Here is a 52,761-nt window from a genome sequence, read left to right as displayed (position 1 = left end):
AGTAGGTGCGGAAGATCTGATCGCCCTCGCGGATGAAGGCATTCGTGCCGTGCCATTCGGCGACGTCGAAATCGGTGTCGAAGGCGACACCTGATTCTTCGACGATGGTGTACCAGGGGATGGTCCAGCCCATCCTGTCCTTGATCCGGGTGATGTCCTGCTGCGAGCCGCGAGAGGCATAGACCAGCGTGGTGTCGCGGGCATTCAGATGGCTGAGGTCGCCGACGTGATCGGCCATCAATGAACAGCCGCTGCAACCGTGTTCCGGCCAGCCCTCGACGCCGGGGTCCATGAACGCGCGGTAGACGATCAGCTGTCGCCGCCCGTCGAACAGATCGAGCAGATTCACCCTGCCGTCCGGTCCGTCGAAGGCATAGCGGTTCTGGACCCGGGTCCATGGCATCCGTCGGCGCTGTGCCGCCAACGCGTCCCGGGCCCGGGTCAGTTCCTTCTCCTTGACCAGCATCTCGGCATGGGCGGCCGCCCATGCCTGCGCGCTCACTATCGGTGGCTTCTGCATCGTGGCTCCTTGTCGTTGCGCCCGCTCACAATCATTCAAGCTCTTTGTTGAATATGCATCGAGCAGAACACACGTCACCCGATATAGTCAACAGAATGGTTGAAGATCAGCTGCTGGACCGGGCGTACGCCGCGCTCGCGGATCCGACACGTCGCCGACTGCTGGAGGCCCTGCGGGAAGGTGACGCCCGCATCACCGATCTGGCCGCGCCGATGCCGATGACGTTCGCGGGAGTCTCCCGTCATATCGGGGTGCTGGAAACCGCGGGTCTGGTGACCCGTGAAGTGCGTGGCCGTGAACACTGGCTCTCCCTGCGCGACGACGGGTTGACCCCGGCCGCGCAGTGGATGGGCGAGCAGACCGATTTCTGGTCGACCCGCGCCGACGCGCTCGCCGAGCGGCTGCGCCGTAAGAAGGCCGGGCAGTGACCGAGACGCGCACTGTGCACGTGCAGCGGGTCATGCCGGCCCGCCCCGAGGAGGTGTTCGACGAGTGGCTGGACCCGGAGTCGTTGCGGGAGTGGATGTGTCCGCGCCCCACCCGGTGTGTCACCGTCACCGTCGAGCCCCGGGTCGGCGGGCTGTTCCGCTTCGACGTCGATGACCGGGGCACCAGCGTGCTCATCACGGGGCAATTCGTCAGCATCGACCGGCCACGCCTGCTCAGCTTCACCTGGACCAACTCCTACTGGGTGGATCCGACGATGTCCAGCGTGGTCACGGTGACCTTCGAGCCGTTGCAGGACGACCAGACACTGATGTCCATCGAACACGCCATGCTGCCGCCGGAGGAGTACGACAACTTCCACGACGGTTGGCAGAAGACCGCCGATCAGCTGGCGGATCTGTTGGACGCCTGACGGCTCGAGGGGGTCGAAGCGCTTTTCACCTTCCGGTTGCGCTGCCAGGAGGGCTCAGGCAGCGCACGGCGTTGGCGGGGCGTCGATTCTGCTGCCATCGCCTCCACGAAGGACCGAGGCGGCATGAATCGCGAGTACAGCACGTACGGCCGATCGCTGGTGTACACGAATGTCACCGAGTAGCGGTCACGGTCCGTCGGTCTCATCAGACGGTGGACGAGGCGGCCGGTGTCGGCGTAGACGGCGGTTCCGGCGGTGCCCGTCACGTGATGCCAATCGGATCGGGGCGCCACGCCGGCGATTGCCTCGTCGTCGAGGAAGGTGATGCCCGGTCGGCAACGGAGGCGCCGACGCGTGTCCTCGCTCGTCGGCAGCGACAGGTGCTGGAACGGGCCGCACCCGGAATCCACATCGTTGAGGTAGACGATGATTTTCAGCATGCGTCGATCTTCGGCGTCGAGGTGCCAGTGCCGAGCCTGCTGGCTCGGGTGGGGTTCGCGGGCGCGTTCCACCTTCACCTCGAGCCCGACGTATCGAACCGGTCGCTGGATGTGCCGCTCGGCGATATCGAGGTTCTGTTCATCGAGTCCCCAGCGATAAAGGGACTCAGGTGCATTGGGCAGGTAGCTCACCGACCGGGTGGTGTCATGGGTGCTCAGCCACCGAACGGCTGTGGCGATCTCGTCGTGTGCCGCGCCATCCATGTCCACGCGACGGCTCGCGACACCGGTTTCGTCCAGCCGCCGCACCAGGTCTTCGTCGGCAGCATCGAGCGCAGGTAGCGGCGCCACCTGCTCGTCTCTGCGGGCAAGGCGACCGCTGAGCGCGGGGAGTTCTGATGTCTGGCGAACCCAGTCGACCATGTGCAATTGCACACGAGCCAGATGGTTTTCGCGCACGACCACAATACGGCGTCGATCCCGAGTCAACCGCGGACCCTTCAGTGACGGGCGCAGGGACCAACCCGGTGTCTGCGCAAAAGGCTTGTGAGCAAGATGTATTCGGAGATCATAGGTGCCGCCCACGGGCTGTGCGCGCGGCGTCCCGGCGGTGGCGGCGCGCGGGGATTCTTTCGCAAATAATCTCCCGTTCGCAAGAACTCTGGAGATCGACAGCAAAACAGGAAAAGGCACATGCCCGGGGTCTCATCGATCCGCGAGCTTCGATAGCCCGGGTCCGCCGGAGCAAAAAGCGCGCACAATCGACCGTCGGCGCTTTCGGCGCGAGGAAAATTCACCCGTGTCGAAATTAGGTCGTCGGACGTGCAGTTGGTAGTCTCGTGCAATACGTCGCAGTCGTGAAGCGACGTATCTGTGTTCGGCCGAATCGCGGCCGGGGTCAGTATCACCCCCTTTACGGCCTGTTTGGCATCGCACACCCCCAGAACCTCCACTGATTTGGGCGACCGTCGGTCGCACAACCCAGGCTTGGTCGACATGACGTTCGGCCAGTAAAAAAGAAGAAAGAAGTAAGACCATGGCAGAAGGAACCGTTAAGTGGTTCAACAGCGAAAAGGGCTTCGGCTTCATCGCTCCTGACGGCGGCGCACCGGACGTGTTCGTGCACTACTCCGAGATCCAGGCCGGCGGATTCCGCAACCTGGAGGAGAACCAGCGCGTGAAGTTCGAGATCACCCAGGGCGCCAAGGGCCCCCAGGCGGTCGGCGTCACCGGACTGTAAAGACCTACTCGAGCCCCCGGGCCGATCACGCTCAGCGTGGATCGGACCGGGGGTTTCGTGCTTTCTCAAGCATTCGCGATGACTTTCGGTACGTGCCCCGGTCTGAATACTGTTCGTTGACGGTCTGAGGAGGAACGCGTGGTCCAACTGCTGAGAGTCCAGAATTTCGTGGTATCGCAGGACGGTTTCGGCGCCGGCCGCGACCAGAGCTTCGAGCGTCCGTTCGGGCACGCCGATCCGGCGGCCCTGATGTCCTGGGCCGGTGCGACCGCGAGCTGGCCCAACCGCACAGATCCCGGCGGCAGCCGCGGACTCGACGATTACTTCACCAGGGACTTCGCCCGCAACATCGGCGCCGAGATCATGGGCCGCAACAAGTTCAGTCCCCATCGCGGTGCCTGGGCAGACCACGACTGGCAGGGCTGGTGGGGAGACGAGCCGCCGTTCCACACCCCGGTCTTCGTGCTGACCCATCACAAGCGACCGTCGTTCACATTGTCGGACACCACATTCCACTTCATCGACGCCGACCCGGCGACCGCACTGGAGCGGGCCAGAGAAGCCGCCCAGGGCAAGGACGTCCGGCTCGGCGGTGGGGCGCACACCGTTCGGCAGTTCCTGGACGCCGATCTCATCGACACCCTGCACGTGGCGGTGGCCCCGGTGGAGCTCGGTGGGGGAACCCGACTGTGGGGGAGCTCCGATGAGCTGCTCGACCGGTTCCATCGTGATGTGGTGCCCAGCCCCAGCGGGGTGACGCACCACCTCTTTTGGCGGCGTTGACGGCTCTGCCGGTCTAGGCTCCGAGTGGGTGGCCGGGGCTGAGGCGGTGGTGCACGGTGTTCGTGACGCGTCTGATGTGTACCGCCGCGGTGTGCATACTCACCGTGACCGGCTGCGGGGGCGGACAGCCGCCAGGTAGCCCATCGAATCTCAACAAGATCGACGCCGCCGAGTTCCGGCGAGCTGTGGAAGACGCCGCCGCCACGTTGATGGTCCCGGGAGCGATGGTCGCATTGCGCACCCCGCAGGGCAGCTTCGATGTCGCCGTCGGCACCACCGAGTTGGGTGCCGCGCAGAAACCCGATGTCGAGACCCGGTTCCGGATCGCGTCGAACACCAAGACGATGACCGCGGCACTCATCATGCTGCTCGCCCAGGACGGCAGGCTCGCCCTCGACGATCCGGTCGGCAGGTACGTCGACGATGTGCCCAACGGCGCGAACATCACCATCGAGGAGCTGCTCACGATGCGCAGCGGGCTCTACGGCTACACCGACGACCCGGAGTTGTCCGCCGAACTCGACCGTCACCCGGCGCGCAGCTGGACACCGCAGCAGGTGCTGGCCATCGCCTATCGGCATCCGCCGCGTTTCGCACCGGGCGCCGAATACGACTACAGCAACACCAACTATGCGCTGCTCGGTCTGGTGGCCGAGAAAGCCGGTGGCAGAACGCTGTCCGAACAATTCCGGGACCGTCTGCTGGACCCGCTGGGACTGGACCAGACGACTCTGCCCGCCGTCGCTGACACCGTCATCCCGGCCCCCGGATCACACGGCTACATGTACGGGCCCACCCGGTACGCCCTGCTCGACGAGCCCTATCCGGCGTCGATGCAAGCCGAAGCCCGGGCCGGCACGCTGCAACCCATCGATTACACGAACCAGAACTCGTCGTATGCGACCGCCGCCGGCGGCGTCATCTCCACCGCCGACAACCTGCTCACCTGGATCAGGGCATTGGTGACCGGTGAGGTGCTCGCCGCGGGCACCCAGGAACGCTGGCTGGACGGGCTCCAGGCCGAGGATCCCGGCCAGCCCGACGGCAAGCAGTACGGGTACGGCATCACGCACCAGAGCTTCGGGGACGGCGCGGCCATGTACTTCCACGGCGGCGAGTTGCCCGGCTTCAACTCGTTCATCGGTCACGACCCGGAAAACGATGTGACGCTGGTGATCTGGACCAATCTGACGTTGTCGCCGGACGGGCGGACCACGGCCAATGCCATGCTGGCACCGATTCTCGACGAGATCTACGCGGGCCTGGCACTGGCGTCCTGACCGATCAGTATCGTGTCCGGTGATGGTTTTTGATCGATCCGAAGACACGGCCCGTGCACGTCGCAGTCTGCGGGGCGCACTTCGTGGTCGCCGGGATCCCGCGCCGGTGGCCGGACAGCGCAGACGCAGCGCCACGCACGTCGGTGATGTGCACACCCGCAAGGTGCTCGACCTCACCATCCGGCTCGCCGAGGTGATGTTGTCCTCCGGATCGGGTACCGCCGACATCGTCGCGACCGCGCAGGACGTCGCGGCGGCCTATCAGCTCAGCGACTGCGTCGTCGACATCACGTTCTCCACCATCATCGTGTCGGCATTGCCGACCGCCGACAGTCCGCCGCTGACCATCGTCCGGTCGGTGCGGCACCGCGCCACCGACTACACCCGGCTGGCCGAACTGGACAAGCTGGTCCGGCGCATCACCTCCGGCGGCGTCACCGTCGACCAGGCGCATGACGCCATGGACGTGCTCAGCGAGCGCCCGCATCCCTATCCACGGTGGATGGCGACCGCCTGCTGGGCGGGTTTCGCGCTCGGCATCGCCATGCTGCTCGGTGGCACCTGGCAGATCTGTGTACTCGCCACGGTCACCTCGGCGGTCATCGACCGGGTGGGCCGTCTCCTGAACCGGGTCGGTACCCCGTTCTTCTTCCAGCACGCCGCCGGCGCCGCCATCGCCACCTTGGTGGCGGTGGCGGCTTATCGCTTCGCCGACCAGAACCCGACGGCGCTGGTGGCCACCGGCATCGTGATGCTGCTGTCCGGGATGACGCTGGTGGGCTCCGTGCAGGACGCACTGACCGGCTACATGGTCACCGCCGTCGGGCGACTCGGCGATGCGTTGTTCCTGACCGCGGGCATCGTGGTCGGCATCGTGGCGGGCCTGCAGATCGCGACGCTGGCCGGTATCCAGATCGAGCTGCACATCGACGCGACGCAATCCATCATCGTCGCGACCGGCCCGCTCGAGGTCGGTATCGCGGTGTTCGGCGCGGCCCTGGCCGGCGTGTGCCTGACACTGGCGAGCTACGCGCCGCTGCGGTCGGTGGTGACCGCCGGTGTCGCGGCCGGTGCCGCACAGGCGGTGCTGATCGGGCTCGGTCACGCCCAGATCGGTGTGGTCCTGGCGACCGGTATCGCCTCCGTCGGGGTCGGTCTGTTGGCCACCGTGACCTCCATTCGCCGCCAGGCGCCGGCCCTGGTGACCGCGACCGCCGGCATCACGCCGATGCTGCCGGGTCTGGCCGTCTTCCGGTCCGTCTTCTACTTCGCCGTCGACGAACGGTTCCTGGACGGCATCGCTCAGCTGCTGTCTGCGGTGGCCATCGCCCTCGCGATCGGTAGCGGTGTGGTGATGGGTGAGCTGCTCGGTTCCCCGCTGCGGTACCGGGCCGGCCGGGTCGGCGATTTCGTCCGGATCGAGGGGCCGCCCGGGCTGCGCCGCGCCGTCGGTCGGGTGGTGCGCCTGCAGCCGGCCGACACCCCGCCGATCACCGGAGCGCCCGTGCCGCGGGCACAGAGTGTGGCCCTGGAGCCGGAGACGGCGACCGAGGATCTCGACAGCGACGGGCAACCGCGGGATGTGGGCGCACCCGACGACGGCAGCCCCGCGAGCTGACCGTTACAGCGCGTCGAGGGTCTGGGCGGCCAGCCCGAAGGCCAGCGTCATCCCGAGTCCGGTGGTCACCGTCACCGAGCTGACCGTCGGCTCGTGCCGCGCGCGCAGCACATCGGTGCGGCTGCTGGAGGCGTACACGCCCTGCCAGCGCTCCAGCACCTGCAGACGGTCGACACCGAGGATGCGGCTGACACCGGCGAGCAGGTGTGCAGACACCTCCTCGTCGAGGAAGGGCGGTGCCGTGACGCCGTAGTGGTGCGAGTCGCCGATCAGCAGGGTGCCGTCGGGCCGGCTGGTGAACATCATGTTCGCGCCCAGTTCCAGGAGTTCGGGATTGCCGCGTTCCAGCTCTGCCCGCACCGACGCCGCGGCGGCCAAATTCGCCATGCCCTCGTACCGCAGCATCGACGTGCCGGTCAGCACCGCCGAATCCAGCAGGTGACCGGTCGGCGCCTGCACCAGTGCCATCTGTAGGCGGCATCGCACCACCTCGTTGTCTTCGGCGATCACCGGATACAACCGGTCCAGGTCGTGGCCGACGCACACCAGGACGTGCCGTCCGCGCACCACGCCCCGGCTGGTGTGCACCGCGGCATCGGTGCACCGCACGGCATTGGTGCGCCAGTGGAACCGCACCCCGGGCTGCTCGGCGAGCCACGCGGCGATGGCCGCGACCGTGGTGCGCGGATCGACCCGTAGATCCGCCGGGAACCAGGCGGCGCCGAGGATCGCGGGATCGGGGGTCCGTCCGGGCCCGGACAACCGGGCGTGCACCTCATCGGCGGTCAGCAGGTGCACCGCCTCGCTGCCGCGGTCATCGCGGAACTCCTCGATCAGGGCGGCCTCGGCGGGACTGCGCGCCAGCACGATGGCGCCCGCCTCGGGCGCCCAGAACCCGCTTTGAGCCGCGGTGCGCAGCCACCCGCGCCGGGATGCCTGGGCCGTCTCCAGCAGGGCAGGGCCCTGCGCGGTGATGCAGGCGTGGCCGAAATTGCGCACCGAGGCGCCGACGGCCTGCGCGTCGCGTTCCACGATCTCCACGGTGAGTCCGCGGTGTACCGCCTCGGCAGCGTGCGCGAGGCCGATGATCCCCGCTCCGACGATGACCAGATCAGGGATCGCAGATTTCATGCGGCCATCTTCGGGGGCCCGCGAATCCCGCCGAACGCGGGGTGGATTCGTTCACCGGGGGTTTGATTTCCCGTCATCTCCGATGCCGTCCGAGCGGCGGGCCTGGGCTATCGGTGACGCCGGCGACGACAAGGCGCTAGCCTTTTGACCCATGACCGATCGACAGCGTGCCGTGACGCGCTCCACCGTCAAGGCTGCACTGGCGACGACACTGCTTACCGGCTGCGCGTTGTTCACCGCCGGACTGGCCGGTGCCGAGCCGGCACCGTTGGTGCCCCCGGGCGATCCCGCCGCGCCGATCCCGGGTCAGCCGGTGGCCGTGAATCCCGAAGAGTTGGTGGCCGCGCCGCCTGCACCGCCGCCGGTCGGCGCCCCGCCGGTGCCGCAGATGACCAACCCGGCCTACGGGCAGGGGTCCTCCGGTGGCGGGCTGGGTTACATCAAGGATCTGTGGAACGCGGCCAGGTCGAATGACCCGATGGCCGCGTTCTCCGAGGCCGGCACGGCCGGGATGCCCACCGGGGCCCCTCCGGGAGCCGGCCCCGCACCCAAGCTGCCGCCGGGCTACATGTCGCTGACCGATCCGTCGTCGTCGACGCCGTCGTTGCAGGGCACACCGCAGGTCGGTGGCCCGGCGCTGCCGCCCGGATTCGTCTCGCTCTCGGATCCCAACCCGCCGGCCGACGTGCTGCCGATCGGCGCCCCGGGAGCGGCGCCGGCCGCGGCACCCGCACCGGGCGCGCCACTCCCGCCGGGAGCGGTGCCTCCTCCGCCTCCTCCGGCACCGCTGCCGCCGACGATCATTCAGCAGGGCCCGATCCGCTGAGTCAGCCGAGCCCGGCCCGCCATTTGTCGAGGAGCCTGCGGTCGCGTTTGGTCGGGCGTCCGGCGCCGCGGTCGCGTACGGCCACCGGCACCACGGTCGTCGGTGGGATGACCGGCGTGCGGTCCAGGTAGCAGGTCACCGCGTCGGCGGCGCCGACCCGTTTCTGGATGACCCGGACCACCTCGACGATGCGAGTCCGATCACCCACCAGTGCTTTCACCGTGTCACCGGGGGACACCGTGGCCGACGGTTTTGCGACCCGGTCGTTGATCCGCACATGCCCGCCCCGGCAGGCCGCCGCCGCGTCGGGGCGGGTCTTGGTCAGCCGGACCGCCCACAACCAGCGATCCACCCGCGTCGACTCCATGCCTCCATCATCGCGCACCGAGGCCGATGATCTCGGGCGCGTCGGTCACGATGCGGGCCGTCGGGCCACGATGGCGAAGTTCAGTGGAATCCGTGGAGTGCCGGGCGGCAGGGTCCATCCCTGAGGGCCCGACACCAGCGACGGGAACGCGGGCCAATCCATGTACGGCAGTTCGGTGAACTTCTCGATATGCAGTCCCGCGCCGAGCAACGCCCCGACGACCTCGCCGAGGTCGTGGCGCCATTCATGATTGGTGGTGTGGGTGATCTGGCCGGACGAATTCTCCGTGTAGGTACCGCCATCGTCGTAGGTCCGGGCGCCACCACCGGCCAGATAGTCGTCGGTGATCTGCCACGGCTCGAATTCCATTGCCGCCAGGAGCGGGTGGTCGTCGCGAATCAGAAATACCCCGCCGGGGACCAGCAGGTCGTGGATCGACTGCGCCCAGTCGTGCCCAGGACACGGTGTCGGTGCCGATATGGCACTGCAGGTGCAGCAGGGACCGACCGCGCACACCGCTGTCGGGCAGGTGTTCGGCCAAGACCGCCAGATCGCGTTCGACGACATCCGAGATCCGGGTGGGATCGGCCAAAAAGCCTTCCACGTCATACATTTGGGAGCGCGCGTGCACCTCGGCGCGCTGATCCCAGTTGGCTCTGTTGGATGCGATCGCGTCGCTGCCACTCATTCGTCCCCCCGCGGTGGTGTCCTTCGGACAGTGTCACATCCGTGGGGGAGCGAATCGCGGCTAGACCCTGCCTGCCGCGTAAGCGGCCGCCTCGTTGGTCATTCCGTTGATCGCGTACATGGCGTGCGCGATCGACGGCATGCCACCGGGCGTGCCGTCGCAGATGGTGTCACCAGGTGCGCACAGTTCCACGGTCTTCGGTGCGTACAGCGGGCCGATGGTGCTCATCGGCGCGCCGAACTGGTTGAGGAACGCATCGGACGGGTTGCCCAGCAGCACCACCGCTGCGACATGCTCGGAAACCTTGTCCGGCAGTGGATTCGGGATGTAGGAAAGGTATTCGGCTGGCACACCGTCGGGGATGGCGTCGGCAGTGACGTAACCGGCGACCACCGCGCCCTGGGAAAAGCCGCCGAGGACCACGCGGGTGTCCGGGCAGGCCGCCGCGGTCGCCTCGATGTGTGCTCCGGCGTCTCGTACTCCGTCGACCACGTTCTGTCCGAAGGCAATCCGGTCGCCGAAGTTGTCGCTTGCGGGATAGTTCACCGGATACACCGACACCGATTTGCCGGGGGTCTGGGCGCGGAACGCGTCGACGAAGGCCTGTCCGGTACCGCCCACGCCGGGCGCCTCGGCGGTACCGCGGGCGAAGACCACCTCGACATCGGGGCAGGGTTCAGCGGAGGCGGCCGGGGCGGTGGTTGCGACCACCATGCCCGACGCGATCAGGGCGCCGGCCCCGAGAAACCGCACGGATTGACGAAGACTCATCATCGAACTCCTTCGGGACGCGGCGCGCACTCCTGCTGGCAGGGCGGCCTGATCCTCTGTACCCGTGATGTTTGCCACTGAAACAGCAGCGATGAGTTCCGCGTCCGGCCCGAGTCGGTATCTGGATACGGTGCACACGAGAGGAGCACGCGACATGGTCATCGTGGCAGGACACATCATCGTCGACCCGGCCGAACGGAAGACCTATCTGGACGGTTGCGTGAGCGTCGTGCAGGCCGCGCGGCAGGCGGACGGCTGCCTGGACTTCGCCATATCCGCAGATCTGGTGGAATCCGGCCGGATCAACATCTTCGAGCGCTGGGACTCTCAGGCCGCCGTCGAGCAGTTCCGGGGTGGCGGCCCGTCCGACGAGCAAGGCGCGGCGATGCTGTCGGCGGCGGTGGCCGAGTACGACGTCGCCGAGGTGCGCGGTCTGAGCTGACCCCCGGCGGGGTCAGGTGGCCGAGATCGGCGCCGGCGCGCCCGAGATGGCGTTGGCCACGAAGTCCGCTGCCTGCTCTGCCATGCCATTGGACTTGTAGGAACTGTGCGCGCTGCGATCCAGCCCGCCCGGGAAGCAGACCGGGTCTCCCTGGGCGCACAGCTGAACCGTCTTGGCCGTGTACTGCGAGCCCACCGTGACCGGCGGTGCGTCATGGTCGACGAGGTTGAGGAACCAGTTGTCAGGGGTGCCGAACAGCGCCACGGCCGCCACGTGCGGTGACACCGAGGCGGGCATCGGGCCGATACCGTCGGGCAGTGCAAGCCCGGCCGGGACCGTGTCGAAGGTGGTGTACCCCGCGACCGCCGCGCCCTGTGAGTAGCCGCCCAGGACGATCTTGGTGTCCGGGCAGGTGGCGGCGACGGTCTCGATCCTGTTGCTGGCGTCGGCAATGCCCGCGGTGGCGGCCTGGAAGTCCAGGGATGCCGGATAGTTCACCCCGTAGACGTCGACGCTGTCGGTGCCCAGCCGGCTGGTGAGCGCATCGACGAACGCCTGCCCGGTCGCGCCCACTCCCGGGGCCTCGAACGTGCCGCGGGCGAAGACCACTTCGACATCCGCGCACGGCGCCGCGGGATCGGCGAACGCTTTCGCGGTCGCCAGGGGTCCCATGGTCGCGGTCAGGACGAGGACGGTGGCGGCGACGTATTCGACGCGGTGTGAGCGGGAGGTGTGCGACATCTTGGTGGCCATTTCGATCCTTCTGGGGGAGGTGATCTTGAATGTTGTGATCAGCATTCCGTGATCGCCGCACCGGCACATTGACGCAGACGCCACTGCTGGTGTTCCTGCTAGCACTACCTCCGGCTCAGTCGACGTCGCCGACGAAGGTCACCGTCTCGGCCAACGGGGCGCGCAGGGTGCGGATGTAGTCGACATCCGGATCCTCCCAACCGATCGACATCCCGCAGAAGAGCATCAGTTCGGCTGGGGGAGTGAGAGCTTCCTCGACGGACTTGCGAACCTGGGACCACGCCATCTGAGGACAGCTGTGCAGGCCCTCGGCGCGCAACAGCAGCATCACGGTCTGCAGGTACATCCCGAGGTCGGCCCACTGGGGCCGGCCCATGCCGCGGTCGATGAAACAGAACAGGGCGGCCGGCGCCCCGAAGCACTCCCAGTTTCCGATGGCAGCGCGCTGGCGGGCCTCCCAGTCCTCGCGGGCGATGCCCAGCGCCGCGTAGCGCTCCCTGCCGAAACGGGATCGCCGCTCACTGTAGGGAGCGGCCAGTTGCGGCGGGTACATCTCGAATTCACGTTCGTCCCAGGGGTCGCCCGCGGCGACCCGTTCGACGGCGACCTTCTTGAGCTGTTCCAGCGGCGCACCCGTGACAACGTAGATGTGCCAGGGCTGCAGATTCGACCCGGACGGCGCCCAGGCGGCCGCGGAAAGCACCCGCTCCAACACGTCCGGGGGCACCGGGTCCTCGGTGAACCCGCGCACCGCCCGCCGACTCTGCACTGCCTCGTATACGTTCACGACCGTCTGCCTCTCTGCTCGGCTTGTGGGATCAAGCCTGGCAGCGGTCGCGCCCGAGTGAGCCCTTGATATCCCGTGGCCGGTGCGTGGTCCTACACGCGCGCAGCGGCGTATCCGGCGGCCTCGGTGACCATGCCGTTGGCGGTGTAGAGGTTGTGTGCCACCGGGTCCAGGCCGCCCGAGCAGATCGGGTCGTTGACGGCGCACAGGTCCAGGGTCTTGGCGGCGAATGCCGAGCCGACCGGCACGTAGGGCTGGCCGATCAGGAAAAGGAATCGGTCGTTCGGTTTGCCGAACAGGACCACCGCATCGACGTGGCCGGCGACGTCCGGGTCCAGCGGGGTCGTGGTGCCGAAGGCGAACGAGTTCGGCGGTATCGCCGGGGCGTCCGCGGTGACGAGCTGGGCGACCGCGGCGCCCTGCGAGAATCCGCCGAGCACCACCTTCGTGTCGGGGCACTCTGCTGCGAGTTGGCGGATGCGGTTACCGGCATCGTTGACCCCGATGACCGAGGTGGGCCAATCGTGGTTCGCCGGATAACTGACCGGGTAGAGCCCGACGGTCTTGTCGCCGACCTGACTGCGCAGCGCGTCGGTGAAGGCGTTGCCCACACTGCCTGCGCCCGGGCGTTCGGTGGTTCCTCTGGCGAAGACCACCTCCACGTCGGAGCAGGGCTCGGCGGAGGCGGGCGGTGACCAGCCCAGCAGCATGCCTGCGGCGGTCAGCGCGGCGGCTGCCAGCAGTGCGGAGACGGATCGGGTCTGAACTCGCATCGTTGTCGTGCCCTCCTCGATATGGGTGGGCACCTGCTCGGCGGCGGCGAAGTGCCCGTCACCGCCGATCGTAGTGACCGCGTGACACAGACCACGTCGAACATGAATAGACTCACGTTGTCGGTGCACGCACACACCGTGCTCGAGAGTTACGAATCGTCGCTTAGCTGTAAAGTACTTTGTAGTGCGTGCCGAGCCGTCTCCGGCGGCGCGAAGCAGTTGTTACTTCAGCCCTTGTCCGGAAAGGCAACTCGTTGAACGCGGTTCTGGCGCGCACGGCCATATTTCAGGATGTCGACCCCGACGCGATGGCGGCGCTCGAAGCCGAGCTGGAATGGATCACGTTCCGGCGCAACCACACAGTGTTCACCGAAGGCGAGCCCGGCGACCGGCTGTATGTGCTCGTGCAGGGCAAGGTGAAGATCGGCAAGCGCTCGGTGGACGGACGCGAGAGCCTGATCGCGGTGATGGGCCCGGGGGAGACGTTCGGCGAGCTGGCGCTGTTCGACCCGGGGCCACGTACGGCGACGGTGACGACCCTGACCGAGGTCCGCGTGGCCGCGGTGGCGAGGCAGGCCTTGAGCGGCTGGATTTCCGAGCGCCCGGAGATCTCCGAGCAATTGCTGCGCGTGCTGGCGCGTCGGCTGCGCCGCACCAATGACGATCTGTGCGACATGATCTTCACCGACGTCCCCGGCCGGGTGGCCAAGCAGCTGCTCGACCTCGCCAAGCGATTCGGGCGTCCGGAGGGTGATGTGTTGCGGGTGGATCACGAGCTGACCCAGCTCGAGCTCGCACAGCTGGTGGGTTCGTCCCGCGAGACCATCAACAAGGCGCTCTCGGAGTTCGCGAACCGCGGCTGGATTCGTCAGCAGGGCAAAACGGTGTTCGTGCTCGAACCGGCGAAGCTGGCCCGCCGCGCCCGGTAGTCAGAGGCCGGGCGTGGCGAATACGAACAGCGCCATGAAGGCGACGTTGATGAAGAAGGTTGCCTCGACGAGGCTCACGGTGATGAAGAACGGTGTGTAGAGCCGTGAGAGCGCCTCGGGCTGGCGGGCGACTCCTGCGATGAGCTGCGCGCCGGCCATGCCGTCACCGACGCCGGCGCCGATCGCACCACCGGCCAGCACGATGGCACCGGCGAGTAGTGCGTTACCCATGAGTTCTTCAGCGGCCATCGGACACCTCCGGTGTTGTTGAGCGGTTCTCCAGGCGTCGGGCGATGATGTCCACGGCGCACGTTGCGCCATCCTCGTCCGCAATCAACTGTGAATAGTGATGGGCGCGTTGGGTGTACATCGGCTCCGCGGTCGCCGCGGTGATGGCGGCAGTGAGTCGATCGGCGCTCAGCCCGACGCGGCGCATCGGTGCAGTGGCCACGCCCAGTGCATGCAGACGATGAGCCCAGAACGGCTGATCCATGATCCCCGCGACCGGAATCGAGGGCCTGCCCGCGCGCAGCGCGGCAGCGCTGGTGCCGGCTCCACCGTGGTGGACGATCGCGGCCATCCTGGGGAACAGCCAGGAGTGCGGCACGTCGTCGACGGTGACGACGTCATCGCCGGTGCCGTGCAGGCCTGCCCACCCCGACTGGATCACGCCCCGAACTCGGGCCGCCTTCAGCGCGTGGGTGATCGTCTCGGACAATTCGTCACCGTGTGCCGTGGCGGTGCTGCCGAATCCGATGAACACCGGGGGTCGGCCGTCGCCGAGAAACTCTGCCAGGTGCGCCGAAGGCTGCCACGAGGGGTCGACTGCGGGCCACCAATATCCGGTGATGTCGAGTCCGCGGCGCCAGTCCGGCGGTCTGGGCACGACGTGCGGGCTGAACCCGTACAGCATGGGCCACCGGGCGCTTCGTTCTGCCTGATAGCCGCGGCGGGAGCGCGCCGGCAGTCCCAATTCGGCCCGAAGGTTGTTGATCAGCGGGGTGTAAACCTTCTCGCCGACGGTCGAGGTTGCCCACACCAGCTTGTTTCCGAGGCGGCCGAAGGATCGTGTCGTCAGCGGCGGGGGTGCGAAGACGGTTGTGGGACTGGCGGGTTGAAGCAGGGCGCCCATGCTGGGGATCTCCAGCGCTTCGGCGACGTGATAGCCGAGCAGCGATCCCACCGGCCCACCGAAGAGCACGAGTTCCGCATCACGCCCGGCCTCTGCCATGGCCTCGCCGACACCGGCGAGATCCTCACGTAGCGATTGCAGCGTCGCCTTGGACGGTGTCATGCGAGCGCCGTCGACCATGGCCTGGCCGTATTCGGATTCACGGGTGGCGCGCTCGGTGTCCCGCGGCAGGAGTCGAAATTCCAGACCGGCCGCGGTGATCATGTCGCGGTATGGGCGTTGAGCAGCGAGCGCTACATCGACGCCGAGTCTCTGCTGAAGTGCTTGTCCCAGACCGGTGAATGGTGCGACGTCACCACGGGTCCCGAACGCCTGGATGACGACGCGGGTCATGACTGTGCCCGGGTTGCGAGATCGAACATGGTGACGAGTTGCTCGCCGTATCCGATCACGTCGTAGGCGGGATCGCGGGCGACTTCCCAGACCGCGCCGTCCAATGCTGCGCGCAGCGCATTCTTGGTGAAAACTGCTGACATCGTGCGAAACTCGCCGCTGTTGATCCCGTCGGTGATGAGCGCGAGTGGGTCGAGCATCGTGAGTTCGCCGGACGGCGGACCGGACCGGGCAGCGGCCTGGTCGAGCCTCAGACCGTCCTCGGTGCGGAAACTGGTGACGATCTCCAGCATTGCCACGGCGGCCAACCGACTGTCCTGGATGAACTGTACGTTGGCGCGGATGTAGGCGGCCAGCTTGTCTCGGGCGGTGCTTTCGGCGGCAACGGCGGGCGCGATGATTGCGGCTGCCTGCCCGAATACCGCTGCAACCACCGCCTCGATGATGTCGGTCTTCGATGTGAAGTGGTACAGCACAACGCTCTTCGCGATACCGACATGTTCGGCGATCTTGGCCAGCGAGGCCTGGGTGTATCCCTTGGTCGCAATCGTCTCGATCGCACCGGCCACGATCTGCTCCCGGCGCGCCCTCTCGGTGAAGGTTGATCCACTAGACCGCATGGTCAGAATATAGACCGATCGGTCAGATGTGCGCAACCCGCCGCCACAGTGGCGCCGATATCACCGCAGACGGTCGGCGCGAAGTGCCCACAGATCGCCGGGCGCGATCCGAGGCTCTGCTGCCGACCGGCCCCACAGCGATCCGATGGCGTTGGCGCGCAGAGCGTCCCAGCAGACGCCGTGCTGCGCATCCTCCTGTCGGCCGCGCGTGACGACACCAGTCGTCCGCGCTGTGTCCCCCTTCATGCGGTCTCACTCAACGCCGTGGGGCGACATCCCGGCAACCGATTTATCCGTCGGCAGACGCGTGAATGCCGGCCGAGGACTGAACCGGCCGTGCCGTCAACGCCAAGCGTCCACGTCCTCCCGAAATATCGAGAAGAACGTGGACGCGGCGGGACGCTTTAGTTCGAGGCTTCCAAGATCTTGATCGCGAAGATGAGGGTGTCACCCTTTTGGATGCCCGCGGCGGGTTGGCCCTCGGCGTAACCGTCCGCAGAGGTCATCGCGACCGCGACGGTCGAGCCGACCTTCTGGCCGGCGATGGCCTTCTGGAATCCCGGGATGACGCCGTCGAGCGGGAAGTCGACGGGCGAACCCGTCTGGTAGCTGCTGTCGAACACCGACCCGTCGCGTCCGTTGACACCCATGTAGCAGACCGACACCGTGGCCGTGTCCGGGACGACCGGGCCGTCGCCGGCCTTCAGGGTCTGGACCTGCGTCTCGGTGACGCTGAACGGTCCCTGCACGTCCACCACCGGCGAGGCGGTGTCGGTGGAACCGGTGACCGCGACGCTGCCGGTGGCGCCGGAGAGGGTCCACTCCGGTGTGCCGGGAGTTGCCGGCGCAGCCGACGGGCAGGGGCTCGCGACCGGCGCGGTCTCACCTGCGGTGGCCGGGATGTCGAACACATCGTTGGTGGCGGACGAGCTGGTCGAGGCCGCACTTTGGGTGTCGGAGCCGCATGCGGAGACCGTCATGGCGATTGCCGCAGCGCCTGCGAGCAGCGCGATGGAGGAGGGGACGCGAGAACAATTCACGTTCGCCACGCTACCGCCGCAGCACCGCTGCCTCGTCGGAAGGCCTGCCTGGAGAAACGGTCGCCGCCGGCGCGGCGGCGGTGCCCGTCACTGGGCGCGTGCTGAGTCGTTGTGCGACGGCTGTTTTCGTCACGTGTTCACCTGAGCGGTGACAAATTCTATTGCACGCGCGCCACATAGTCGCCAACATGGAGCACAGGGGACTGTCCGGCGGGGGCCGGGCACATCAACAGGGGGATGGATATGGGGTACCGCAAGGGCGACGTTGTCAGGGCTCGTCGTCGGATCGAGGGGATCGACGTTCCGGTTGTACCGGCCGGAGCGACCGGGACGGTGACGACGACAACGTTGTTCGGAGGCCCGAAGCGGGTGCACTTCGAGGTGTCCGACGGCTGGGGGGAGAAGAGCTTTCAGGTGCGGGTGCGCCGGGGAGACGTGGCACGAGGTGAAGCGGGCTAGCGAAGGTCGGACTGGGCGTCCGGGAGGCCATCGAGATTCTCGGCGCAGCGAGCGAGTAACGCGGCGAGTTCGGCGCGGTGCTTGACGGGAATGCCCTCCAGCATTGCCGTTTCGACGCCGATCACCGCCTCGTGGCCCGCCCGGAGACTGGCGACGCCCTGCTGCGTCAGCTTCAGGAAGCGTTTGCGGCCCTGCGGTGGCGCGTCGCCATCTTCGACCAGATCGGCCGATCGCAGACCTCCCAGCACATCGCGCAGGGATTGGCGGGTGACGAAGCACAACCTGGCCACGTCGGACGCTGTCGCCTCTGGGTGATCATGCAGAGCGCGCAGTACGGCGTACTGCGACATGGTGAGTCCCGTCGGACGTAACGCGCTGTCACAGCGGCGGCGCAGGATCTGCTGGACACGTTTGACGAGGTAGCCCACGCCGCGCTCGACCCGTGGCTCCTTCATGACAGGAACCTTACATGAGCGTACGATTTTGAATGTAAGGTTCCTGTCAAAGAAGGAGTGACCGATGACCACCATCGAGCAGCATCCGCCGTACGCCACGCTGATCAACGTCTTCGTGGTGGACCCCGACCGGGCCGGCGAACTCACAGATCTCCTGCGAACTGTCACCGAGCAGACGATGCGGTACGTGCCCGGGTTCATATCGGCGAACCTGCACGTCAGTGCCGATGGAACGCGCGTCGTCAACTACGCGCAGTGGGAAAGTGCCGAGCACTTTCAGGCCATGCTCGCCGACCCGGCAGCGCGGGTGCACATGGACCGATGCGCGGCCATCGCGACCAGTTTCGATCCGCATCTGTACACGGTCGAGTCGGTGCATGCGCGGGGTTGAAGCCGACTCAGAGGGGGCTGCGCCGCGACGCCGACGCCATTCCCAGCCAGGTGTGCCGATTGCCCGCCCAGCACCAGCCCACCTTGGGGGCGCCGCGATTCGCGACCCCGTCGCGCCCCGTTCCGCCGCTGATCCAGATCGCCGGTGTCCTGGCATCGAGTCCGCGCCGGCCACGCTTGCGCGACGCGATCGTCATGAAACAGTGATTCGCCTCAAGGTGTTTGGGCTCCTGCAGCAGCCAGCTGATCCCTTCGCCGATGGTCAGCGGGGTGCGTCGGCGTTCGGCAAGTGCCGGTAGCGACTCATCGGGGCTCCAGTTGCGCATGTCATCACCCCGGTCGATGTCGTGGACCAGGTACAGCGGAGCGTCCGGTATCTCGACACCGGTGATCGGTTCGAAGTCCGCGAGATCGGTCAGGTCGGTCACCACGAAGCCCGGCTTGTCCCGATGGCGTAGGAGCGGTGCGAGTGCGCGCGCCGGTGCAAGGCGCGGGTGCACGGCGATGACGGCACCCGGTTCATCGGGCAGCGCGGCCGCATACTCGCGCAGCTCGTCCGCGGTGATCGCGGCGGCCTCGGCGATACCGGCATCGAGCAGCGCGTCGATCTGGTCAGTCAGGGGCATTGTCCCTCCAGCTGGATGGTTGGGATCATAGGCAACATGCCCCGTACACTGTACGGTACAGCGTACGAAAGGGGTATCGATGCCGCAGGCGAAGGCGCACGTGAGCGACCCGGTCCGGCTCTTGCAGCTGTTGTGGTCCCAGGATCGCCCAGCTGGACGCTCGGGCCTGTCCCTCGGGGCAATCGTGCGCGCCGGCACCGAGGTGGCCCGGCGTGACGGTGTCGACGCGATCACCATGCGCAGGGTCGCCGCGGAACTCGGAGGGGCCCCGATGAGTCTGTACTCCCACGTTCCCGGCAAGGCCGAAATGCTGGAGTTGATGCTCGACGCGTTCGCCGCCGACGTCTATGACCCGGACGATCTGCCTGCGGCCCGCCCGGACTGGCGCGCCGCTGCGCTTTTCGTGGCCGAACGGAACTTCGAGGAAACGGTCGCCCAGCCCTGGACGCTGGAGATTCCCGCGGACCGACCGGTCCCCGGACCGGGGATGACCGCAAAGTATGAGGCTGAACTGGCGGTGTTCGACGGTATCGGGCTCACCGATGTGCAGATGGACCATGCGCTGACCGGCCTGCTCGGGCTCGCAACTGCCATGGCGCGCAATCAGGTCGGACTCGTGCGGGCCCGCGCGGCCACTGACCGCGACGATAACCAATGGTGGCAGCAGGTAGGGCCGGCGTTGGCCGCCGCCATGCGCGGGCGGGAATTCCCGTTGGCCGCGCGGGTCGGAACGGCTGCCTCCGTGGCTGCGGACGCGTCCGCGGACCCGAGGGCGGCACTGACCTACACCGCGAACCTGTTGCTCGACGGACTTGCGGCGGCGCGGCACTGATCTGTGACCCATCTCATCACGGCTGTCTCCGATCGATGTGGTCCGTCGAGCAGATGTGGGTAATACGGAGCCCGACAGCGAATGCCCGGACGACAGAAAGCGCTGAGGAGTATGGCGAAAGTCGATGTATCGGTGTCGTCGGACCTGACGCCGGACCAGGCCTGGAAGTTGGCCTCCGACCTGCAGCGGTTCGAAGAGTGGCTGACCATCTTCGCCGGCTGGCGTAGCCCGCCACCCGCGGTGATCGAAGAAGGCACCCAGGTGTCGTCATTGATCAAGGTCAAGGGCTTTCGGAACACCATCCATTGGCAAGTCACCGAATACGACGAACCGCGCCAGATCCAGTTGCAGGGAAGAGGCCGCGGTGGCGTGCGCATCGCGCTGACGATGACGGTGGCCGACGACCGGCCGGGGTCGACCTTCCATTTGGTGGCGGAACTCTCGGGCGGACTTCTCAGCGGTCCGGTCGGGGCGCTCGTCGCCAAGATGATCACCTCCGACGTGCGGAATTCCGTGGAGAACCTCAGCTCGTTGCGTTGACCGAAGTCCAAACTCCGCGAACATTTTTCAGAACAACCCCAGCGCCTCTTGGATCATCCGGTGCCCCTGCTGCTCGAACGGCGCGTCACCGACCTCGAACGCCCAGACCGCGGTGCCGATGGCCTCATGCACGGCGAACAGTCGCCATTGGTCCGGTGATCGGGGATCCCCGCCGTACCCGGCGAAGAAAGCCTGCTCGAGGTGCGGGTTTCGACGCCATTGTTGGGCCGCCAGCCGGCAGAAGTCGCTGCTCGCGGGACGCCAGGCAAAACGCCCGAAGTCGATGACCTTGACGGTGCCCGCATCGATGAGCCAGTTCCTCGGCTGCCAGTCTCCGTGGGTGGGCACCACCACGGCGGGCCCCGGCCGATGTGCCGCCAGCACGGCGCGCAGATCGGCACAGGTCTGCGCCTCGATGCGATGCGGCTTGTCCAGCCAAACGAGCGATTTTGCCACCGCCGCGATGTCCCAGTCCGGGTCCACCCGTTCGCCCTGGCCGTGAAAGGTACGCGCCAACTGTCCGGCCCTCAGGTGGGTGTCGATCTCGAGTTCGGCCTCCGATCCCTCCACCAGGTTGCCTTCCAGGTAGGTGAGCACGAGAACCTTCGCCGCCCGGTCATGGAACAGCACACGAGCGGCGTGCCCGCTGAGTGCCAGGCATTCGGTGTAACCCTCGAAGGCGGTGATCTCACGGCCGAGGTGGTGATCCAGCGGGCCGGCCGCCTTGACGACGACGCGCCCGCGCCTGGTGTCGGCGTCGAGAACAACGGTATCCACCAGATTCCAGCTCATGTCGCGGCGGACACGCGCGTGGGGTAACCACTGCTCCAGCAGGACGGCCTGCTGATCACTGAGCCGCCCGCCCCGCCATGACCCCATCCCGGACACGCTATACCCGCCGGATCGCGGGTCGCTCAGCGCACCGGTGCCGATGAACGCGCATTCGGGATAATTCACTGCCAATCAAACATACTGTCAGACAACGAATTCGATAAAATTCTTGATTGCCTCCAAGAAACGCGCCACACTCGAAAAGATGGCTGATGTCCGAGGGAGCACAACCATGCTGCGGGCGGCTGGGCTCCGCGTCACCCGGCCGCGGCTGGTGGTCATGGATGCCGTCGAGATGAACCCACACGCCGATACCGAAACGATTTTCGTCGCCGCCCGCCGCCAACTGCCCGATATCTCCCGCCAGACCGTGTACGACGTCCTGAACGCGCTGACCGCGGTCGGTTTGGCTCGCCGCATCCAGCCTGCGGGGGCCACCGCTCGCTATGAATCCCGCGTCGGCGACAACCACCACCACGTGGTGTGCCGGTCCTGCGGCGTCATCGCCGACGTCGATTGCGCCGTCGGCGAGGCCCCATGCCTGACCGCATCCGATGACCTCGGTTTCGATATCGACGAGGCCGAGGTCATCTACTGGGGGCTGTGCCCCGACTGTGTGAAAGCCCGACACCTGACTGAACCGACTTCCTGATCGAACCGTTGTGCAGCCCGCACGAAACCGATGAAAGGTGAGAAGATGACCGACACTTCCGATGCCCGGCCCCCGCATTCCGACACCAAGACCCACAGCAAGAGTGAATCCGAGAACCCGGCCATCGACTCGCCCACTCCTAAGGCGCATGCGCCCCTGACCAACAAGGACTGGTGGCCCGAACAGGTCGATGTGTCGGTGTTGCACCGGCAGCCGGCCAAGGGCAACCCGTTGGGCGAGGGCTTCACGTACAGCGACGAGTTCAAGAAGCTCGACACCGAGGCCCTCAAGGCCGACATGCTCGCGCTGATGACCTCATCGCAGGACTGGTGGCCCGCGGATTACGGCAGCTACGCCGGCCTGTTCATCCGGATGAGTTGGCACGCCGCCGGCACTTACCGGATCTACGACGGCCGCGGTGGTGGCGGGCAGGGTTCTCAGCGATTCGCACCGCTCAACAGCTGGCCGGACAACGCCAACCTCGACAAGGCACGACGGTTGCTGTGGCCGATCAAGCGCAAGTACGGCAACAAGCTGTCCTGGGCAGACCTGATCGTCTACGCAGGAAATGTCGCTCTGGAGTCCGCGGGCTTCGAAACATTCGGATTCGCGTTCGGCCGGGAAGACATCTGGGAGCCCGAGGAGATTCTCTTCGGCCAGGAGGACACCTGGCTGGGCACCGACAAGCGCTATGACGGCACCAACGACAGTGACCGCACTCTGGCCGAGCCGTTCGGCGCCACCACCATGGGGCTGATCTACGTCAATCCCGAAGGGCCCGAGGGTAAACCGGACCCGCTGGCCGCCGCGCACGATATCCGCGAGACATTCGGCCGGATGGCGATGAACGACGAGGAGACCGCCGCGCTCATCGTCGGCGGTCACACGCTCGGTAAGACCCACGGCGCCAGCGCCGACGATGTGGGCCCCGAGCCCGAAGGTGCGCCGATCGAACAGCAGGGCCTGGGCTGGAAATGCCCGTTCGGCACCGGCAATGCCGGGGACACCATCACCAGTGGCCTGGAGGTGGTGTGGACCGGTACGCCGACGCAGTGGAGCAACGGTTATCTGGAGATCCTCTACGGCAACGAATGGGAACTGACCAAGAGCCCGGGCGGGGCCTGGCAGTTCGAGGCCAAGGACGCTGCGGCCACCATCCCGGATCCGTTCGGCGGCCCGCCACGCAAACCCACCATGCTGGTCACCGACGTGTCGATGCGGGTCGATCCGATCTACGGGCAGATCACCCGGCGCTGGCTGGACCACCCCGAGGAGATGAACGCGGCGTTCGCCAAGGCCTGGTACAAGCTGCTGCACCGCGACATGGGACCGGTGAGCCGCTACCTGGGCCCGTGGGTCGCCGAGCCGCAACTCTGGCAGGATCCCGTGCCCGCGGTGGACCACCCGCTCGTCGACGAGGCCGATATCACGGCACTGAAGGGCAAGGTCCTCGAATCCGGGCTGTCGGTGCCGCAATTGGTGAAGACCGCGTGGGCGTCGGCGTCCAGTTTCCGGGGCACCGACAAGCGCGGTGGCGCCAACGGTGCGCGGATCCGTCTGGAACCGCAACGCAACTGGGAAGCCAACGAGCCCTCGGAACTGGACAAGGTGCTGCCCGTGCTGGAGAAGATCCAGCAGGACTTCAACGCTGCCGGCGGTGGCAAGAAGGTCTCACTGGCCGATCTGATCGTGCTGGCAGGTTCCGCCGCGATCGAGAAAGCGGCCAAGGACGGGGGTTATGACGTCACGGTGCATTTCGTGCCGGGGCGCACCGACGCCACCCAGGAGAACACCGACGTGGAGTCTTTCGCAGTGCTGGAGACTCAGGCCGACGGATTCCGCAACTACGTGCGGCCCGGCGAGAAGACCGCGCTGGAACAGCTTCTGGTCGACAAGGCGTACTTCCTCGATCTCACGGCACCGGAGATGACGGTGCTGGTAGGCGGGCTACGTGCGATCGGCGCCAATCACGGCGGCACCAAGCACGGGGTGTTCACCGACCGGCCCGGCGCGCTGACCAACGATTTCTTCGTCAATCTGCTTGATATGGGCACGGATTGGAAGGGATCGGAGTCAGCCGAGAACGTCTACACCGGCTACGACCGCGGAACCGGTGAGGTGAAGTGGACGGCCACGGCCAACGATCTGGTTTTCGGCTCGAATTCGGTGCTTCGCGCGCTGGCCGAGGTCTACGCGCAGGACGACAACAAGGGCAAGTTCGTCGAGGACTTCGTCGCAGCGTGGGTCAAGGTCATGCACAACGACCGCTTCGATCTGGACTGATCTGCCGCACACACTGACAGGGGCGGGATCCGAAGATCCCGCCCCTGTTTGGTGCGTCTATTACGGCGTTCCGACGCAGACCGACCCGACACACGCGCCGGCACCGTCGGGACCGGCTCCCGCGCCTGCTCCCGGAACGCCGGCGGTCGCCCCACCGGGTCCTGCGCCTGCGCCGGCTCCCGGCACACCGGCGGTCGCCCCACCGGGTCCCGCGCCTGCGCCGGCTCCCGGAACGCCCGCGGTGGCTCCGCCCGGGCCCGCCCCGGCACTGGCGCCGGGAACACTTGCCGTCGCGCCACCCGGCCCGGCATCAGCACCCGGCGCGGGTGCCGGAGACGATGGCGCGAGCGTGGTGGTGGCGGCACCCGTGGACGGCGTGGTCGTCACCGTGGACTCCGTTGTTGACGTTGTCGACGTCTCGGTCGAGGTTCCACTGTCGGAACTGCAGGCGGTCAGCCCGCCGGCGAGCACGGCGCCGGCCACGGCGGCCGCGAGAGGTAAACGACGGACGATCTGAACGGTCATGTTGAGACTCGATTCTGCTAGTTCGGCTGCAGTGCGAACACTGCCGTGCGGGAACGACCCCGATGTGTTACCCGCTTTGCGTGCTGATTAAGCAGGGACTTCGGGGCCACGATGAGTTCCCGCCGCCCGGATGGTCCATCCGCTATGGGAAAGAAGCCTTCACGCAGCGGTCATCTACCGATCAACGGCCTGGATCTGTACTTCGAGATACACGGCGACCTCGCGGCGCCGGGCACTCCGCTGCTGCTCATCCCGGGGGCCTTCATGGCCGCCGATTCGATGCCGGCCTGGGTGGACGGCTTCGCGCGTGACCGCGCCGTCATCACGTTCGACCAGCAGGGGCATGGCCGCACCCCGGACACCGCTCGAGCCATGTCCTATGAGCAATTCGGGGACGACGCCGCCGAGTTGTTGCGTGCCCTCGGGGTGCCGTGTGCGGACGTGATGGGCTACTCCCAGGGCGGCGGTGCGGCGCTGCAGCTCGCCATCCGGCACCCGTCCCTGGTGAGCAAGCTGGTGGCGATGTCGGCGACGTTTCATCGCGACGGCTGGCATCCGTCGGTGGCCGAATCCATCTCGGCCATGACCGCCGCCGACTTCGCGGGCACACCCGTGGCGGCCGCGTTCACCGCACACACGCCCGCCCCGGGGGCCTTCGATGCCTACCTGGAAAAGATGAAAGCACTCAACATCGACGATCAGCAGATCAGCGAGGAGCAGATGCACGCGATCTCCGCGAAGACGATGGTCATCGTCGGCGACGCGGACTCGGTGACCCTCGAACACGCGCTGGCAATGTTCAGGCTGCGCGGGGGAGCCGACCACGATGCGGCGAAGACCGGTGTCTTGCAGGGCGTTCCGCAGGCGCGCCTGGTGGTCCTGCCCGCCACGTCCCACATCGGACTGTCCGGGCAGGCCGTTGTGCTGGTGCCGATGGTGACTGCGTTCCTCGACGACGTGCCGCCGGTGACGCCCGAGCTCTTCTGATCCAGGTCAGTGCGGCCGATTGTCCAGGATCACTTTGCCAACGGTGCGCTTGGACTCCATGAGTTCGTGCGCGCGTGCGGCTTCGGGCAGGGGCACGACGGTGTCGACCACGACGCGAACGGCACCGGATGCGAACAGGGGAAGCACGTCGCGGGTCACGCCGGCGATGATGTCGGCCTTCTGATGCAGCGGGCGCGCCCGCAGCATGGTCGCGGACACGCTGGCGCGTTTGGACATCAGGTAGCCGATATCCAAGTGTGTGGGGCCGGTGGCGCCGCCGATGATCACCAGATGGCCATCGGGTGCCAGGCATTCGAGGTTGCGGGAAAAGTAGTCCGCACCGACCACGTCCAGGATGCTGTCGACGCCGCGTCCGCCGGTGGCTTCTAGGGTGGCGGCGACGAAGTCCTGGTCGCGGTAGTTGATCGCTGCGTGGGCCCCCAGGCGAAGTCCGGCCTGCACCTTGGCGTCGCTGCCCGCGGTGGTGATGACGTGGGCGCCGATCGCGGCGGCCCACTGGATCGCGAAGGTGCCGATACCGCCGCCTGCGCCGTGAATCAGCACGTTCTGCCCCTTGCCGAGGCCGGCGATCATGGCGAGGTTGGAGTAGACCGTGGCGGCGACCTCCGGTATCGCGGCCGCTTCGATCATGGTGAGGCCGTGCGGGATCGGCATCACCTGCGCAGCAGGCACGGCGACCTCATCGGCATATCCGCCCCCGTCGAGCAGCGCACAGACCTCATCGCCGGTCGACCAGGCCGTGACATCTGCTCCGACCGCGGTGATGGTGCCGGCGCACTCCAGCCCCAGCGGGCGCGGTGCCCAGGACGGCACGGGATAGTGCCCGCGCCGCTGCAGCAGGTCGGCGTTGTTGACCCCTGCCGCCGCGACGCGGATCACCACCTCGTGCGGTCGGGGTGACAAGGCTTCGACCTCTTGCCACTGCAACACGTTCGGCTCGCCGGGGTGATCGAAAAGGATCGCGCCGCTCATCGTGCGGCCGCCCAGCGGGCAATGCTCTGTGCGTACAGCGGTGTCTCGACCCGGCAATGCCGTCCGGACGCTTCCTGTCGGGCATCGGCTGCCTCGCTGAAGGTCTGGCCGTTCTCGGCGATGAATTTCAGGAATGCCTCGGTGGGGTGCGAGGTCACGGTGTTGGTGTAGCGGCACCGGTCGCCGTCCAGTTGCTCCATGCGAAGCTCCCAGATGACCTGTGTCGTCGTCCACCCGGCGGGGGTGAGGATGTCCGACAGCGACACCATCTTGCAGTAGTGGGCTCCGGCGACCTCGAATCGGTACTGCTGGATGACCAGGCCGGTGCCGATCATCTCGACGTTGATCGACATCGGGGTGCCGTCGTCGTCGACCGTGTACCCGGCCGCCTTGTGATCACCGGGTGCGCAGCGCTGATACTCATGCGTGGGCAGGGTTTTCAGCCATTGGGCGATATCGACACGATCGAATGGCGCTTCGACGTCAGCGGTGATCGCTGCGTGCGAGAGCACCAGGTCTTCGCGGACGGCGTTGCTCATGTTCTGCTCCTGTCGTTGATGCGTAGCCTCACACCGCCCAGCATGGCCGGGTCGCGGTGATGCGGACAATGACGCTGGCGTGACCTCATCGGGTAGTGCTAGCCGCCAAATCGCTCGGGTCCGCGGAAATGGTGGCGACATCCCGCGGGGCGGCTGCCACAATCGGATGATGTCCCCAAACGCGAATGTGCGCTTGCGGTCTGCCACGTCCGGTGATGCGACGTTCATCGTCGAGATGACCCGGCACGCCTATGTCATCGAGGACATATACCAGCGCAAAGGATTCCGGATGGTCGGTCAGGGGCGCGGACCGCTGGGTGTCGCGATGCACAAGGATCTGCGGGTGCGCCCATGATGGAACTGCGCACCTACACGCTGGCCGATGAGAACGCGCTGCAGAGCTATGTGTCGGGTTTCTGGCCGCGCCATATCCAGACCCTGCGCAGGTACGGCATCACCGTCCACGGGGTGTGGACGGAGGCGAGCTCGGACGGCCGGCGCGTGGTCGCGCTCGTCGGTTATCCGCCCGACAGTGATCCACTTCATCTTGCTAGGAGTTACCGCACCAGTGTGGATTTCGTCGAAGACCACGCGCTGTTCGATGCTTCACTGATCATCTCGACCCAGACGGTCCGGCTGGATCCGATCGCGAGTTCCCCGCTCCAGTAGCGTCGGTATGTGCTCTACGGGCGTAGACTTATGTATGCCTTCGTCCCCGTCTCGTCCGCGTAACGCGGCTGCCACTCGTGCGGCGATCCTGCAATCGGCCATCGGGCACTTCGCCGATGCAGGTTATGACGGTGTGGGCGTCCGTCAGATCGCGACGGACGCGGGTGTCACCGCCATGCTGGTGAACCGGTATTTCGGCTCCAAGGAGAAACTGTTCGCCGAGGCTGTCGAGACCGCCTTCGCTCCGCCGGTCTTCGTCGTCGAGGACTCGGACACGCTTGCCGGTGACACTGCCGCCACGTTGGTCTCTCGCACCGGGGCGTCGGGCAACCCGCCGCAATCCTTCCTCATCATGCTGCTCTCGGTGTCCAATCCGGTGGCCGTGCGCATTGTGCGCGAGGCGATCGAACGCCATGTCGGACAACGCTTGGCGCGCCAGATCGACCTCCCCGATCGGGAGTTGCGCACCGAACTCGTGCTGTCGGTGATCAGCGGCGTGCTGCTGATGCGTTCGGTCATCGGCACCCCCGCACTGCGTGAGGGCGACCCCGAGGCCATCGCAGGCATTCTCGAATCGGTCTTCGACGCGATCATCGGGACGTCGACGGAGTAACCGGATTTTCGCGGCGGGGCGGGAATCATCTCCGCCAAGTCTACGTTCGTATACATATCGGGTATACAGGTGTAGATGAGGAGTGGGATATGGACTTCGGGTTGCAGGGCAAGCGCGCCTTGATCACCGGTTCCAGTGCCGGGCTCGGCCGGTCGATCGCGCAGGTGCTGGCGCAGGAGGGCGCCTCGGTCGTCGTCCATGGCCGCGATGCCTGGCGCACCGACGCCGTCGCCGCCGGGATCCGCGCCGCCGGGGGTGATGCGGTCGCGGTCATCGGTGACCTCGCGACCGAGACGGGCGCATCATCGGTGGCCAAGGCCGCCGGTGAGGTGGACATTCTGGTCAACAATGCAGGCAGCTACGACGCGCAGCCGTGGTCGGCGCTGACCGCCGACCAGTGGGCGGCGATCTATCAGACCAATGTCGTCTCGGTCGTGCGGATGATCGAACACCTCGTCCCGGCCATGCGCCGGCGTGGCTGGGGTCGGGTCATCCAAATCGGTGGCGGGCTCGCGACGCAGCCGGTCGCCGAACAACCGCATTACAGCGCGACATTGGCCGCGCGGCACAACCTCAGCGTGTCCCTCGCCCGGGAGCTGTCGGGCACGGGGGTCACTGCCAACGTCGTTTCTCCCGGGGTGATCCTCACCGATGCAGTCGAGGAGATGACCCGGCGTGCGGCCACCGCGCACGGCTGGGGCACGGCGTGGGAGGACATCGAGAAAGCGGCGGCCGCCAACTGGTTCCCCAACGATATCGGCCGCCTCGGTCGTCCCGAAGAAATTGCCGCCGCAGTGGCGTTCCTGGCCGGCGCTCACGCCGACTACATCAACGGCGCCGTGCTGCGCGTCGACGGCGGAGCGATCCGCAGCGTCGCCTGACCACCCTCCCAACGAAAGAAGGAAATCCCATGTCTCACATCTTTCTCGTCTCCGGCGCCTCGCGAGGACTCGGACTCGCCATCACCGAAGCCGCCCTGGAAGCCGGACACCGCGTGGTCGCCGGCGTCCGTTCGGCATCGGCACTGACCGACCTGGCCGGCCGGCAGCCCGAGCGTCTCGCCGTCGTGGAACTCGACGTCACCGACGACGAACAGGTGCGCGCTGCCGTGGCCACCGCAGTCGAAAGATTCGGCCGGCTGGACGTGCTGGTCAACAATGCCGGTTACGCGAACATGGCCGCCGTCGAGGATGTCGACTTCGAGGACTTCCGCACCCAGATCGACACCAATTTCTTCGGCGTCGTGCGCCTCACCCAGGCGGCGCTGCCCGTCATGCGCGCCCAGCGCGCCGGTCACATCATCCAGATCTCCTCCGTCGGTGGACGGATGGCCCGCCCGGGTCTGGCGGCCTATCAATCGGCCAAGTGGGCGGTCACCGGCTATTCCGGTGTCCTCACCCAGGAGGTGGCCCCGCTGGGGATCAAGGTGACCGTGCTCGAGCCCGGCGGTATGCGCACCGACTGGGCGGGCTCCTCGATGAGCATCGCCCCGGTCCGCGACGAGTACGCCGCCACCGTCGGCGCGGCCGCGCGGCTCAGCCAGTCTGCCAACCTGGGCGCCAGTGATCCGGTCAAGGTCGCTGCGCTGCTGTTGGATATCGTGGACATGGAGGCGCCGCCGACCCGGCTGCTGGTCGGTCCCGACGCCTACCGTTACGCCACCGCTGCCGGACGCGAGCTGCTGGCCACCGATGAGAAATGGGAGGCGCTCAGCGTTTCGACAGCGGCCGACGACATCACCAACGACCAACTCGATCCGCTGGCCTCCGGCGCCTGAAGGGAACCCCGATGTCGATTTTGTCCCAGCAGAAGGTCGCCGACACGCTGGCGCGGGTGTTCGCTGCGGTGGTCGATCCGGCGCCCAAGCCCGCCGTCCGATTTCCCGAAATCACCGGTAGTACTTCGCAGATCGACATTCCTACCAGGTACGGCACCGCAGCGGCCACCGTGTACCGTCCACCGGCGCCCACGGCGAACACTGCGGTCTATGTCAACATCCACGGCGGCGGCTTCGTGGTCGGGCATCCCGAACAGGACGATCCCTGGTGCCGCTATCTGGCGGCCAATGCGGGTGTCTTCGTGGTCAACACCAGCTACGTCCTGGCGCCTGGGCACCGTTTTCCGGCTGCGCCTCAACAGATCTACGACATCGTGTGCTGGGTCGCCGGTGTGGACCACGGCTGGGACGGTACCCGGCTGTGTGTCGGCGGTCAGAGCGCCGGAGGCAGTCTCGCGGCCGCAGCGTCGCGGCTGGCATACGAGAATCAGGGTCCGGACATCGCGCTGCAAGTCCTGCACTATGCGCCGCTGGAGCTGGTGACCCCGACCGGGGATAAGCCGTCATCGGTCGGGAGCCGGGCAATCATGAAGCCGTGGATGGGGGAGATCTTCGACACGGCGTATATCCCCGATCGGACACAGCGCAGGGATCCGCTCGCCTCACCCGCGTGGGGAGACAACGGCAAGGGACTTACGGGGATCGCGCCGGCACTGATCGTCACCGCCGAGCACGACCGGTTGCGCGATGAGGCCCGTCGGTATGCCGAAGCACTCGCGGACGTCGGTGCCTTGGCCGAATATCACGAGGTGCCCGGCGTGGATCACGGATACAACATCATGACCGACGATATCGGGTCGACGCGCCAGACCTACGCTCGCATAACGGAACACGTCATGCGGGCGACGGCGTAGCGCCGGCATCGATCTGCTCGCGCAGGATGTCGCCGTGACCTGCGTGCCTGGCGAATTCCTCGATCATGGCCAGCAGGGTCCATCGCATACTGAGTTCACCCTCGACGGGATTGACCTTGGTGTCGTCGAGATCGAATCGGGCCGCAATCGTGCGCGAGAGCCGGCTGGCCCGCTCGAACTCGGCGATCACGCCGTTCAGCGACTCGTCGGCGGCGACGGCGAAGGTGCCCTCGTCGCGCTCGGAGTAGCCGTCACACTCCGATGCATCCAGCCCGGCCCAAAAGCGTTGGAACCAGATACGTTCCGCGGCGGCGGCATGCTTGATCAACGAGATGGGCGTGGTCAGCGATGCGACGCGCCGCTGCCGCGCGTCGGATTCGGAGAGACCGCGCACGGTGTCGATGAGCGCCGCGCGGCTGCGATCGAGAGTGTTCTCGATGAGCAATCGCTCGGAACCATTCCTGATCATGTTCACAGACATTGCTTTTCGCTCCGTTCTGGTGGGGTGTGGGCAGGCACGACGGGTCCCGACCCGTTGAGGGAAAGAGAGGAAGGGGATGCCGGGCCTACACCGATCGGGGGCCGCGCCTGCCGACAGTATGTCCCACAGACCTGCATCCACGCCAGTGCCGGGAAAACAATTGTGTGATCCACGGCGACGCGTGCCACCCTTCCACGATGACGCAGTCGATGTATGTATTCCTGTGGGCGCACCCGGGCATGGAGCAAGCGCTCACCGACTACGAAGACGCGGTCCTTCGACTGGTACCCGAACACGGCGGACGCGTCGTGCACCGAACCTGGACGGATGGCAAAGAGGGCCGGCCGTTGGAGATCCAGCTGTTCGAGTGGGCGTCGGCGGCAGCGATGGAGGGGTACATGGCTGACCCGCGTCGTACTGCACTGTCAGCAGAACGGGAGCGCACGATTGCGCGGACCGAGATCGTGCCGGTGCAGCCCTGCCTACCATCGTCGTATGAGCGAGCGGCCGGCGACGACACCTGACGGGCACCATGTCGTCATCGACGGCCGCCGCTGGCGGGCGACCGATCCATCGATACCCGAGGAACGGCGTACCGAACTGGTCCGGGTGCTGATGGCGTGGCGCCGGGAGGTGCGCCGGACGAAGGGAACGCCGGAGGAATCGGCGGCCCGCGCGGGTGTGCAGGCCGCGAAGGTCGCGTTGGGGGAGCGGGGGCAACCACCCTGGTGGGAGCAGACCGACGCGCAGCGCCGAGCGCGGTGGCAGGCTCCCCTTCCGGAGCCGGCGTAACGGCTCAGTCCCAGAACGCGGTGCGTAGCCCGACGTTCTCCGCGGCGTCCTGCACGACTGTCCGAAGCGAGGGTTCCCCCACGACCAGGAGCCCTCTGCCCCGGTGCGCGGAGTCCGCGCCCAGGGCCCGGGCCATCCGGGGAAGCGGTTGCAGGTGGCGGCCGTGGGAACCGAGCACCGCATAGGTGTCGGCGACGGCGACCAGCGTCCCCCGGTTGCCGACGATCCGGCCCCAGATCCCCACGAAGTGGCCGACATCCCAGTCCGGCGGCGGGCCGCCCGTATCGTCACCGGAGCCGAGGTAACCGCGTAGGGCGCTGTCGGCGCTGTGCGAGCCCCACAGCGCGGCTGTCGCGATATTGGCGATGATGAAGGCCGGGAGGTCGGCCAGCTCGGCAAGCAGACCGCCGAGTTGTTCGGGGCGCCAAGAGCCCGACACCGGCACGGCCTCCAACCGCCCCGCAGCGAGATCTCCGACACCCGCGGCGAGGCGGCGACCACTCGTCCCGGCGTGTGCCGGCGCGGTGGCGCGCGGCAGCTGATCCCATCCCGTGCGGTTCGGCGGCTGACCGCTGGGACGCACGTCGGCATCCAAAGCCGGATGCACCTGGGTGCCGGTCGCCTCGGCGGCCTGCACCTGCGAGGGGAGCCGCCCCGGGCCAGGTGTGCCGGTGAGAAGTGCCAGCCGCGCCCAGAACGGTCCACACAACTGGTCGATCTGCGGTAATGCACGCCCGTGCTCGGTGAGGACCGGCGCCGTCCCGGCGAAAGGGACCACAAGATCCCACAACTCGCTCACTAGTAGCGCCAGCGGTGCGCAGCGACGATCTCTTCGGGACCACGGTCGGCCGCCCACGTCGCGTCGGCCCTGCGCACCGCGGTGAACGCACCCAACAGGTCTGGCCCCAGCGCCGCGGAGACGCGGGGACTCGCGTGCAGCGCTGCGATGGCCTCGGCCGAGGATCCGGGCAGCTGCGATATCCCCGCGGCGCTCCGTTGCTCCGGCGACCAGGTGCCGACGTTGTCGGCGATCGGATCCGGAAGGCTCAGGCCGTCGGCGATGCCCCCGATACCCGCCGCGATCACCGCCGCCAAGGCCAGATACGGGTTGGCCGAGGCATCCGAGGGCTTGAGTTCGATATTGGCGTGTGAAAGGCCGACGAACGGCGTGCCCGGCACCAGGCGGAGCGCAGCCTCCCGGTTCTCGATGCCCCAGTAACCGAAAGCGCTGGAGAAGTATCCGGGCCGCAGTCGCTGGAACGACACCTCGCTGGGCGCCGTGACGGCAACCAGGGCAGGGAGATCCCGTAGCAACCCGGCCACGTAGGACGCGCCGTCGACCGACATACCGTGCGGTCCGTCACCGGTGAGCAGGTTGTCCCCGGCCCGCCACACGGACGTGTGCAGATGCCATCCGTTGCCCGCGTCACCGGCGAGCACCAGCGGGCTGAAGCTCGCGCGGAAACCGTGCCGTGCCGCGGCCGCGTGAATGGTCTGTCGCGCCAGGAGCTGAAGATCGGCAGCGGTCACCGGGTCCTGCGGTGTGATGCTCAATTCGATTTGTGCGGTGCCGTATTCGGCGTGCAGTTGACCGATGGGCACTCGGTTGTCCCGCAGCTCTCGAAGCAGCTGCACCGCGAAGTCGTTGACCGAGATGAGCGCACGCGCGCTGTAGGCGGGCCCGTCGTGGGCCGGCGTGACCCCAGGGCCTGCGCCCGAACTGTCGAGAAAGAACTCGAGTTCGTAGCCGGCTTGGATCTGCAGGCCCGCGGCTTCCGCGGCGTCGACCTGCCGTTCCAGCACCCCTCGCTGATCGTAGGGCCAGGTGGTGCCGTCGGCGCCGACCTGCCGGCCGGGAACCCATGCCAGACCGGGCTGCCCGGCAAGAGGAACGCGTCTGTCTGCCACCGGAATCAGCCGGACATCGCCGCTGGCATTCGGGAGGCCGTCGTGGTCGTAGGTGATCGCATCGTGCGTGTCGAAGACGGCGAACAGGGACGTGACGCCGACGCCCTTCTCGGCCACCGAATCCCACTGGTCGACAGGAATGGTTCTGGCGCGCGGGATTCCGTTGTTGTCGGACCACACGATGGTGATGCCGACGATGTCCGATCCTTCGAGATCGGTGTCGGTGTACCCGAAGGGTTCGGTCTTGTCGCTCATACGTGTGTCGCGTCCTTCCCGGGTGCCGTTCACTTCACGTCGATTCAAACCCATAAACCCCGCGGATGCCCCCGTTAACGTCGATCAGGGGTATTCACAGACACTTTCGAGGGGGAGGGCCCGATGACGGTTGTTTCCGATACGGCATTGCAGGTCACACCACTGTCCGGGTGGGCGGGCGCGCTGATCACCGGGGTTGATCTCACAGCGCCGTTGGCGGCTGAGGACATCGCAGCGATCAACGAAGCGCTGAACCGCTGGAAGGTGGTGTTCTTCCGGGACCAGGCGCTCGACCATGCCGCCCAGATCGCGTTCGGCGCCCAGTTCGGCGACGTTACGCCGGGTCACCCGTACGAAGGTGATTCCGCGCCTGCGGGCTTCCCGCAGATCCACACCGTCTCGCCCGCGGCCTACGACCAGCGCTACGGCACGCGATACCGCAAGAAGCAGAGCCCGAACGGCCCGGGCTGGCACGCGGACGTCACGCCGTTGATCAACCCGCCATCGCATTCCATCCTGCGGGCCGAAGCTGTCCCGCCCTACGGCGGGGACACCCAGTTCGTGAACGTCGCTGCCGTTTACCAGGGCCTCAGTGGGTGGGTGCAGGAGTTCATCGATGAGCTGAACGCCGAGCACCGTTTCGGCGCAACGGTGTCCGCCGAGCGGAGCGATGAGAAGATCGGCGACCTCGTGCGCACCAACCCACTGGCATCGATCCATCCGGTGGTGCGGGTGCATCCGGTGACCGGTGAACGCGTCCTCTACGTCAACCCGTCCTTCACGCGTGAGATCGTCGAGCTGTCCCCGCGGGAGAGCCGGCATGTTCTGGACCTGCTGTTCGAGGAGATCGCGCGCCCCGAGTACTCCGTGCGATTCAAGTGGGAACCGGGCAGCGTCGCGTTCTGGGACAACCGGGCCGCGCTGCACCTGGCGCCCCGTGACTTCGAGCATGTGCAGGGCGACCGCATCCTGCATCGGATCACTTTGGTGGGAGATATCCCCGTCGGGGTGGACGGACGACAGTCGCAGTCCCTGTCCGGTGAGTTCTTCGGACCAGCCTGATATGGCGACGGTGCTCGCCAGGACGAGAGAGAAGAACCGCAGCGGGCAGCCCGTCGGCCTGGTGGACCCGCGTGCCGCGTTCACCAAACGGCAAAGCCGGCAACGTGTTCCGCGCGCGGCACAGCGAATGCTCGGACCCGTTCTGCTGGTCGCACTGTGGCAGGTCCTGTCCACCACCGGCATATTCGATGAACGGACCGTGCCGCCGCCCACCAGGGTGGTGCTGGCCGCGTACCACCTGATCGTCGAGGGCACGCTGCAGGATCACCTGTTCACCAGCGTGCTGCGGGTCGGGTACGGCCTTGTCTTCGGCATCGCACTCGGATTGTCGCTCGCCCTGGTCGCCGGTCTGTCGCGGGTCGGTGAGAACTTCGTGGACGCGAACATGGAAGTGCTGCGGGCGGTCCCGAACTTCGCGTTGGTCCCGCTGCTGATCGTGTGGTTCGGGATCAGTGAGGTCCCGAAGGTCACGCTGATCGCCTTGGCCGTGGCGGTGGCCATCTATATCAACACCTTCAGCGCGATACGCAGCGTGGACGCCGGACTGGTGGAGGCGGCGCGGTCTTTCGGGGCGCGCCGCGCGGAACTGATCCGGCGGGTGATTCTGCCGGGCTCGCTGCCGGGGTTCCTGATCGGCCTGCGATTGGCGTTGACCGCTTCGTGGTTGTCGCTGATCTTCGCCGAGACCATCAACGCCAAACGCGGTCTCGGACGGATGATGACCGATGCCAGGGAGTACTTCCAGATCGACGTCGTCTTCGTGCTGATCGCCGTGTACGCCATCCTGGGCCTGGTGTCCGTTCTGATCGTCCGATTCCTGGAGTCGCGGCTGCTCACCTGGAGGCGCGCGTATGACGGCGACTGAGGTCGGAGCCGACACCGTCGTCGTCGCCCGTGACGTCCGAAAGACATTCGGCGACAACGTCGTCCTCGATGGTTTGAGTCTGGAGATCAGGGCCGGGGAATTCGTCGCCCTGCTGGGTCGCAGCGGGTCGGGCAAGAGCACCTTTCTGCGCGCGCTCGGAGCGCTGGACGGCGACTTCGCCGGCGACGTCCGCGTCCCGCGCAAACAGGCGGTGGTCTTCCAGGATCCGCGGCTGCTGCCCTGGCAACGGGTACTGACCAACGTCTCGATCGGCTTGCCGGCGACCGCGTCAGTCAGGGCGCAGGCCCGCAAGGCGCTGGCCGAAGTCAATCTGGCCGATAAGGAACGGGCGTGGCCGCGGACATTGTCCGGCGGCGAGGCGCAACGAGTCGCCCTGGCCCGTGCCCTGGTTCGCGAACCCGAGCTGCTGCTGCTCGACGAGCCTTTCGGTGCTCTCGATGCGCTCACCAGGATCAAGATGCACGGGTTGTTGGTGGCTCTCTGTGCACGCCACAAGCCGGCGGTGCTGCTCGTCACCCATGATGTCGATGAGGCGATCCTGCTCGCAGACCGTGTGATCGTACTGACCGACGGTGCGATATCGCTGGACACCGCCGTCGAGGTGCCCACGCCGAGAGCGCGAGACTCGCACGAGTTCGCCACCCTGCGCCGCAGGCTGCTCACCGAGCTCGGTGTCACCGGCGACGTTCAGCTCTGAACAGCTCAACCCAAAGGAAAAACGACATGCCACAGCCCCATGCGCGCTGGAAACTGACGGCGCTGCTGCTGGTCCCGCTCATCGTCTCGGCGTGCGGTCTGTCCGACGACGGTGATGCCGACGCGGCCATCGACTCGGTCAAGATCGCCACCAATTCCGAGGTGCCCACGGGCACCAAGATCGTCATCGCCGAGCAGAACGCCACCCAGTCGCTGCCGTGGAACCTCGCCGACGCCGGCAAGGACGCGCCGTATGAGGTCGAGTTCGCCGACTTCAGCGGTGGCGCAGCGGTTATCGAGGCGTTGCGCTCGGGCGCCGCCGACATCGGCTCGATCGGCGAGGCACCGGTACCCATCGCGGTGGACAGCGGCGTCACCGATATCGTCACCATCGGACTCCAGGCCAACCCCGGCACCAGCGGCGGCTACTTCCTGGTGGCCAAGCCCGACAGCGGCATCGACAGCATCGAGGACCTCCGCGGCAAACGGGTGGCCTACCCGCCGGGTTCCGGCCGGCACATGGTCACCGCCGCGCTGCTGAAACAGCACGGCCTTGATCTCCAACACGATGTTCAACCCGTGGAACTCGCAGGCGCCGAGGTCGTGCCGACGTTCGCCGCCGGTGCGGTGGAGGCGGCCATCGTGCTGGGCAACCAGTACTACCAACTGGGGGAGCCGCCGATCCTCGGTGACGGCAAGGGCATCAACACCGGCATCCAATCTCTCATCGTGCGCCGGGACACCCTGGACGACCCGGCCAAGGTCGCGGCCATCGGCGATTATCTGGGCCGCGCCATCGCGGCGAACAACTGGAAGGACAGTCACGCCGACGAATGGATCAACGCCTACTACGTCGAGCAGCAGGGCATCACCTTCGATCAGGGCAAGAAACTCTACGAAGAAGACGGCATCGCGTCGTACTACCCGATCGACGACGATTCGACGCGGCTGTTCCAGACGGTGGCCGACGGCCTCTTCGACACCGGAACCACCAAGACCCATGTCGATGTCGCGCCGTACGTGGACGGCCGATACAACGCCATCGTCGAAGCGCAGAACGAACTCGACGGCGTCACGCCCAAACCCGTCGACTCCTGACCAGAAAGGCACACTCACATGACCCAGGTAGCCCAGACGATCGACGTTCGCCCGCAGTCCGGTTGGGCGGGAGCCGAAATCCACGGCATCGACCTCACCAGACCGCTCGACACGCAGCAGGTCGCACAGGTCCGGGCCGCCCTGCTCAGGTGGAAGGTGGTGTTCTTCCGCGACCAGTTCATCGACCACGCCGACCACCTGCGGTTCGCGTCCGCGTTCGGGGCGCCCACCCCGGCGCACCCGCTGTTCGATTCGATCCCCGACCCCCACTATCCGACCATCTACCCGATCTTCCGGGACCGATTCACGTCGCGCTACGGCGCGACCCGGGGGTTCGACAAGCCGAACTGGCATGCCGATGTGACGGCCGCGATCAACCCGCCTGCGGCATCGATCCTGCGCGCCGAGGTGATACCGCCGTACGGCGGAGACACCCAGTGGTCCAACACGGTTGCGGCCTACGACGGACTGTCGGCACCGGTGCGCCGGCTCGCCGACAAGCTTCGCGCCGTGCACCGCTTCTCGCCGCCGGACGGCACCACCGCCACCGAGGACTATGAGCGACGCGTCGCCCGCCGACCTCTGGTCAGCGAGCATCCGGTCGTCCGGGTGCACCCCGAAACGGGGGAGCGGGCGTTGTATGTCAACCCCGGTTTCACCACACACATCGTGGACGTCTCGCCGCACGAGAGCCGCCGGCTGCTGGGGCTGCTCTATGACGAGTTGACCAAACCCGAGTACACGGTGCGATTCAAATGGGAGCCCGGCAGCATCGCGTTCTGGGACAACCGGTCTGCGGTGCACCTGGCACCCAGCGACCTGACCCTGGAGCACGACCGCAGGCTCTACCGGGTGACCCTGGTGGGCGATGTGCCCGTCGGCCCGGACGGGCGTAGCTCCACTGCACTCGACGGGGAGCCCTTCGACGCCAACTGAAATGGGTCAGCGCCGGTACTCCTTCAGCGCGGCGGCGTCGAGCTTCTCGTAGGCCAGCCACATGTCGCGGCCGAGCGCGCGCAGGCCGTCGGCGTTGTAGTGCCGGTCGACGTGGCTGTTGAACGAGTTGCGATTGCCGGGCACAAACGCCGTCCGCGGCTTACGGTTCGGGGTGTCCTCGTGCACCGCATTGATCACCGTGTAGTCCTTGCCGCTCAGTTCCATCTCCTCGGGCACCATGCCGCCGAGGATGATCGGCGTCTCGCCGCCGTACCGGGCCCGCAGATCATCGAACAGCGCATCCAGTTTGCGCTGGTACTCCGGGCCGGGGGTCAACGGCACATCGGATTCACCCTGGTGCCACAGCACGACGGCGACGGTGCTGCCCGGATTCTGTGCCAGCGCAGCGTCGATGGAGCGGACCGCCTCGCGGTAGAGATTGCGCCGGGTCTTGGTGTCCGCGATGTCCCACGTGTAGCCGTTCTTCGGGTGGAACGAGGTGTCGCCGCGGGCGCAGGGCACCAGGAGCACCGCGCGGTTGGTCGCCTCGGTCAGTGCCTTCCCGAACGTCACACCGAAACCGACACGGCGCGAGGGCGTTTCGTGTACCAGCGGGTCCGCACCAAGGATGACGGTGTTCTTCGACGGACCGCTGTTGGCCCACTGGTGCACATGTGGGTGTGGTTTGTCGGCTCCCTCCGGGTCCAGCGGCAGGCCCATCCCGAAGGCGTTGGACTGGCCCAGGATCGGCACCACCAGGTACGGCTCGCCGGGTGGCGTCACCGCGATGCCCTTCGGGGCGATCCGGCGTTTGACGAAGCATTTCAGCTCGAAGGCCGCCCGCTTCCACAGCGGGGCGTCGCCATCGGGATTGCGGGGCGTGCGCATGGCCAGGACAGTACAACTGCCTCGACTGCGCCACATCTGAACCCGGGAGGTGTGCGCGGCACGGCTTGTTGACACCTGTCGAGTGGCGCGTACTCTTTTCTGACTACATGCGTTGTCTAAATTCGCTCAAAGGGGAGCATCGATGACTGTGGGCGTCCCGACCCGGCACCCCGCCGGACCTCGTCCGGTGCCGGGCATGATCAAGCTGCTGGCCGTTGGCCTGGGCATAGGCAAGCCGGATGAGCGGCAGTGGCGTCGGCTGGGGGAGCGCCTCACGGTCGGCGACGAGCCGATGGATCGCCTGCTGGACTGGATGGTGGCCACCGGACTGTCGCAGACCCGTCCGCTGTTCGACCGGGCCTTGTCGGAAGGCATCGCGAGTGTGCCGGAAGCGCCGCAGCCGCTCCGGGACTTCTTCTCCGCGGTGGAGACGCCGCCGAAGTGGGTCGATCCCGAGCTGATCCGGCGCGGGCAGCGAGCGATGCGACGAGGCGGCGCCGATGGCATGTATGTGGCGCGCGATGTGTCCTTGCTGGGCGGATACCAGTTCTCCGGCTTCAACAAGACCCTGCTGCGCACCGGCGCCCTGGAGAAGGGGTCCAACAAGCGTTTTGCCGAGACCATGCAGTGGGCGATGGATGTCATCGCCGAAGACGGCCTCGAGCCACTGGGGGTCGGCTACCGGTCCACCATCCGGGTCCGGCTGATCCATGCCTTCGTGCGCAGACATGTTGGTGCGATGCCGGATTGGCGCCCCGACGAGTGGGGTGTGCCGGTCAACCAGACCGACATGGCGGCCACCTTGATCGGTGCGCTCATTGCCCCGCCGGCGGCGAGTCTGGGTATGGGAATCCTCACCGCACCTGAGGATCTGGATGCCGTCGCGCATCTGACCCGTTATGTCGGCTGGCTCATCGGCGTCGAGGACGAGTGGTTGCCGCACAGCTTCCGCGGCGGCATCCGGGTGCTATACCACACCCTCACCGCGCTCTCGGCGCCCGACGAGTCGACGCGCCAGCTGGCCGCTCCGATGGCAGACGATCCGCTGGCCTGGCATTTCGAGAGCTTGCCTGCGTTGCGACGACGGCTGGCCCGGGCACAGCATCTGTCGGTGACCAGCGCCTTCCTGGGGCCGCGGGCGATGCGGATGCTGGGACTTCCCGCCTTCGTGCCGCCGTGGTATCCGCTGCTCAAATTGCCGGTCAACGTGGCGCGCAGCGCGGTGGACCTGGCGCTACCCGGCGGCATGGACCGTGCCGCGCGTCGCGGGCAGCGCGAGCAGGCCACGCTGCTTCGCACCATGATCGGCGAAAGCCAGGTGGCCGTGGGGGATTCGGCGGCACACGTGAGCAGGGGCGTGGCGTGAAGCCCGTCGTTGTTTAGCAACGCCGCCATCTTGGGCACCCCGCGGGTATGAGCAACGAAGCAAAGGTCACCGTCGAACGAACGATCACCGCGCCCGTCGACGCGGTGTTCAACATCCTTTCCAACCCCGAGAAGCATCAGGCACTTGACGGCTCCGGGTTCGTCCGCAGCGTGGACCACGCGGATCGGATTCAGAAGGTCGGCGAGGTGTTCACGATGAACATGCAGGGCGACCACATGGGCGGCGAGTACAAAACCGACAACCACGTGACCGGGTACGTCAAGGACAAGCTGTTGGCCTGGAAGACCGCACCCGCGGGCACCGAGCCTCCCGGGTGGGAGTGGTTGTGGGAGCTGGAGCCGCAGGGCCCGGACGAGACGCTCGTCCGCCACACCTACGACTGGTCCAAGGTCACCGACAAGAAGCTGCTCGAAAAGGTGAAGTTCCCGCTCGTCACGCAGGATCAGCTCGAGGACACCCTCGCCCGCCTGGCGACCGAGACAACGTCGTCCTGATGTCCTGAGACGGGTCGGTCAGCCGCGTCCGGTCTTGTCCTGAAGCTCATCGATCAGCTGTGACGCTTCGGCCTTTGTCACGTCCTCGGGAACCTCGCTATCGGCCTCCTGGGCCAAGGTGTGCAGGTAACTGCGCTGTGCGCCCGTCATCGGTTCGTCGCCCGTCACCCACTGCGACGGATCCTTCTCGGCGTTCTCATGGGGTGCTGGTGTCGTGTCATTGCTCATGACCGACGAATGCCCGTCGCAAGTATGTTCGAAACCTCGGGATCGAGTTACCCGATGACGGGGAACCGGCGATCGCGGGCCAGCTCATCCAGCGCGCGCTGCATCACCGTTCGGACGTGGTCGTCCACCTCGTCGATATCGGGGTCGTCGCCGAATTGCTCGGTCACGTCGATGGGGTCCAGCACGCGCATGACGATTTTGGACGGCAGCGGAATGTTCGCCGGCAGCACGGTGGTCAGCCCGAACGGCAGGCCGAAGGTCAGGGGGAGTGCCTTGAACCGGATCCGGTGCAGTCCGAGGCGTCGCGCCAGACCGTCGCCCCGGGCCAGGAACCACTGGGTTTCCTGACCGCCGATCGACACCATCGGGACGATCGGCACGCCCGCCTGGACCGCGGTGCGCACGTATCCGGTGCGGCCCTCGAAGTCGATGACGTTGGCGGACTCCGACGGACGGAACGCGTCGTAGTCGCCGCCGGGGAACACCAAGACCACCGCATCGGAGCGCAACGCTGCCGCCGCGTTGTCGGGGGTGGCCTCGATGGCGCCGGCCTGCGACAACGCCGAACCCCACGGGCCCATCAACACCCCGTAGTGCGCCAAGATGTGTAGCGGCCGGTCATAGCCGAACGCGTGGTAGAAGGCCGGGGCGAAGATCAGCACGTCGGGGGTGAGCACACCACCGGAGTGATTCGAGACGACCAGAGCACCGCCCACTGCAGGCACTTTCGCGAGTTCCTTGACCTCCGCCCGGAAATAGCGCGTGACGATCGGCCCGATCACATTGCTGATCCGGCGTGCCACCGAGGGATCCCACTTGGCGATCTCGCTGTCTGTGTCGCTCATGGCCGCTTCCCCGTCCGCGCCGACAACGTTGTGACCGGGCGCACAGAGCGGGATGCCCTGTCCCGGACGACTTCAACCGTCGGCATGCCCGGGGACGTCCAGAAATAAGGCAACTAAACGGTTGCCTTATTGGCGTGTCTGTGTTCGACTCAAAGGCAACAGGGAGGTTGCCTATGAGTACGGATCGGATCGAGAAGCAGGCGCTGCTGAAGGCACCGATCGCTCGCGTGTGGGACGCGATCAGCGATTCCCGGAAGTTCGGGACGTGGTTCGGCATGGAGATCGACGGGCCCTTTGTCGCGGGCGGACAGGTGTCGGGGCGGATCACCGAGACGTCGGTCGACGACGAGATCGCGGAGAAGCAGCGCCCCTACGTCGGTGAACCGGTGACCTTGTGGATCGTCAGCGTCGAGCCACAGCGCCGGTTCGCGTTCCGGTGGAATGCGTTGCCTGGCCCCGAATTCGCGGATCTGACCACTTTGGTGGAGTTCACGCTCACCGAGGACGGCGACGGGGTGCTTCTGCAGATCGTGGAGTCCGGCTTCGACACGCTGCCGGATGAGCACCGGGACAAGACGTTTCAGGGGAACAGCGAAGGGTGGGCCATCCAGGTCCAGCTCGTGGCCAAGTACCTGGTCCTGGAAACCGGCGCATGACCTCCGCCACTGCGGTGGCATCGGTGTTCGATGCGCTCGGCGACCCGAACCGGCTGCGGATCGTGATCGGGCTGTGCGACACCGGGCCGCGATCTACTCTGCAAGTGGCGCAGGGTATTTCGCTGAGCAGGCAGGCCGCCACAAAGCACTTGGAGTTACTGCTGGCGGCGGGGGTGGTCAGTAGCGCCAAACATGGCCGCGAGCGCGTGTGGACCGTGCAGCCGCAACCGCTCACCGCGGCCGGCGACTACCTGACGACGCTGTCTGCCAGCTGGGATCAGGCCATTCAGCGGTTGCGGCGGTTCGTCGAGGACTGAGCCGTCCGAGGCCCGGTCAGCTTCTTCGGTTGCGGGTGAGGCTGGGCATGAGCACGTCGTCGACCAGCGACACCACGGTTTTCCTGGTCGGGGGGCGTCCCGACACGAGGAAGCGGAAAACCAGGTAACCGGCGAGCAGATCGTGGAGCTCACCGGTGACCACTTCGGCGTCGATCTCGCCGCGTTCGACGGCGGCGGAAAGGACCTCGTCGAACACCTTGCGGCGCTGGAGGACGAACTCGGTTTCGAACGCCTCGGCCAGTTCCGGGCTGCGGTCGAGTTCCATGAGGACGGCGCGCATGGTGCTGGCGTGCTCGGAGGACTGCTCGCAGATCACGGTGCCGATGTGGAGCAGGTCCCCGCGCAACGACCCAGTACGCGGCGCAACCTCTGAACAGTTGGTGCCCTCGATGAACGCGGCGAGCACGAGTCGTTCCTTGGACGGCCACCGCCGGTACATCGTCGCCTTGCTCGAGCGCGCCTCGGTGGCCACCGCTTCGACGGTCAACCGGTCGTAGCCGTTCTCCTGCAGAAGGCGCAGCGTGACAGCGAGTAGCTCGGCCTCGCGCTCGTTCCAACGCGGTTTGGCGCCGGTGGACTCGCGATGGGTCGACATCAGAGTTCCATGTCTCCTTCGGTATTTCAGCGGTTGCACCTCACCGAACGGTACCGTACCGTTTCGCTGGGCGCGCTTCCGCTGGATGTCAACCGATCGAGGGGCGGCAGGCCTTGCGCGTCACAAAGTCGAGGGGCTGCTCAGTGGTGGGTTTCAGATGATCGGTGTGATGAAACGTCACTGGACGGTACTGGTGGCCGTGATCGTCGTAGCGATCGTTTCTTTCAGCGTGTACCGGTTACACGGCGTCTTCGGCTCGACTGATGAGACATCGCGACCGGCCGCCGATTCCCTTGAGAACACCGGTTATAACCCGAAGCGCGTCCTCTTCGAGGTCCTCGGGAGCCCCGGTTCGACGGCCACGATCAACTTCCTCGACGAGCATGCTCAGCCGCAGCGCGTCGACAACGCCCCGCTGCCGTGGTCACACAATCTGACCACCGACGACCCGACGCTCTTCGCGGACCTGCGCGCGCAGGGCGACTCCACCCCGATCACGTGCCGGATCACCGTCAACGACATCGTCAAGGACGAGAGGTCCACCAGCAACGTGAACGGATACATCGCCTGCCTGGACAAGTCGGCATGACCGAGCATCGCGAACAGGACCCGCTCGTGCACTCCCGGCCGGCCCGTCTCATCCGGGTGCTGGCGCTGCCGATCCTGCTGATCTGGGTCGCCATCGCCGTACTGACGAATGCGCTTTCCCCTCAGTTGGAAGTGGTCGGCGCCGAACGTTCGGTTGCGATGAACGCATCTGACTCGCCGTCGATCATGGCAATGCGGCATATCGGGCAGAAGTTCGAGGAGTTCGAATCGGACAGCGCGGCCATGATCGTGCTCGAGGGCGACAACCCGCTGGGCCAGGACGCGCACGACTTCTACGACGTCCTCGTCAAGAAGCTCAACGAGGACACCCGCCACGTCGAGCACGTGCAGGACTTCTGGGGAGACCCGCTGACGGCGGGCGGCTCGCAGAGCAAGGACGGCAAGGCCGCCCTGGTTCAGGTCTACCTGCGCGGCAATCAGGGTGAGGCGCTGTCCAACGAATCCGTGGACAGCATCCGCAACATCGTGCAGGAGACGCCCGCACCGCCGGGGGTCAAGGCGTACGTGACGGGCGCCGCGCCGCTGATCACCGACAACTTCGAGGTGGGCAACGAGGGCACCCACATGGTCACCGCGATCACCTTCGCGGTCATCGCCCTGATGCTGCTCGTCGTCTACCGCTCGATCGTGACCATGCTCATCATGCTCGTGGTGGTGGCCGTCGAGCTGATGGCGGCCCGCGGCGTGGTCGCGACGCTCGCCCACGAGGGTGTGATCGGTCTGTCCACCTACGCCACGAATCTGTTGACGCTGTTGGCGATTGCCGCAGGCACCGACTACGCCATCTTCGTGGTCGGCCGCTACCAGGAAGCTCGTTCGCGGGGGCTGGAGCGCGAAGCGGCCTACTACGACATGTTCCGCGGGACCGTGCACGTCATCGTCGGTTCGGGCCTGACCATCGTCGGCGCAGTGGCATGTCTGTACTTCACCCGCCTGCCGTACTTCCAAACCCTGGGTGTGCCTGCCGCATTGGGCGTCCTGGTGACATTGGTGGCGGCGCTGACGCTCGGGCCCGCCGTGCTGGTGATCTGCGGTCGGTTCGGCCTGCTGGAACCCAAGCGCAAGGTGCGCGCCACCGGATGGCGCCGCATCGGCACGTCGATCGTGCGGTGGCCCGGCCCCATCCTGGTCGTCTCGCTGGCGATCGCCGCCATCGGCGTTCTGGCGCTACCGGGGCTCAAGATCAGCTACGACGGGCGGCCGTATCTTCCCGACACCGCACCGGCCAACGTCGGTTATGCGGCGGCGGAACGGCACTTCTCCGAGGCCCGGCTCAATCCGGAACTTCTGATGCTCGAGTCCGACCACGACATGCGTAACCCCGCAGACATGCTGATTCTGGAGCGCGTGGCCAAGGCCGTGCTGCACACCCCGGGCATCGCCCTGGTGCAGTCCATCACGCGCCCGCTGGGCACACCGATCACGCACAGCTCCATACCCTTTCAGATCAGCGCGCAGAGTGCCGGTCAGATCATGAACCTGAGCTATCAGGAGGATCGGGCCCGCGACATCCTGAGTCAGGTGGACCAGACCAGTAGGTCCATCAACATCCTCGAACAGCAGCTCAGACTCCAGCAGGCCAGCGCCGCCGCCACCGACGAACAGGTCCAGGCGTTCCACGAAACCGTCGAGACCATCAACGAGGTGCGGGACAACCTCGCCAACTTCGACGACTTCTTCCGGCCCCTGCGCAACTACTTCTACTGGGAACCGCACTGCTTCGACATACCGTCGTGCGCGGCGCTCAGGTCGGTGTTCGACTCACTCGACGGCATCTCCCAACTCGCCGACCAGTTCGGCACGATCACGGCCAGCCTGGACAAGCTCAACGCCCTGCAGCCGCAACTGGTATCCCTGATCCCACCGCAGATCGAGGTGCAGGAGGCCAATCGGGATCTGCTGCAATCGAATTACGCCACCACCGGCGGCACCAACACGCAGAGTCAGGAGGCGTTGGAGAACGCGACGGCACTGGGCAAGGCGTTCGACGACGCAAAGAACGACGATTCGTTCTACCTGCCGCCGGAGGCGTTCGACAACGCCGACTTCAAGCGTGGCCTCAAACTGTTCATGTCGCCGGATGGCAAGGCCGCGCGCATGACCATCACACACGAGGGCACTCCCGCTACGCCGGAGGGTATTTCACACATCGATGCGTTGCGGAATTCCGCGTTCGATGCCTTGAAGGCGACACCGCTGTCAGATGCCAAGATCTATGTGGCGGGCACCGCTTCGACATACAAGGACGTGCAGGAGGGTTCGACGTACGACCTGATGATCGTCGCGCTGGCGGCGATCGCCTTGATCCTGCTCATCATGGTCTTCATCACCCGCAGCGCGGTTGCCGCCGTGGTGATCGTCGGCACCGTCGTGTTGTCGCTCGGGGCGTCGCTGGGGCTCTCGGTTCTGCTGTGGCAGTACATCTTGGGCATCGAGCTCTACTGGATCGTCCCGGCGCTGGCGATCATCTTGTTGCTCGCGGTGGGGGCGGACTACAACCTGCTGTTGATCTCCCGGTTCAAGGAGGAGGTCGGCGCCGGACTGAATACGGGCATCATCCGCGCCATGGGCGGCACCGGAGCGGTCGTCACGGCCGCCGGGCTGGTGTTCGCCGCCACCATGGCGTCGTTCGCGTTCAGCGATCTGATCGTCCTGGGTCAGATCGGCACCACGATCGCACTGGGCCTGGTGTTCGACACATTGATCGTGCGGTCGTTCATGACGCCGTCCATCGCGGCGATGCTGGGCCGCTGGTTCTGGTGGCCACTGAACATCCGGCCGCGACCCGCGAGTCGGATGCTGCAGCCCTACGGCAATCGCGCCGTCGTTCGGCGACTGCTGGAGGCCGAACCGCCGGAGACCGACGGACACGATCCGGCCTGAATCACGGCCTGGTTCTGGCGCGTACGTGTGCTGCGAACCGCCGGCCGATCCGCTCATGAGCTTGTGGGCCGGGATGCAGTTTGTCGGCGAGCGGGAATTCGGCGAAGTCGTCGGGTCCGTACAGCGTCAATCCGTCGACGTAGTGGATGTGCGGGTCGCCGGCCGACCGTTGATGCACGATGGCCGCGAGCTCGCGACGGGTGACGGCCAGGGTGAGTTTGCCCGCCGCGGTCTCCGCAGGATCACCGGTTGCGACGAATGCCATTGTGCCGCTGCTGAAATCGGGGGCAAGCGGTCCCGGGGTATCTTCGTGGATGGGGCAGTACACGGCGGATACGACGACGATCGGAGTCGTCGGGTGGCCATCCCGGATGGTGTCCAGGAATCCGTGAACGGCCGGCCCGAAGCCGCGCAGGCGCATCAGGTCGGCGTTGACCACGTTGATACCGATCTTGATGCTGATCAGTTCAGCCGGAGTATCGCGCATTGTGCGTGCGGTGAATGGATCCAGCAGGGCCGCGCCGCCCATGCCGAGGTTGATCAGTTCGACGTCGGCGCCGGCGGCGGCCAGTGCGGGCCAGGTACCGGTGGGGTGAAGCGCGTTGGAGCCGTGGCTGATGGAACTGCCGTGATGCAGCCAGATGGGCCGGGTGATGGGGCAGGGTTCCACCGGGTGGTCGCTCCGCAGGGCGATCAGTTCGGTGGTTTCGTTGTGGGGCAGCCAGATCTCGACGGTCTTGTGGCGATCGGGGAGATCGGCGAAGCGGATGGTGCCGGGTGCGCCGGGCAGCAGTTCCTCGGTACCGGTGGCGGCGTCCTTCATCAGGACGTTGCCGCCGGTCAGGCCGGCCTGCGCTGCGAGCCGGCCGTCGATCAGCAGGTCGTAGACGCCATCGGGGCGCATCGGGAGGCCGCGGTAGGCCGGACGGGTGCGCAGCGCATCGAGCTCCAACACTGTCGACCGGGTCCGAAACACCAAACGGCAACCAGCGGGCTGGGATTCGGCCATCGCCAGCTGGGGGTCCGCGCATTGCGCACGAGCCCAGCCGGGCAACCGGTGTGGAAGCAGACCGTGCGCTGTCGGCTCGAGTTCGCACGCGCCGCGCAACAGGTCCATCGAGATCGGGGTGGTGATGGTGGCCGGCATGGCCGCAGTGCTCCGTTCAGTTGGCTGGCGCAGGGACTGTTTCTTCCAGCATCACATGCTGATCGATCGAAGACTGTACGTCCGGACCGGACCTGCCGTCGTCGCCCGGCACTGCGAGAACAGCGGTTCGGACTTTGCTTCGTCCAACAGGACTTCGACCGCGCCCGTGTCGGCAGCCAGGACAACCCGGACCACTCCATCGTCAGCGTCGACGGTGACCGGGGTGAACGCGTCGATCCGGTCGTCGCCATAGGCTTCGCGGGCGAAATGTTGTGCGGCCTGCACGGTGTGGGGGACCGAGGTGCGACCGCGCAGGTACTGGTCGTCGAGTCTACCGTCGAAGTACAGCCGTACGAATTCGGCAGCGTCGGTGCTGTCGGCCCGGCCATAGCAGAGACCCTCCGGCAGGATCAGCATGGTTGCGGCAAACCGATCGCCACCCAAATGGGAACACTCCCAGACGATTTCGGGATATGACTCGGCGATGGCGGCTGCGGCAACCCGGCCGCGCACCGCGCAGCACTGATCGTGTTTGCCGTGCGCGCAGACAGCCACGATCGGGTCTTCTGACCGGATGCCGTCGCCGCCGTCGAGATCGAGGTCCAGGTAGTCGCGTGCGTCACTGACCTCGCCGTGAAAAAGAGCGTGATCGCCGACCGCGGACTTCGCCACAAACCACCGCCATCGCGGGCTCGAGGACCGGCGGCCGTGTCGCCGGATTGCGGCGATGCGCATCCCCGCCGATTCGGCACGGCGCACGATGGCACGCCCCAAAGTGGGGTCGATAGAGCCGGGTGACTGCAGGAAGGCCGACGGACCCCAACCACCTTCCAGTTCGAGCAGCAGCCAGGACGCGCCCGCCGAGGCGGTGCCGTACATCGGCTCGTGGCGAGCCAGGGACTGATCGCTGCATGGCGGGCGTTTTGCAGGCGTCACCGGCTCAGCCTAGGCATGGCCCTGCTGGGCAGGGGAGGGCACCAGCACGCCTTCGCGAAGTAGTCGTCGAATCAGCACCGTGCCATCGGCGGCGTCCATGCCGGTGAGTGCCGCTGCCTCGGCGTTCCTGCCACTGCTGAGTTCCTGCAACGCGGCCAGGCACACAGCGGGGAATCGTATGGTCTTGTCCGCCAAGCTCAGAGCCACCCGGCCGTCGGGTTCCTCGGTGATAGTGGCGATCATGCCGCGGCGCCATCGAACTCGCACCCGGTCGGCCTGCTCAGCGGCGCGCAACACCGCGAGTGGACGAACCGCCTCGGCGCGAGTCTGTGACCCGTATTTGGTGATCAACCGCTCGGCGGCGGTGGTGCTCAGCATCTCCGCGTTGTCGCGGAGGTGGTCGACGATCTGGGCGATGACTTTGGTGGCGGTTGCCGCTACTTCGTCGTTGTCGGCCGGGTTGATACCCAGGGGGAGCGGCGCCCGGAACTCCTCGACAGCGCCGAGTTGGTCGAGTACCGCGCGTGCGATATCGAAGCCCGTCGTCGTCGCCACGCCGATCGTCAGGTGAATCGATGTCGTGTCCAACGCTTGCGCCGCGTGCACCCACCCGCGTGGCAGGTAGAGCGCGTCGCCTTCGGACAGTTCGACGTCGATGACCGGATCGCCGGTGACCCGCTGGGCGATCTGGTCGCGGTGATCGGTCCACGGCTGCGAGGGCAGCGGATGACGGTGCACAGGCTCGTGCACGATCCACCGCTTGGTGCCCGAAACCTGGAGAACGAACACGTCATGGACGTCGTAGTGGAAGTCGAAGCCGCGGTTGCCCGGTGGCGTGATGTAGGCATTTGCCTGGACGGGATGGCCGATGTCGTCGACAGCGTCGCGGACGAAGTCGATCAGCGGCGGCCAGAGCCGGTGCAGCCCTTGGAGAACGACGGTGGCGCCCGAACCGAGCTGGTCGAGTACCTTGGCCGAGTCGACCTGGTCGGCGATTTCCGCGCCGAAGCCGGCCGGCCCGAGGTAGCAGTCCTTGGCGAGGACCTGGCCTTCCTTGGCCAACCGGATGAACGGCGCGCGTACCCCGCGCTCTGCGATGAGCTCGTCGACCATCTCGGGTGACAACAGGTCGCAGAAATCGCGGGGTAGCGCACCGGAGCGGCTCAGCAGCGGCTTTTGCCCCCAATGCTCGGTGGCGAAAACATCGGTGTCGATGCCTATGCAACGGCTGAGCATGATGGACTCTCAGGCGGTGCCGTCSGCGCCRCCGTCGTGGCCTTCGGGGTTGCTGCCGCCGTCGGCCGGGCCTTCGCCGCCGGCGGTGCCGTCCGCGCCACCGTCGTGGCCTTCGGGGTTGCTGCCGCCGTCGGCCGKGCCTTCGCCGCCGTCTGCGGGCGAGGTGCTGATGTCATTGTCGTCGAGCGCCATGTGAGTCTCTTTCCAATGTGATCCCCATGGGGATTGCCTTCGCTTCCGCATCGCGCAAGCGTGCGCAGGCTGTGCGCCTCGACGGATTGCCCCTCGCAGCGTGACTCGAAACGCCAGGGTTGGCTTACCTGCTCACCCGTTGTCCCGCCAGGTGAGCACCTCCTTGAGAGACGTCAGGTCATAACCGTCGTCGGCGGTGAGTTCGGTCTGGAACAACGTGACGCCGACCTCGCGGAAGGCGTCGGCGCTGCCGGCGTTCGTCCAGAGCGTCGAGCGTTCGATATCGGCGCCGTTGCGGCCGAACGTCGCTGCCAGCTCATCGACGCGCTCGCTGGATCTGCGGAAAGCATCGAGATCCTGGAATGCGTGCCAGATGTCGGCGTGCCGGGCAACGGCGGGCAGCGAGCGCTTGGGTCCCGTGCCGCCGATGAGGATCGGCAGCTTGCGCACCGGCGGCGGAATCAATTCAGCGAGCCGATTTTCGATGCGGATCAGACTCTCGTCGAACAGATCGAAACGGGAGCCGAAGGTTCCGAAGTCGTAACCGTAAGTCGTGTAGTCCTTTTCATACCACCCCGCGCCGAGGCCGAGGATGAGCCGGCCGCCGCTGATGTGGTCGACGGTGCGTGCCATGTCGGCGAGCAGGTCCGCGTTGCGGTAGCCGACGCCGGTGACGAGGAGCCCGATCTCAGCGTGTGAGGTGATCTCACCCCACGACGCGAGCGCGGTCCAACCC

66 protein-coding genes and 1 pseudogene (2 of these 67 cut by a window edge) are annotated in these 52,761 nt (G+C 66.7%); 35 read left to right on the top strand and 32 right to left on the bottom strand.

Features of this window, described 5'->3' with window-relative positions; all coding sequences use genetic code 11:
- Positions 1-520, bottom strand: the 5' portion of a protein-coding gene (locus tag ASE48_RS02645) for a DUF899 domain-containing protein (protein WP_057165418.1). The gene continues 206 nt to the left of window position 1, outside the view; only the first 520 of its 726 coding nucleotides appear in the window; its start codon is at positions 518-520; the stop codon falls past the left edge of the window.
- Between the two features lie 95 nt (positions 521-615).
- Here ASE48_RS02645 and ASE48_RS02640 point away from each other — a divergent pair, with 95 nt between their 5' ends.
- On the top strand, positions 616-948 hold the full coding sequence (locus ASE48_RS02640) for an ArsR/SmtB family transcription factor (RefSeq protein WP_057165417.1): 333 nt from the start codon (positions 616-618) through the stop codon (positions 946-948).
- A complete protein-coding gene (locus ASE48_RS02635) occupies positions 945-1,379 on the top strand; it encodes an SRPBCC family protein (protein ID WP_057165416.1) in 435 nt (144 codons plus the stop codon). The genes ASE48_RS02640 and ASE48_RS02635 overlap by 4 nt, the downstream gene beginning before the upstream one ends.
- On the opposite strand, the gene ASE48_RS02630 is transcribed toward ASE48_RS02635, so the two are convergent.
- The gene (locus ASE48_RS02630) at positions 1,352-2,284 is read right to left on the bottom strand and encodes a hypothetical protein (RefSeq protein WP_057165415.1); all 933 of its coding nucleotides are present in this window, start codon (positions 2,282-2,284) and stop codon (positions 1,352-1,354) included. The two genes, ASE48_RS02635 and ASE48_RS02630, sit on opposite strands and share 28 nt — an antisense overlap.
- Before the next feature lie 571 nt (positions 2,285-2,855).
- Between ASE48_RS02630 and ASE48_RS02625 the strand changes: the two genes are divergently transcribed.
- The 4 genes from ASE48_RS02625 to ASE48_RS02610 all read left to right on the top strand — a co-directional run bounded on the left by ASE48_RS02625 (position 2,856) and on the right by ASE48_RS02610 (position 6,740).
- On the top strand, positions 2,856-3,059 hold the full coding sequence (locus tag ASE48_RS02625) for a cold-shock protein (protein WP_057165414.1): 204 nt from the start codon (positions 2,856-2,858) through the stop codon (positions 3,057-3,059).
- A 138-nt stretch (positions 3,060-3,197) separates the two neighbouring features.
- Complete coding sequence (locus ASE48_RS02620) at positions 3,198-3,842, top strand: dihydrofolate reductase family protein (protein WP_057165413.1); 645 nt, start codon at positions 3,198-3,200, stop codon at positions 3,840-3,842.
- A gap of 62 nt (positions 3,843-3,904) precedes the next feature.
- On the top strand, positions 3,905-5,122 hold the full coding sequence (locus ASE48_RS02615) for a serine hydrolase domain-containing protein (protein WP_442928654.1): 1,218 nt from the start codon (positions 3,905-3,907) through the stop codon (positions 5,120-5,122).
- Between the two features lie 22 nt (positions 5,123-5,144).
- Complete coding sequence (locus ASE48_RS02610; protein WP_057165412.1) at positions 5,145-6,740, top strand: threonine/serine ThrE exporter family protein; 1,596 nt, start codon at positions 5,145-5,147, stop codon at positions 6,738-6,740.
- A 3-nt stretch (positions 6,741-6,743) separates the two neighbouring features.
- On the opposite strand, the gene ASE48_RS02605 is transcribed toward ASE48_RS02610, so the two are convergent.
- Positions 6,744-7,871 carry a TIGR03364 family FAD-dependent oxidoreductase gene (locus ASE48_RS02605; RefSeq protein ID WP_057165411.1) on the bottom strand — a complete coding sequence of 376 codons (1,128 nt, stop codon included), beginning with the start codon at positions 7,869-7,871 and terminating at the stop codon, positions 6,744-6,746.
- Positions 7,872-8,022: 151 nt separating this feature from the next.
- Between ASE48_RS02605 and ASE48_RS02600 the strand changes: the two genes are divergently transcribed.
- Positions 8,023-8,697, top strand: a complete 675-nt coding sequence (locus ASE48_RS02600; RefSeq protein WP_082613939.1) for a hypothetical protein — start codon at positions 8,023-8,025, stop codon at positions 8,695-8,697.
- Position 8,698: 1 nt separating this feature from the next.
- On the opposite strand, the gene ASE48_RS02595 is transcribed toward ASE48_RS02600, so the two are convergent.
- The 3 genes and pseudogenes from ASE48_RS02595 to ASE48_RS02585 form a co-directional block, all read right to left on the bottom strand.
- Positions 8,699-9,064 carry an RNA-binding S4 domain-containing protein gene (locus ASE48_RS02595; RefSeq protein WP_057165410.1) on the bottom strand — a complete coding sequence of 122 codons (366 nt, stop codon included), beginning with the start codon at positions 9,062-9,064 and terminating at the stop codon, positions 8,699-8,701.
- A gap of 45 nt (positions 9,065-9,109) precedes the next feature.
- A pseudogene (locus tag ASE48_RS02590) lies at positions 9,110-9,752 on the bottom strand (class I SAM-dependent methyltransferase).
- Between the two features lie 60 nt (positions 9,753-9,812).
- On the bottom strand, positions 9,813-10,523 hold the full coding sequence (locus ASE48_RS02585; protein ID WP_057165409.1) for a cutinase family protein: 711 nt from the start codon (positions 10,521-10,523) through the stop codon (positions 9,813-9,815).
- A gap of 154 nt (positions 10,524-10,677) precedes the next feature.
- On the opposite strand from ASE48_RS02585, the gene ASE48_RS02580 reads away from it, so the two are divergent.
- Positions 10,678-10,965, top strand: coding sequence for a putative quinol monooxygenase (locus tag ASE48_RS02580; RefSeq protein ID WP_057165408.1), 288 nt, complete (start codon positions 10,678-10,680; stop codon positions 10,963-10,965).
- Positions 10,966-10,977: 12 nt separating this feature from the next.
- Here ASE48_RS02580 and ASE48_RS02575 read toward each other — a convergent pair whose 3' ends face one another.
- The 3 genes from ASE48_RS02575 to ASE48_RS02565 form a co-directional block, all read right to left on the bottom strand.
- Positions 10,978-11,718, bottom strand: coding sequence for a cutinase family protein (locus ASE48_RS02575; RefSeq protein ID WP_082613972.1), 741 nt, complete (start codon positions 11,716-11,718; stop codon positions 10,978-10,980).
- 115 nt (positions 11,719-11,833) lie between these two features.
- Positions 11,834-12,505 (bottom strand): nitroreductase, encoded by a 672-nt coding sequence (locus ASE48_RS02570; protein WP_057165407.1) that lies wholly within the window; start codon positions 12,503-12,505, stop codon positions 11,834-11,836.
- 92 nt (positions 12,506-12,597) lie between these two features.
- Positions 12,598-13,278 carry a cutinase family protein gene (locus tag ASE48_RS02565; protein ID WP_057165599.1) on the bottom strand — a complete coding sequence of 227 codons (681 nt, stop codon included), beginning with the start codon at positions 13,276-13,278 and terminating at the stop codon, positions 12,598-12,600.
- Between the two features lie 254 nt (positions 13,279-13,532).
- On the opposite strand from ASE48_RS02565, the gene ASE48_RS02560 reads away from it, so the two are divergent.
- Positions 13,533-14,207, top strand: coding sequence for a Crp/Fnr family transcriptional regulator (locus ASE48_RS02560; RefSeq protein ID WP_057165406.1), 675 nt, complete (start codon positions 13,533-13,535; stop codon positions 14,205-14,207).
- Here the strand turns inward: ASE48_RS02560 and ASE48_RS02555 are convergent, their stop codons facing one another.
- From ASE48_RS02555 to ASE48_RS02540, 5 genes are all read right to left on the bottom strand, one after another.
- A complete protein-coding gene (locus ASE48_RS02555; RefSeq protein ID WP_414688410.1) occupies positions 14,208-14,438 on the bottom strand; it encodes a F0F1 ATP synthase subunit C in 231 nt (76 codons plus the stop codon). It abuts the gene before it with no gap.
- A gap of 7 nt (positions 14,439-14,445) precedes the next feature.
- Positions 14,446-15,732: a glycosyltransferase gene (locus tag ASE48_RS02550; protein WP_057165404.1), complete on the bottom strand. Its 1,287-nt coding sequence runs from the start codon at positions 15,730-15,732 to the stop codon at positions 14,446-14,448.
- Complete coding sequence (locus tag ASE48_RS02545) at positions 15,729-16,352, bottom strand: TetR/AcrR family transcriptional regulator (RefSeq protein ID WP_057165403.1); 624 nt, start codon at positions 16,350-16,352, stop codon at positions 15,729-15,731. The genes ASE48_RS02550 and ASE48_RS02545 overlap by 4 nt, the downstream gene beginning before the upstream one ends.
- Positions 16,353-16,412: 60 nt before the next feature.
- A complete protein-coding gene (locus ASE48_RS32515) occupies positions 16,413-16,598 on the bottom strand; it encodes a hypothetical protein (RefSeq protein WP_156409004.1) in 186 nt (61 codons plus the stop codon).
- A 158-nt stretch (positions 16,599-16,756) separates the two neighbouring features.
- Positions 16,757-17,401, bottom strand: a complete 645-nt coding sequence (locus ASE48_RS02540) for an FKBP-type peptidyl-prolyl cis-trans isomerase (protein ID WP_235570641.1) — start codon at positions 17,399-17,401, stop codon at positions 16,757-16,759.
- Positions 17,402-17,725: 324 nt separating this feature from the next.
- Between ASE48_RS02540 and ASE48_RS33640 the strand changes: the two genes are divergently transcribed.
- The gene (locus tag ASE48_RS33640) at positions 17,726-17,851 is read left to right on the top strand and encodes a hypothetical protein (protein ID WP_268766267.1); all 126 of its coding nucleotides are present in this window, start codon (positions 17,726-17,728) and stop codon (positions 17,849-17,851) included.
- On the opposite strand, the gene ASE48_RS02530 is transcribed toward ASE48_RS33640, so the two are convergent.
- Complete coding sequence (locus ASE48_RS02530) at positions 17,848-18,306, bottom strand: MarR family winged helix-turn-helix transcriptional regulator (protein ID WP_057165401.1); 459 nt, start codon at positions 18,304-18,306, stop codon at positions 17,848-17,850. The two genes, ASE48_RS33640 and ASE48_RS02530, sit on opposite strands and share 4 nt — an antisense overlap.
- Before the next feature lie 64 nt (positions 18,307-18,370).
- On the opposite strand from ASE48_RS02530, the gene ASE48_RS02525 reads away from it, so the two are divergent.
- A complete protein-coding gene (locus tag ASE48_RS02525) occupies positions 18,371-18,697 on the top strand; it encodes an antibiotic biosynthesis monooxygenase family protein (protein ID WP_057165400.1) in 327 nt (108 codons plus the stop codon).
- 7 nt (positions 18,698-18,704) lie between these two features.
- Here the strand turns inward: ASE48_RS02525 and ASE48_RS02520 are convergent, their stop codons facing one another.
- Positions 18,705-19,322 (bottom strand): DUF5701 family protein, encoded by a 618-nt coding sequence (locus ASE48_RS02520; RefSeq protein WP_057165399.1) that lies wholly within the window; start codon positions 19,320-19,322, stop codon positions 18,705-18,707.
- 79 nt (positions 19,323-19,401) lie between these two features.
- On the opposite strand from ASE48_RS02520, the gene ASE48_RS02515 reads away from it, so the two are divergent.
- Both ASE48_RS02515 and ASE48_RS02510 read left to right on the top strand, forming a co-directional pair.
- Positions 19,402-20,154 carry a TetR/AcrR family transcriptional regulator gene (locus ASE48_RS02515; protein ID WP_057165398.1) on the top strand — a complete coding sequence of 251 codons (753 nt, stop codon included), beginning with the start codon at positions 19,402-19,404 and terminating at the stop codon, positions 20,152-20,154.
- A 111-nt stretch (positions 20,155-20,265) separates the two neighbouring features.
- A complete protein-coding gene (locus ASE48_RS02510) occupies positions 20,266-20,694 on the top strand; it encodes a type II toxin-antitoxin system Rv0910 family toxin (protein ID WP_057165397.1) in 429 nt (142 codons plus the stop codon).
- 27 nt (positions 20,695-20,721) lie between these two features.
- Here ASE48_RS02510 and ASE48_RS02505 read toward each other — a convergent pair whose 3' ends face one another.
- On the bottom strand, positions 20,722-21,651 hold the full coding sequence (locus tag ASE48_RS02505; RefSeq protein ID WP_235570699.1) for a phosphotransferase family protein: 930 nt from the start codon (positions 21,649-21,651) through the stop codon (positions 20,722-20,724).
- Positions 21,652-21,730: 79 nt separating this feature from the next.
- Here ASE48_RS02505 and ASE48_RS02500 point away from each other — a divergent pair, with 79 nt between their 5' ends.
- Both ASE48_RS02500 and katG read left to right on the top strand, forming a co-directional pair.
- Positions 21,731-22,177, top strand: a complete 447-nt coding sequence (locus ASE48_RS02500; protein WP_057165596.1) for a Fur family transcriptional regulator — start codon at positions 21,731-21,733, stop codon at positions 22,175-22,177.
- Between the two features lie 45 nt (positions 22,178-22,222).
- A complete protein-coding gene (gene katG / locus ASE48_RS02495) occupies positions 22,223-24,460 on the top strand; it encodes a catalase/peroxidase HPI (protein ID WP_057165595.1) in 2,238 nt (745 codons plus the stop codon).
- Between the two features lie 60 nt (positions 24,461-24,520).
- Here katG and ASE48_RS32980 read toward each other — a convergent pair whose 3' ends face one another.
- Positions 24,521-24,985, bottom strand: coding sequence for a hypothetical protein (locus ASE48_RS32980; protein WP_162264171.1), 465 nt, complete (start codon positions 24,983-24,985; stop codon positions 24,521-24,523).
- A gap of 144 nt (positions 24,986-25,129) precedes the next feature.
- On the opposite strand from ASE48_RS32980, the gene ASE48_RS02490 reads away from it, so the two are divergent.
- Entirely contained in the window at positions 25,130-25,972 is an 843-nt protein-coding gene (locus ASE48_RS02490) for an alpha/beta fold hydrolase (RefSeq protein WP_057165396.1), read from the top strand.
- Positions 25,973-25,978: 6 nt separating this feature from the next.
- Here ASE48_RS02490 and ASE48_RS02485 read toward each other — a convergent pair whose 3' ends face one another.
- Positions 25,979-26,965 carry an NAD(P)H-quinone oxidoreductase gene (locus ASE48_RS02485; protein WP_057165395.1) on the bottom strand — a complete coding sequence of 329 codons (987 nt, stop codon included), beginning with the start codon at positions 26,963-26,965 and terminating at the stop codon, positions 25,979-25,981.
- The gene (locus tag ASE48_RS02480; RefSeq protein ID WP_057165394.1) at positions 26,962-27,504 is read right to left on the bottom strand and encodes a hypothetical protein; all 543 of its coding nucleotides are present in this window, start codon (positions 27,502-27,504) and stop codon (positions 26,962-26,964) included. Before ASE48_RS02480 ends, ASE48_RS02485 begins: the two co-directional genes overlap by 4 nt.
- Positions 27,505-27,673: 169 nt before the next feature.
- On the opposite strand from ASE48_RS02480, the gene ASE48_RS32510 reads away from it, so the two are divergent.
- The 6 genes from ASE48_RS32510 (at position 27,674) to ASE48_RS02455 (ending at position 31,477) form a co-directional block, all read left to right on the top strand.
- Complete coding sequence (locus ASE48_RS32510; protein ID WP_156409003.1) at positions 27,674-27,859, top strand: hypothetical protein; 186 nt, start codon at positions 27,674-27,676, stop codon at positions 27,857-27,859.
- Complete coding sequence (locus ASE48_RS02475) at positions 27,856-28,173, top strand: NIPSNAP family protein (RefSeq protein WP_156409002.1); 318 nt, start codon at positions 27,856-27,858, stop codon at positions 28,171-28,173. The genes ASE48_RS32510 and ASE48_RS02475 overlap by 4 nt, the downstream gene beginning before the upstream one ends.
- Positions 28,174-28,207: 34 nt before the next feature.
- Complete coding sequence (locus tag ASE48_RS02470; protein ID WP_057165392.1) at positions 28,208-28,786, top strand: TetR/AcrR family transcriptional regulator; 579 nt, start codon at positions 28,208-28,210, stop codon at positions 28,784-28,786.
- A gap of 89 nt (positions 28,787-28,875) precedes the next feature.
- Positions 28,876-29,667, top strand: coding sequence for an SDR family NAD(P)-dependent oxidoreductase (locus tag ASE48_RS02465; RefSeq protein ID WP_057165391.1), 792 nt, complete (start codon positions 28,876-28,878; stop codon positions 29,665-29,667).
- Positions 29,668-29,696: 29 nt separating this feature from the next.
- Positions 29,697-30,563, top strand: a complete 867-nt coding sequence (locus ASE48_RS02460) for an SDR family NAD(P)-dependent oxidoreductase (RefSeq protein ID WP_057165390.1) — start codon at positions 29,697-29,699, stop codon at positions 30,561-30,563.
- A gap of 11 nt (positions 30,564-30,574) precedes the next feature.
- Positions 30,575-31,477 (top strand): alpha/beta hydrolase, encoded by a 903-nt coding sequence (locus tag ASE48_RS02455; protein WP_057165389.1) that lies wholly within the window; start codon positions 30,575-30,577, stop codon positions 31,475-31,477.
- On the opposite strand, the gene ASE48_RS02450 is transcribed toward ASE48_RS02455, so the two are convergent.
- The gene (locus ASE48_RS02450; protein ID WP_057165388.1) at positions 31,458-31,958 is read right to left on the bottom strand and encodes a DinB family protein; all 501 of its coding nucleotides are present in this window, start codon (positions 31,956-31,958) and stop codon (positions 31,458-31,460) included. The genes ASE48_RS02455 and ASE48_RS02450 overlap by 20 nt on opposite strands.
- Before the next feature lie 197 nt (positions 31,959-32,155).
- Here ASE48_RS02450 and ASE48_RS02445 point away from each other — a divergent pair, with 197 nt between their 5' ends.
- Together ASE48_RS02445 and ASE48_RS02440 are read left to right on the top strand one after the other, a co-directional pair.
- Positions 32,156-32,482: a hypothetical protein gene (locus tag ASE48_RS02445; RefSeq protein WP_057165594.1), complete on the top strand. Its 327-nt coding sequence runs from the start codon at positions 32,156-32,158 to the stop codon at positions 32,480-32,482.
- Positions 32,454-32,750, top strand: a complete 297-nt coding sequence (locus tag ASE48_RS02440) for a hypothetical protein (protein ID WP_057165387.1) — start codon at positions 32,454-32,456, stop codon at positions 32,748-32,750. The genes ASE48_RS02445 and ASE48_RS02440 overlap by 29 nt, the downstream gene beginning before the upstream one ends.
- A 4-nt stretch (positions 32,751-32,754) precedes the next feature.
- Here ASE48_RS02440 and ASE48_RS02435 read toward each other — a convergent pair whose 3' ends face one another.
- Both ASE48_RS02435 and ASE48_RS02430 read right to left on the bottom strand, forming a co-directional pair.
- Entirely contained in the window at positions 32,755-33,549 is a 795-nt protein-coding gene (locus tag ASE48_RS02435) for a DUF6885 family protein (protein ID WP_057165386.1), read from the bottom strand.
- The gene (locus ASE48_RS02430; RefSeq protein ID WP_057165593.1) at positions 33,549-34,913 is read right to left on the bottom strand and encodes a glutamine synthetase family protein; all 1,365 of its coding nucleotides are present in this window, start codon (positions 34,911-34,913) and stop codon (positions 33,549-33,551) included. The genes ASE48_RS02435 and ASE48_RS02430 overlap by 1 nt, the downstream gene beginning before the upstream one ends.
- A gap of 123 nt (positions 34,914-35,036) precedes the next feature.
- Between ASE48_RS02430 and ASE48_RS02425 the strand changes: the two genes are divergently transcribed.
- Genes ASE48_RS02425 through ASE48_RS02405 form a run of 5 tightly spaced genes read left to right on the top strand, consistent with a single transcriptional unit; the run spans position 35,037 to position 39,591 of the window.
- The gene (locus ASE48_RS02425; protein WP_057165385.1) at positions 35,037-35,975 is read left to right on the top strand and encodes a TauD/TfdA dioxygenase family protein; all 939 of its coding nucleotides are present in this window, start codon (positions 35,037-35,039) and stop codon (positions 35,973-35,975) included.
- Positions 35,953-36,840, top strand: coding sequence for an ABC transporter permease (locus ASE48_RS02420; protein WP_235570637.1), 888 nt, complete (start codon positions 35,953-35,955; stop codon positions 36,838-36,840). Before ASE48_RS02425 ends, ASE48_RS02420 begins: the two co-directional genes overlap by 23 nt.
- Positions 36,827-37,558, top strand: a complete 732-nt coding sequence (locus tag ASE48_RS02415) for an ABC transporter ATP-binding protein (RefSeq protein WP_057165383.1) — start codon at positions 36,827-36,829, stop codon at positions 37,556-37,558. Before ASE48_RS02420 ends, ASE48_RS02415 begins: the two co-directional genes overlap by 14 nt.
- 26 nt (positions 37,559-37,584) lie before the next feature.
- Complete coding sequence (locus ASE48_RS02410) at positions 37,585-38,655, top strand: PhnD/SsuA/transferrin family substrate-binding protein (RefSeq protein ID WP_057165382.1); 1,071 nt, start codon at positions 37,585-37,587, stop codon at positions 38,653-38,655.
- Between the two features lie 18 nt (positions 38,656-38,673).
- The gene (locus ASE48_RS02405) at positions 38,674-39,591 is read left to right on the top strand and encodes a TauD/TfdA dioxygenase family protein (protein ID WP_057165381.1); all 918 of its coding nucleotides are present in this window, start codon (positions 38,674-38,676) and stop codon (positions 39,589-39,591) included.
- A gap of 6 nt (positions 39,592-39,597) precedes the next feature.
- Here the strand turns inward: ASE48_RS02405 and ASE48_RS02400 are convergent, their stop codons facing one another.
- Positions 39,598-40,479 carry a sialate O-acetylesterase gene (locus ASE48_RS02400; RefSeq protein WP_082613938.1) on the bottom strand — a complete coding sequence of 294 codons (882 nt, stop codon included), beginning with the start codon at positions 40,477-40,479 and terminating at the stop codon, positions 39,598-39,600.
- A 142-nt stretch (positions 40,480-40,621) separates the two neighbouring features.
- Between ASE48_RS02400 and ASE48_RS02395 the strand changes: the two genes are divergently transcribed.
- Together ASE48_RS02395 and ASE48_RS02390 are read left to right on the top strand one after the other, a co-directional pair.
- Positions 40,622-41,845, top strand: a complete 1,224-nt coding sequence (locus ASE48_RS02395; protein ID WP_057165380.1) for an oxygenase MpaB family protein — start codon at positions 40,622-40,624, stop codon at positions 41,843-41,845.
- A 47-nt stretch (positions 41,846-41,892) separates the two neighbouring features.
- Entirely contained in the window at positions 41,893-42,360 is a 468-nt protein-coding gene (locus tag ASE48_RS02390; protein WP_057165379.1) for an SRPBCC family protein, read from the top strand.
- Between the two features lie 18 nt (positions 42,361-42,378).
- Here ASE48_RS02390 and ASE48_RS02385 read toward each other — a convergent pair whose 3' ends face one another.
- A complete protein-coding gene (locus tag ASE48_RS02385) occupies positions 42,379-42,588 on the bottom strand; it encodes a DUF3072 domain-containing protein (protein WP_057165378.1) in 210 nt (69 codons plus the stop codon).
- Between the two features lie 47 nt (positions 42,589-42,635).
- Entirely contained in the window at positions 42,636-43,433 is a 798-nt protein-coding gene (locus ASE48_RS02380; RefSeq protein ID WP_057165377.1) for a lysophospholipid acyltransferase family protein, read from the bottom strand.
- A 173-nt stretch (positions 43,434-43,606) separates the two neighbouring features.
- Between ASE48_RS02380 and ASE48_RS02375 the strand changes: the two genes are divergently transcribed.
- Complete coding sequence (locus tag ASE48_RS02375) at positions 43,607-44,089, top strand: SRPBCC family protein (RefSeq protein ID WP_057165376.1); 483 nt, start codon at positions 43,607-43,609, stop codon at positions 44,087-44,089.
- A complete protein-coding gene (locus tag ASE48_RS02370; protein WP_057165375.1) occupies positions 44,086-44,406 on the top strand; it encodes an ArsR/SmtB family transcription factor in 321 nt (106 codons plus the stop codon). The genes ASE48_RS02375 and ASE48_RS02370 overlap by 4 nt, the downstream gene beginning before the upstream one ends.
- 16 nt (positions 44,407-44,422) lie before the next feature.
- Here the strand turns inward: ASE48_RS02370 and ASE48_RS02365 are convergent, their stop codons facing one another.
- Positions 44,423-45,022, bottom strand: a complete 600-nt coding sequence (locus ASE48_RS02365; protein WP_057165374.1) for a TetR/AcrR family transcriptional regulator — start codon at positions 45,020-45,022, stop codon at positions 44,423-44,425.
- Between the two features lie 157 nt (positions 45,023-45,179).
- Between ASE48_RS02365 and ASE48_RS02360 the strand changes: the two genes are divergently transcribed.
- Together ASE48_RS02360 and ASE48_RS02355 are read left to right on the top strand one after the other, a co-directional pair.
- Positions 45,180-45,611: an MmpS family transport accessory protein gene (locus ASE48_RS02360; RefSeq protein ID WP_057165373.1), complete on the top strand. Its 432-nt coding sequence runs from the start codon at positions 45,180-45,182 to the stop codon at positions 45,609-45,611.
- Positions 45,608-48,514, top strand: a complete 2,907-nt coding sequence (locus tag ASE48_RS02355; protein ID WP_057165372.1) for an MMPL/RND family transporter — start codon at positions 45,608-45,610, stop codon at positions 48,512-48,514. Before ASE48_RS02360 ends, ASE48_RS02355 begins: the two co-directional genes overlap by 4 nt.
- Before the next feature lies 1 nt (position 48,515).
- Here ASE48_RS02355 and ASE48_RS02350 read toward each other — a convergent pair whose 3' ends face one another.
- The 5 genes from ASE48_RS02350 to ASE48_RS02330 all read right to left on the bottom strand — a co-directional run.
- Positions 48,516-49,661 (bottom strand): GDSL-type esterase/lipase family protein, encoded by a 1,146-nt coding sequence (locus ASE48_RS02350; protein WP_057165371.1) that lies wholly within the window; start codon positions 49,659-49,661, stop codon positions 48,516-48,518.
- Between the two features lie 51 nt (positions 49,662-49,712).
- Entirely contained in the window at positions 49,713-50,597 is an 885-nt protein-coding gene (locus tag ASE48_RS02345) for a sucrase ferredoxin (RefSeq protein ID WP_057165370.1), read from the bottom strand.
- A gap of 9 nt (positions 50,598-50,606) precedes the next feature.
- Positions 50,607-51,833, bottom strand: coding sequence for a cupin domain-containing protein (locus ASE48_RS02340; RefSeq protein ID WP_057165369.1), 1,227 nt, complete (start codon positions 51,831-51,833; stop codon positions 50,607-50,609).
- A 9-nt stretch (positions 51,834-51,842) separates the two neighbouring features.
- Positions 51,843-52,025: a hypothetical protein gene (locus ASE48_RS02335; RefSeq protein WP_057165368.1), complete on the bottom strand. Its 183-nt coding sequence runs from the start codon at positions 52,023-52,025 to the stop codon at positions 51,843-51,845.
- A gap of 132 nt (positions 52,026-52,157) precedes the next feature.
- A protein-coding gene (locus tag ASE48_RS02330; protein WP_057165367.1) for an LLM class F420-dependent oxidoreductase crosses the window boundary here: on the bottom strand, positions 52,158-52,761 show its 3' portion. 206 nt of this gene lie beyond the right edge of the window; 604 of the gene's 810 nt are visible here — the last part of the coding sequence; the start codon falls outside the window, past its right edge; its stop codon occupies positions 52,158-52,160.

It is taken from the genome of Mycobacterium sp. Root265, assembly GCF_001428895.1.
Taxonomy (GTDB): domain Bacteria; phylum Actinomycetota; class Actinomycetes; order Mycobacteriales; family Mycobacteriaceae; genus Mycobacterium.
Note: the sequence above shows the minus strand (reverse complement) of the source record. Positions and strands in the feature narration are given on the sequence as shown.

What these genes read in the sequence shown, in the direction of transcription:
- ASE48_RS02425 (WP_057165385.1), top strand. Translation starts at nt 35,037, where the DNA reads ATGACGGTTGTTTCCGATACGGCATTGCAGGTCACACCACTGTCCGGG.
- ASE48_RS02350 (WP_057165371.1), bottom strand. Translation starts at nt 49,661, where the DNA reads ATGCCGGCCACCATCACCACCCCGATCTCGATGGACCTGTTGCGCGGC.
- katG (WP_057165595.1), top strand. Translation starts at nt 22,223, where the DNA reads ATGACCGACACTTCCGATGCCCGGCCCCCGCATTCCGACACCAAGACC.
- ASE48_RS02465 (WP_057165391.1), top strand. Translation starts at nt 28,876, where the DNA reads ATGGACTTCGGGTTGCAGGGCAAGCGCGCCTTGATCACCGGTTCCAGT.
- ASE48_RS02640 (WP_057165417.1), top strand. Translation starts at nt 616, where the DNA reads ATGGTTGAAGATCAGCTGCTGGACCGGGCGTACGCCGCGCTCGCGGAT.
- ASE48_RS02525 (WP_057165400.1), top strand. Translation starts at nt 18,371, where the DNA reads ATGACCACCATCGAGCAGCATCCGCCGTACGCCACGCTGATCAACGTC.
- ASE48_RS02430 (WP_057165593.1), bottom strand. Translation starts at nt 34,913, where the DNA reads ATGAGCGACAAGACCGAACCCTTCGGGTACACCGACACCGATCTCGAA.
- ASE48_RS02360 (WP_057165373.1), top strand. Translation starts at nt 45,180, where the DNA reads ATGATCGGTGTGATGAAACGTCACTGGACGGTACTGGTGGCCGTGATC.
- ASE48_RS02355 (WP_057165372.1), top strand. Translation starts at nt 45,608, where the DNA reads ATGACCGAGCATCGCGAACAGGACCCGCTCGTGCACTCCCGGCCGGCC.
- ASE48_RS02340 (WP_057165369.1), bottom strand. Translation starts at nt 51,833, where the DNA reads ATGCTCAGCCGTTGCATAGGCATCGACACCGATGTTTTCGCCACCGAG.
- ASE48_RS02555 (WP_414688410.1), bottom strand. Translation starts at nt 14,438, where the DNA reads ATGGGTAACGCACTACTCGCCGGTGCCATCGTGCTGGCCGGTGGTGCG.
- ASE48_RS32510 (WP_156409003.1), top strand. Translation starts at nt 27,674, where the DNA reads ATGTCCCCAAACGCGAATGTGCGCTTGCGGTCTGCCACGTCCGGTGAT.
- ASE48_RS02515 (WP_057165398.1), top strand. Translation starts at nt 19,402, where the DNA reads ATGCCGCAGGCGAAGGCGCACGTGAGCGACCCGGTCCGGCTCTTGCAG.
- ASE48_RS02460 (WP_057165390.1), top strand. Translation starts at nt 29,697, where the DNA reads ATGTCTCACATCTTTCTCGTCTCCGGCGCCTCGCGAGGACTCGGACTC.
- ASE48_RS02520 (WP_057165399.1), bottom strand. Translation starts at nt 19,322, where the DNA reads ATGCCCCTGACTGACCAGATCGACGCGCTGCTCGATGCCGGTATCGCC.
- ASE48_RS02550 (WP_057165404.1), bottom strand. Translation starts at nt 15,732, where the DNA reads ATGACCCGCGTCGTCATCCAGGCGTTCGGGACCCGTGGTGACGTCGCA.
- ASE48_RS02365 (WP_057165374.1), bottom strand. Translation starts at nt 45,022, where the DNA reads ATGTCGACCCATCGCGAGTCCACCGGCGCCAAACCGCGTTGGAACGAG.
- ASE48_RS02405 (WP_057165381.1), top strand. Translation starts at nt 38,674, where the DNA reads ATGACCCAGGTAGCCCAGACGATCGACGTTCGCCCGCAGTCCGGTTGG.
- ASE48_RS02385 (WP_057165378.1), bottom strand. Translation starts at nt 42,588, where the DNA reads ATGAGCAATGACACGACACCAGCACCCCATGAGAACGCCGAGAAGGAT.
- ASE48_RS02415 (WP_057165383.1), top strand. Translation starts at nt 36,827, where the DNA reads ATGACGGCGACTGAGGTCGGAGCCGACACCGTCGTCGTCGCCCGTGAC.
- ASE48_RS02575 (WP_082613972.1), bottom strand. Translation starts at nt 11,718, where the DNA reads ATGGCCACCAAGATGTCGCACACCTCCCGCTCACACCGCGTCGAATAC.
- ASE48_RS02605 (WP_057165411.1), bottom strand. Translation starts at nt 7,871, where the DNA reads ATGAAATCTGCGATCCCTGATCTGGTCATCGTCGGAGCGGGGATCATC.
- ASE48_RS02450 (WP_057165388.1), bottom strand. Translation starts at nt 31,958, where the DNA reads ATGTCTGTGAACATGATCAGGAATGGTTCCGAGCGATTGCTCATCGAG.
- ASE48_RS02395 (WP_057165380.1), top strand. Translation starts at nt 40,622, where the DNA reads ATGACTGTGGGCGTCCCGACCCGGCACCCCGCCGGACCTCGTCCGGTG.
- ASE48_RS02380 (WP_057165377.1), bottom strand. Translation starts at nt 43,433, where the DNA reads ATGAGCGACACAGACAGCGAGATCGCCAAGTGGGATCCCTCGGTGGCA.
- ASE48_RS02490 (WP_057165396.1), top strand. Translation starts at nt 25,130, where the DNA reads ATGGGAAAGAAGCCTTCACGCAGCGGTCATCTACCGATCAACGGCCTG.
- ASE48_RS02545 (WP_057165403.1), bottom strand. Translation starts at nt 16,352, where the DNA reads ATGCGGTCTAGTGGATCAACCTTCACCGAGAGGGCGCGCCGGGAGCAG.
- ASE48_RS02600 (WP_082613939.1), top strand. Translation starts at nt 8,023, where the DNA reads ATGACCGATCGACAGCGTGCCGTGACGCGCTCCACCGTCAAGGCTGCA.
- ASE48_RS02445 (WP_057165594.1), top strand. Translation starts at nt 32,156, where the DNA reads ATGACGCAGTCGATGTATGTATTCCTGTGGGCGCACCCGGGCATGGAG.
- ASE48_RS02530 (WP_057165401.1), bottom strand. Translation starts at nt 18,306, where the DNA reads ATGAAGGAGCCACGGGTCGAGCGCGGCGTGGGCTACCTCGTCAAACGT.
- ASE48_RS02470 (WP_057165392.1), top strand. Translation starts at nt 28,208, where the DNA reads ATGCCTTCGTCCCCGTCTCGTCCGCGTAACGCGGCTGCCACTCGTGCG.
- ASE48_RS02580 (WP_057165408.1), top strand. Translation starts at nt 10,678, where the DNA reads ATGGTCATCGTGGCAGGACACATCATCGTCGACCCGGCCGAACGGAAG.
- ASE48_RS02485 (WP_057165395.1), bottom strand. Translation starts at nt 26,965, where the DNA reads ATGAGCGGCGCGATCCTTTTCGATCACCCCGGCGAGCCGAACGTGTTG.
- ASE48_RS02595 (WP_057165410.1), bottom strand. Translation starts at nt 9,064, where the DNA reads ATGGAGTCGACGCGGGTGGATCGCTGGTTGTGGGCGGTCCGGCTGACC.
- ASE48_RS32515 (WP_156409004.1), bottom strand. Translation starts at nt 16,598, where the DNA reads ATGAAGGGGGACACAGCGCGGACGACTGGTGTCGTCACGCGCGGCCGA.
- ASE48_RS02375 (WP_057165376.1), top strand. Translation starts at nt 43,607, where the DNA reads ATGAGTACGGATCGGATCGAGAAGCAGGCGCTGCTGAAGGCACCGATC.
- ASE48_RS02585 (WP_057165409.1), bottom strand. Translation starts at nt 10,523, where the DNA reads ATGAGTCTTCGTCAATCCGTGCGGTTTCTCGGGGCCGGCGCCCTGATC.
- ASE48_RS02400 (WP_082613938.1), bottom strand. Translation starts at nt 40,479, where the DNA reads ATGCGCACGCCCCGCAATCCCGATGGCGACGCCCCGCTGTGGAAGCGG.
- ASE48_RS02390 (WP_057165379.1), top strand. Translation starts at nt 41,893, where the DNA reads ATGAGCAACGAAGCAAAGGTCACCGTCGAACGAACGATCACCGCGCCC.
- ASE48_RS02565 (WP_057165599.1), bottom strand. Translation starts at nt 13,278, where the DNA reads ATGCGAGTTCAGACCCGATCCGTCTCCGCACTGCTGGCAGCCGCCGCG.
- ASE48_RS02410 (WP_057165382.1), top strand. Translation starts at nt 37,585, where the DNA reads ATGCCACAGCCCCATGCGCGCTGGAAACTGACGGCGCTGCTGCTGGTC.
- ASE48_RS32980 (WP_162264171.1), bottom strand. Translation starts at nt 24,985, where the DNA reads ATGACCGTTCAGATCGTCCGTCGTTTACCTCTCGCGGCCGCCGTGGCC.
- ASE48_RS02480 (WP_057165394.1), bottom strand. Translation starts at nt 27,504, where the DNA reads ATGAGCAACGCCGTCCGCGAAGACCTGGTGCTCTCGCACGCAGCGATC.
- ASE48_RS02455 (WP_057165389.1), top strand. Translation starts at nt 30,575, where the DNA reads ATGTCGATTTTGTCCCAGCAGAAGGTCGCCGACACGCTGGCGCGGGTG.
- ASE48_RS02610 (WP_057165412.1), top strand. Translation starts at nt 5,145, where the DNA reads ATGGTTTTTGATCGATCCGAAGACACGGCCCGTGCACGTCGCAGTCTG.
- ASE48_RS02475 (WP_156409002.1), top strand. Translation starts at nt 27,856, where the DNA reads ATGATGGAACTGCGCACCTACACGCTGGCCGATGAGAACGCGCTGCAG.
- ASE48_RS02500 (WP_057165596.1), top strand. Translation starts at nt 21,731, where the DNA reads ATGGCTGATGTCCGAGGGAGCACAACCATGCTGCGGGCGGCTGGGCTC.
- ASE48_RS02370 (WP_057165375.1), top strand. Translation starts at nt 44,086, where the DNA reads ATGACCTCCGCCACTGCGGTGGCATCGGTGTTCGATGCGCTCGGCGAC.
- ASE48_RS02510 (WP_057165397.1), top strand. Translation starts at nt 20,266, where the DNA reads ATGGCGAAAGTCGATGTATCGGTGTCGTCGGACCTGACGCCGGACCAG.
- ASE48_RS02440 (WP_057165387.1), top strand. Translation starts at nt 32,454, where the DNA reads ATGAGCGAGCGGCCGGCGACGACACCTGACGGGCACCATGTCGTCATC.
- ASE48_RS02625 (WP_057165414.1), top strand. Translation starts at nt 2,856, where the DNA reads ATGGCAGAAGGAACCGTTAAGTGGTTCAACAGCGAAAAGGGCTTCGGC.